The 57,671-nt window shown below is 44.1% G+C and carries 54 protein-coding genes, 1 tRNA gene, 1 other RNA gene and 1 pseudogene (1 of these 57 running past the window's edge); 9 read left to right on the top strand and 48 right to left on the bottom strand.

What is annotated here, in order from left to right; translation table 11 throughout:
* The 13 genes from AC6I5A_RS10430 to pth form a co-directional block, all read right to left on the bottom strand.
* A protein-coding gene (locus AC6I5A_RS10430; protein ID WP_034615402.1) for a SpoIIE family protein phosphatase crosses the window boundary here: on the bottom strand, positions 1–1,786 show its 5' portion. 302 nt of this gene lie to the left of the window's left edge; only the first 1,786 of its 2,088 coding nucleotides appear in the window; its start codon is at positions 1,784–1,786; the stop codon falls past the left edge of the window.
* Positions 1,787–2,130: 344 nt separating this feature from the next.
* Positions 2,131–2,520 carry a S1 RNA-binding domain-containing protein gene (locus AC6I5A_RS10425; RefSeq protein ID WP_034615399.1) on the bottom strand — a complete coding sequence of 130 codons (390 nt, stop codon included), beginning with the start codon at positions 2,518–2,520 and terminating at the stop codon, positions 2,131–2,133.
* A 98-nt stretch (positions 2,521–2,618) separates the two neighbouring features.
* The gene (locus tag AC6I5A_RS10420) at positions 2,619–2,930 is read right to left on the bottom strand and encodes an FtsB family cell division protein (RefSeq protein ID WP_034615396.1); all 312 of its coding nucleotides are present in this window, start codon (positions 2,928–2,930) and stop codon (positions 2,619–2,621) included.
* On the bottom strand, positions 2,905–3,147 hold the full coding sequence (locus AC6I5A_RS10415) for a sigma factor-like helix-turn-helix DNA-binding protein (protein ID WP_034615393.1): 243 nt from the start codon (positions 3,145–3,147) through the stop codon (positions 2,905–2,907). The genes AC6I5A_RS10420 and AC6I5A_RS10415 overlap by 26 nt, the downstream gene beginning before the upstream one ends.
* Before the next feature lie 149 nt (positions 3,148–3,296).
* Positions 3,297–3,791, bottom strand: coding sequence for a spore cortex biosynthesis protein YabQ (gene yabQ, locus AC6I5A_RS10410; protein WP_034615389.1), 495 nt, complete (start codon positions 3,789–3,791; stop codon positions 3,297–3,299).
* A 47-nt stretch (positions 3,792–3,838) separates the two neighbouring features.
* On the bottom strand, positions 3,839–4,117 hold the full coding sequence (gene yabP, locus AC6I5A_RS10405) for a sporulation protein YabP (RefSeq protein WP_034615387.1): 279 nt from the start codon (positions 4,115–4,117) through the stop codon (positions 3,839–3,841).
* 655 nt (positions 4,118–4,772) lie between these two features.
* Positions 4,773–5,036: an RNA-binding S4 domain-containing protein gene (locus AC6I5A_RS10400; protein ID WP_034615384.1), complete on the bottom strand. Its 264-nt coding sequence runs from the start codon at positions 5,034–5,036 to the stop codon at positions 4,773–4,775.
* Positions 5,037–5,121: 85 nt separating this feature from the next.
* A complete protein-coding gene (locus AC6I5A_RS10395) occupies positions 5,122–5,397 on the bottom strand; it encodes an HU family DNA-binding protein (protein WP_034615381.1) in 276 nt (91 codons plus the stop codon).
* A 91-nt stretch (positions 5,398–5,488) separates the two neighbouring features.
* A complete protein-coding gene (gene yabN, locus AC6I5A_RS10390; protein ID WP_034615378.1) occupies positions 5,489–6,940 on the bottom strand; it encodes a bifunctional methyltransferase/pyrophosphohydrolase YabN in 1,452 nt (483 codons plus the stop codon).
* Positions 6,941–7,333: 393 nt separating this feature from the next.
* On the bottom strand, positions 7,334–7,897 hold the full coding sequence (gene spoVT / locus AC6I5A_RS10385; RefSeq protein WP_034615377.1) for a stage V sporulation protein T: 564 nt from the start codon (positions 7,895–7,897) through the stop codon (positions 7,334–7,336).
* Between the two features lie 159 nt (positions 7,898–8,056).
* A complete protein-coding gene (locus tag AC6I5A_RS10380; protein WP_034615375.1) occupies positions 8,057–9,022 on the bottom strand; it encodes a peptidylprolyl isomerase in 966 nt (321 codons plus the stop codon).
* A 36-nt stretch (positions 9,023–9,058) separates the two neighbouring features.
* A complete protein-coding gene (gene mfd / locus AC6I5A_RS10375) occupies positions 9,059–12,601 on the bottom strand; it encodes a transcription-repair coupling factor (RefSeq protein ID WP_052168024.1) in 3,543 nt (1,180 codons plus the stop codon).
* A gap of 262 nt (positions 12,602–12,863) precedes the next feature.
* Positions 12,864–13,460, bottom strand: coding sequence for an aminoacyl-tRNA hydrolase (gene pth, locus AC6I5A_RS10370; protein ID WP_034615370.1), 597 nt, complete (start codon positions 13,458–13,460; stop codon positions 12,864–12,866).
* A gap of 94 nt (positions 13,461–13,554) precedes the next feature.
* Here pth and AC6I5A_RS10365 point away from each other — a divergent pair, with 94 nt between their 5' ends.
* Positions 13,555–14,283 (top strand): PRC-barrel domain-containing protein, encoded by a 729-nt coding sequence (locus AC6I5A_RS10365; RefSeq protein WP_034615367.1) that lies wholly within the window; start codon positions 13,555–13,557, stop codon positions 14,281–14,283.
* Between the two features lie 16 nt (positions 14,284–14,299).
* Here AC6I5A_RS10365 and AC6I5A_RS10360 read toward each other — a convergent pair whose 3' ends face one another.
* The 7 genes from AC6I5A_RS10360 to AC6I5A_RS10330 all read right to left on the bottom strand — a co-directional run bounded on the left by AC6I5A_RS10360 (position 14,300) and on the right by AC6I5A_RS10330 (position 22,662).
* Complete coding sequence (locus tag AC6I5A_RS10360) at positions 14,300–15,235, bottom strand: ribose-phosphate diphosphokinase (protein WP_034615364.1); 936 nt, start codon at positions 15,233–15,235, stop codon at positions 14,300–14,302.
* Between the two features lie 7 nt (positions 15,236–15,242).
* Positions 15,243–16,613: a bifunctional UDP-N-acetylglucosamine diphosphorylase/glucosamine-1-phosphate N-acetyltransferase GlmU gene (gene glmU, locus AC6I5A_RS10355; protein WP_034615361.1), complete on the bottom strand. Its 1,371-nt coding sequence runs from the start codon at positions 16,611–16,613 to the stop codon at positions 15,243–15,245.
* 259 nt (positions 16,614–16,872) lie between these two features.
* Entirely contained in the window at positions 16,873–17,127 is a 255-nt protein-coding gene (gene spoVG, locus AC6I5A_RS10350; protein WP_009617236.1) for a septation regulator SpoVG, read from the bottom strand.
* Positions 17,128–17,327: 200 nt separating this feature from the next.
* Complete coding sequence (locus AC6I5A_RS10345) at positions 17,328–18,020, bottom strand: GntR family transcriptional regulator (RefSeq protein ID WP_034615358.1); 693 nt, start codon at positions 18,018–18,020, stop codon at positions 17,328–17,330.
* 27 nt (positions 18,021–18,047) lie between these two features.
* Positions 18,048–18,908 (bottom strand): 4-(cytidine 5'-diphospho)-2-C-methyl-D-erythritol kinase, encoded by an 861-nt coding sequence (gene ispE / locus AC6I5A_RS10340; RefSeq protein ID WP_034615355.1) that lies wholly within the window; start codon positions 18,906–18,908, stop codon positions 18,048–18,050.
* Between the two features lie 199 nt (positions 18,909–19,107).
* Entirely contained in the window at positions 19,108–21,765 is a 2,658-nt protein-coding gene (gene cphA, locus AC6I5A_RS10335) for a cyanophycin synthetase (RefSeq protein WP_034615353.1), read from the bottom strand.
* Between the two features lie 96 nt (positions 21,766–21,861).
* Entirely contained in the window at positions 21,862–22,662 is an 801-nt protein-coding gene (locus tag AC6I5A_RS10330; RefSeq protein WP_034615350.1) for a cyanophycinase, read from the bottom strand.
* A 249-nt stretch (positions 22,663–22,911) separates the two neighbouring features.
* Between AC6I5A_RS10330 and AC6I5A_RS10325 the strand changes: the two genes are divergently transcribed.
* Positions 22,912–23,250, top strand: coding sequence for a L,D-transpeptidase (locus AC6I5A_RS10325; RefSeq protein WP_034615347.1), 339 nt, complete (start codon positions 22,912–22,914; stop codon positions 23,248–23,250).
* Positions 23,251–23,348: 98 nt separating this feature from the next.
* Here the strand turns inward: AC6I5A_RS10325 and yabG are convergent, their stop codons facing one another.
* Positions 23,349–24,185 carry a sporulation peptidase YabG gene (yabG, locus tag AC6I5A_RS10320; RefSeq protein WP_034615344.1) on the bottom strand — a complete coding sequence of 279 codons (837 nt, stop codon included), beginning with the start codon at positions 24,183–24,185 and terminating at the stop codon, positions 23,349–23,351.
* Between the two features lie 248 nt (positions 24,186–24,433).
* Here yabG and AC6I5A_RS10315 point away from each other — a divergent pair, with 248 nt between their 5' ends.
* From AC6I5A_RS10315 to AC6I5A_RS10305, 3 genes are all read left to right on the top strand, one after another.
* A complete protein-coding gene (locus AC6I5A_RS10315; protein WP_034615341.1) occupies positions 24,434–25,282 on the top strand; it encodes a glycosyltransferase family 2 protein in 849 nt (282 codons plus the stop codon).
* 314 nt (positions 25,283–25,596) lie between these two features.
* The gene (locus AC6I5A_RS10310) at positions 25,597–26,103 is read left to right on the top strand and encodes a transposase (protein ID WP_052168021.1); all 507 of its coding nucleotides are present in this window, start codon (positions 25,597–25,599) and stop codon (positions 26,101–26,103) included.
* The gene (locus tag AC6I5A_RS10305) at positions 26,015–26,848 is read left to right on the top strand and encodes an IS4 family transposase (RefSeq protein WP_497900656.1); all 834 of its coding nucleotides are present in this window, start codon (positions 26,015–26,017) and stop codon (positions 26,846–26,848) included. Before AC6I5A_RS10310 ends, AC6I5A_RS10305 begins: the two co-directional genes overlap by 89 nt.
* A 117-nt stretch (positions 26,849–26,965) precedes the next feature.
* Here the strand turns inward: AC6I5A_RS10305 and AC6I5A_RS10300 are convergent, their stop codons facing one another.
* The 10 genes from AC6I5A_RS10300 to metG form a co-directional block, all read right to left on the bottom strand.
* Complete coding sequence (locus tag AC6I5A_RS10300; RefSeq protein ID WP_034615449.1) at positions 26,966–27,550, bottom strand: DUF8453 domain-containing protein; 585 nt, start codon at positions 27,548–27,550, stop codon at positions 26,966–26,968.
* Positions 27,551–27,813: 263 nt separating this feature from the next.
* Positions 27,814–28,641: a 16S rRNA (adenine(1518)-N(6)/adenine(1519)-N(6))-dimethyltransferase RsmA gene (gene rsmA / locus AC6I5A_RS10295; protein ID WP_034615339.1), complete on the bottom strand. Its 828-nt coding sequence runs from the start codon at positions 28,639–28,641 to the stop codon at positions 27,814–27,816.
* Positions 28,625–29,176 carry a ribonuclease M5 gene (gene rnmV, locus AC6I5A_RS10290; protein ID WP_034615336.1) on the bottom strand — a complete coding sequence of 184 codons (552 nt, stop codon included), beginning with the start codon at positions 29,174–29,176 and terminating at the stop codon, positions 28,625–28,627. Before rnmV ends, rsmA begins: the two co-directional genes overlap by 17 nt.
* Positions 29,177–29,286: 110 nt before the next feature.
* Positions 29,287–29,841, bottom strand: a complete 555-nt coding sequence (locus AC6I5A_RS10285; RefSeq protein ID WP_034615334.1) for a CBO0543 family protein — start codon at positions 29,839–29,841, stop codon at positions 29,287–29,289.
* Between the two features lie 799 nt (positions 29,842–30,640).
* Positions 30,641–31,816, bottom strand: coding sequence for a glycosyl hydrolase family 18 protein (locus AC6I5A_RS10280; protein ID WP_034615331.1), 1,176 nt, complete (start codon positions 31,814–31,816; stop codon positions 30,641–30,643).
* 109 nt (positions 31,817–31,925) lie between these two features.
* Positions 31,926–32,633 (bottom strand): N-acetylmuramoyl-L-alanine amidase family protein, encoded by a 708-nt coding sequence (locus AC6I5A_RS10275; protein ID WP_034615328.1) that lies wholly within the window; start codon positions 32,631–32,633, stop codon positions 31,926–31,928.
* 224 nt (positions 32,634–32,857) lie between these two features.
* On the bottom strand, positions 32,858–34,030 hold the full coding sequence (locus AC6I5A_RS10270) for a resuscitation-promoting factor (RefSeq protein WP_034615325.1): 1,173 nt from the start codon (positions 34,028–34,030) through the stop codon (positions 32,858–32,860).
* A gap of 80 nt (positions 34,031–34,110) precedes the next feature.
* Positions 34,111–34,209 (bottom strand): hypothetical protein, encoded by a 99-nt coding sequence (locus AC6I5A_RS10265; RefSeq protein WP_497900661.1) that lies wholly within the window; start codon positions 34,207–34,209, stop codon positions 34,111–34,113.
* Positions 34,210–34,387: 178 nt separating this feature from the next.
* Positions 34,388–35,161, bottom strand: coding sequence for a TatD family hydrolase (locus AC6I5A_RS10260; protein ID WP_034615322.1), 774 nt, complete (start codon positions 35,159–35,161; stop codon positions 34,388–34,390).
* A complete protein-coding gene (metG, locus tag AC6I5A_RS10255; RefSeq protein ID WP_034615319.1) occupies positions 35,158–37,134 on the bottom strand; it encodes a methionine--tRNA ligase in 1,977 nt (658 codons plus the stop codon). Before metG ends, AC6I5A_RS10260 begins: the two co-directional genes overlap by 4 nt.
* 214 nt (positions 37,135–37,348) lie before the next feature.
* On the opposite strand from metG, the gene AC6I5A_RS10250 reads away from it, so the two are divergent.
* Complete coding sequence (locus AC6I5A_RS10250) at positions 37,349–37,621, top strand: AbrB/MazE/SpoVT family DNA-binding domain-containing protein (RefSeq protein ID WP_034615447.1); 273 nt, start codon at positions 37,349–37,351, stop codon at positions 37,619–37,621.
* A gap of 57 nt (positions 37,622–37,678) precedes the next feature.
* Here AC6I5A_RS10250 and rsmI read toward each other — a convergent pair whose 3' ends face one another.
* The 17 genes from rsmI to spoIIR all read right to left on the bottom strand — a co-directional run bounded on the left by rsmI (position 37,679) and on the right by spoIIR (position 55,088).
* Positions 37,679–38,530 carry a 16S rRNA (cytidine(1402)-2'-O)-methyltransferase gene (gene rsmI, locus AC6I5A_RS10245; RefSeq protein ID WP_034615315.1) on the bottom strand — a complete coding sequence of 284 codons (852 nt, stop codon included), beginning with the start codon at positions 38,528–38,530 and terminating at the stop codon, positions 37,679–37,681.
* 104 nt (positions 38,531–38,634) lie between these two features.
* The gene (locus AC6I5A_RS10240) at positions 38,635–38,940 is read right to left on the bottom strand and encodes an initiation-control protein YabA (RefSeq protein ID WP_034615312.1); all 306 of its coding nucleotides are present in this window, start codon (positions 38,938–38,940) and stop codon (positions 38,635–38,637) included.
* The gene (locus tag AC6I5A_RS10235; protein ID WP_034615309.1) at positions 38,937–39,749 is read right to left on the bottom strand and encodes a PSP1 domain-containing protein; all 813 of its coding nucleotides are present in this window, start codon (positions 39,747–39,749) and stop codon (positions 38,937–38,939) included. Before AC6I5A_RS10235 ends, AC6I5A_RS10240 begins: the two co-directional genes overlap by 4 nt.
* Complete coding sequence (locus AC6I5A_RS10230; protein WP_034615305.1) at positions 39,742–40,620, bottom strand: DNA polymerase III subunit; 879 nt, start codon at positions 40,618–40,620, stop codon at positions 39,742–39,744. The genes AC6I5A_RS10235 and AC6I5A_RS10230 overlap by 8 nt, the downstream gene beginning before the upstream one ends.
* Positions 40,620–42,044: an aminotransferase class I/II-fold pyridoxal phosphate-dependent enzyme gene (locus tag AC6I5A_RS10225; RefSeq protein WP_497900655.1), complete on the bottom strand. Its 1,425-nt coding sequence runs from the start codon at positions 42,042–42,044 to the stop codon at positions 40,620–40,622. The genes AC6I5A_RS10230 and AC6I5A_RS10225 overlap by 1 nt, the downstream gene beginning before the upstream one ends.
* Before the next feature lie 174 nt (positions 42,045–42,218).
* Entirely contained in the window at positions 42,219–42,482 is a 264-nt protein-coding gene (locus AC6I5A_RS10220) for a sigma factor G inhibitor Gin (RefSeq protein WP_034615300.1), read from the bottom strand.
* Between the two features lie 29 nt (positions 42,483–42,511).
* On the bottom strand, positions 42,512–43,738 hold the full coding sequence (locus AC6I5A_RS10215; RefSeq protein ID WP_034615297.1) for a Ger(x)C family spore germination protein: 1,227 nt from the start codon (positions 43,736–43,738) through the stop codon (positions 42,512–42,514).
* Positions 43,738–44,829, bottom strand: a complete 1,092-nt coding sequence (locus AC6I5A_RS10210; RefSeq protein ID WP_034615295.1) for a GerAB/ArcD/ProY family transporter — start codon at positions 44,827–44,829, stop codon at positions 43,738–43,740. The genes AC6I5A_RS10215 and AC6I5A_RS10210 overlap by 1 nt, the downstream gene beginning before the upstream one ends.
* Positions 44,830–44,831: 2 nt before the next feature.
* Positions 44,832–46,409: a spore germination protein gene (locus AC6I5A_RS10205; protein WP_497900654.1), complete on the bottom strand. Its 1,578-nt coding sequence runs from the start codon at positions 46,407–46,409 to the stop codon at positions 44,832–44,834.
* 248 nt (positions 46,410–46,657) lie between these two features.
* On the bottom strand, positions 46,658–50,197 hold the full coding sequence (nifJ, locus tag AC6I5A_RS10200) for a pyruvate:ferredoxin (flavodoxin) oxidoreductase (protein WP_034615292.1): 3,540 nt from the start codon (positions 50,195–50,197) through the stop codon (positions 46,658–46,660).
* Between the two features lie 402 nt (positions 50,198–50,599).
* On the bottom strand, positions 50,600–50,854 hold the full coding sequence (locus AC6I5A_RS10195) for a pro-sigmaK processing inhibitor BofA family protein (protein ID WP_034615289.1): 255 nt from the start codon (positions 50,852–50,854) through the stop codon (positions 50,600–50,602).
* Positions 50,855–51,001: 147 nt separating this feature from the next.
* Positions 51,002–51,598, bottom strand: coding sequence for a recombination mediator RecR (gene recR, locus AC6I5A_RS10190; protein WP_034615286.1), 597 nt, complete (start codon positions 51,596–51,598; stop codon positions 51,002–51,004).
* Positions 51,599–51,605: 7 nt separating this feature from the next.
* Complete coding sequence (locus tag AC6I5A_RS10185; protein WP_034615283.1) at positions 51,606–51,950, bottom strand: YbaB/EbfC family nucleoid-associated protein; 345 nt, start codon at positions 51,948–51,950, stop codon at positions 51,606–51,608.
* Positions 51,951–52,048: 98 nt separating this feature from the next.
* Positions 52,049–53,620 carry a DNA polymerase III subunit gamma/tau gene (dnaX, locus tag AC6I5A_RS10180; RefSeq protein ID WP_034615281.1) on the bottom strand — a complete coding sequence of 524 codons (1,572 nt, stop codon included), beginning with the start codon at positions 53,618–53,620 and terminating at the stop codon, positions 52,049–52,051.
* 189 nt (positions 53,621–53,809) lie between these two features.
* An RNA gene (gene ffs / locus AC6I5A_RS10175) (signal recognition particle sRNA large type) lies at positions 53,810–54,075 on the bottom strand.
* Between the two features lie 150 nt (positions 54,076–54,225).
* A tRNA-Ser gene (locus AC6I5A_RS10170) sits at positions 54,226–54,317 on the bottom strand.
* A 108-nt stretch (positions 54,318–54,425) separates the two neighbouring features.
* A complete protein-coding gene (gene spoIIR, locus AC6I5A_RS10165) occupies positions 54,426–55,088 on the bottom strand; it encodes a stage II sporulation protein R (protein WP_034615278.1) in 663 nt (220 codons plus the stop codon).
* A gap of 558 nt (positions 55,089–55,646) precedes the next feature.
* On the opposite strand from spoIIR, the gene AC6I5A_RS10160 reads away from it, so the two are divergent.
* The 3 genes and pseudogenes from AC6I5A_RS10160 to AC6I5A_RS10150 form a co-directional block, all read left to right on the top strand.
* Positions 55,647–56,015, top strand: coding sequence for a MerR family transcriptional regulator (locus AC6I5A_RS10160; protein WP_034615275.1), 369 nt, complete (start codon positions 55,647–55,649; stop codon positions 56,013–56,015).
* A gap of 180 nt (positions 56,016–56,195) precedes the next feature.
* The gene (locus tag AC6I5A_RS10155; protein ID WP_034615273.1) at positions 56,196–57,107 is read left to right on the top strand and encodes a hypothetical protein; all 912 of its coding nucleotides are present in this window, start codon (positions 56,196–56,198) and stop codon (positions 57,105–57,107) included.
* Positions 57,108–57,118: 11 nt separating this feature from the next.
* Positions 57,119–57,671: pseudogene (locus AC6I5A_RS10150) on the top strand (hypothetical protein); the annotation flags it as partial.

Genomic DNA, 57,671 nt, shown 5'->3' with positions numbered 1-57,671 from the left:
CACCGACCAGGTAGGAGGCGGACGCTCCCACTTTAACTAACTTTAGATTAGGAGATTCTAAATCTAAAATTGCCATATCAATTGTTACGAAACTTTCTTCCGGGGAACGCAAGACCAGGATGGAGTTAAGTGCTTGAATTGCGCCTTCCGGTTCAAACCCTGTAGTAAGAAGTTGCTCAAGGAGGGTTAACGCAGTAGCACTCATCTTAGAAGCATTCTCCCCGACACCCATTCCATCACTTAAAATAAAGGCATGCTGAGTTGACGAGAATGCTATAGAAGCATAGTTATCCCCACTCATTCCGTTTCCAGTTTTCGTAAATGTAGTTACACCCACATCCAGAAAGTGGCGACGGCGGCGAGCTAAATTTGATGGTTTTACTACTTCCCAGTTATGCTGTGAATGAAGTTCTTTGGCAAGATTTCCGATGACCTGCGAAACGTTGAGAAACTGACGAGACAAAGCCTCTTGATTGAGGAGCAGACGACGACGCCATATTTCCTGGTTCTTCTCTTGCTCAATAATAAATTGCACTCCCAATAGCATTTCTTTTAGTCGTCCGCAATGACGTTTCCATTCGATCGGTAAAGTCTGTAATTTGACATCTGTATCATTCTCTACCAAGCCAAAAAGATCGAGGAAAATATGGTAGGTTTTATAAAACTCTCGGTTCCAACAAGCATCCATGGTCGGGCATGAATGACATACACGTTCAACCAAAACATTCATCAGTTCGGCAATTTCTGGGCGCATCTCGAAAGATTCCGCCTCAGCCGCTTGATAGCTCAGAGCAATTTGATCAAAGATTTCCGCCAGTGTCTTTACCTTGGAAACAGTGGTTTCTACCTCAGGAATTATCTGTGGTTTCGAAAAATTATTTTGGGAAGTTGCTCCCGGCCATAGAAGAAATAAAAATAAACCAACTATAGAGGAAATAAGTTGCGTATAGATTGCCTCTTGTCTCAAAAAGACCGTTAGCATCAGCATAACAGCAATGAATGCCGTTCCTATTCCTAACTTGCCAAACCGGCGAAATACACCCGTACAAAAACCCGCTAAACCGTAGATCCCCGCATCCATTAAATTTTGGGTATTGATACTGGTTAATTGGGGCATAAAACCCAGTATTGCTCCAACACCTGCCGAAGTCCCTGCTCCGTACCGCTCTGAAACAAATAGAATAAAAAAACTTAAACATACCACGGAGAAATTTATCCCCAAAATCAGTACCCCTTGGAGACCACTAATCACACCGATAAGAATTACAAGCCAGGCAATTCCTTGTTCACGCTGGAATTCACCTCTCCAGATAGCCTCCTGATGACACATTGCATACCGAAAAATGATCGTAAACCCTCCAGCAAGTACACTATGAAGGCCGACTGAGAAAAATGCATAGAGATTGGGCTTTGCTAGGCTTATAGCTAGAGAAGAAATTAAGGCTACCAGTAAACCTGTCAAGGCAGCCAAATATATCCCCTCGTGCTTTTTATTGCGCAAAGCGGGTATAAGCACCGTCAAAACTGCTAACATTATCCCAACTTGTAATGTAAAGGATACGTCACCCAGTGAAATGACACCAATGAGAATACCGAGAATGCCGAATATTGCCCCCCTCTCTCCCCTCATGAGCAAGGCCGACCCGAACGCAACCCCGAAGGGATATAAGCCCAAAATGCTGCCCCGTGCCAACAACCCTCCCAATAATAGTGGAAAAACCGCACTTTCGATTGAAATCCTGCTACGCAGGCCTTGATCTAATTTCAACGTTGCCCATTCTGCCATAATATCACCCCTTGCCCATTTTATGGTAATATTATAGCCTACATAGATGGCAAAGCTTGTCTAGTAAAGTCACTCATGCGCAACAACTTTCGACGCAGTTCATAATAAATCTCGCGAATACTTTGGGATAACCCTATGGCTCTCCTAAATATACCTGCATTTTCATGAAGAAAACTTACTCAGCGGGGTTACTCCCCAAGAGATAGTATTTATACGTCAAGTAAAGGGGGACCCAAAACTTATACTTTCTGCCCTGAAAATGACCTATTTTCATTCATCAGTGGTGCCGCAAAGCGGCATGGTAGTCTGATACGTATAAAAAACCGCCTTCCGGCGGTTACAACCTAAGATCTACTTGAACCTCTGCCTCCACGTTTAGAGTCTGTTGCACGACGAAATTCTGTCTGACGCTCATCACTGTCTTTTATAAACTTAGCCAATTTATCCTCAAAGGACACCGTTGGTGGAAGACGGCGTTCACGACCCACATTACGAACAGTGGGATTTGCTTGTTTGATTGAGAGTCCAATTTTTCCTTTTTCATCAACATGAATAACCTTTACTTTAACATGATCCTGTTCCTTTAAATAATCTCGGACATCCTTGACATAGGCATCCGCGACTTCTGAGATATGTACGAGACCGGTTACTCTATCCGGTAACTCAATAAATGCTCCGAAATTCGTGATCCCAGTAACGACTCCTTCAACAATACTGCCAACGTCAATGGCCATACGAAGTAAACTCCTCCTTGTGATGATCTATCTATATCTACTCTCTATTATATGCAGCACATTTCACGCCTGTCAAGGTTATGAGCCCCATGTAGGTACTAATTCTTGGGAGAAATGAGAATTTCACCTCGTTTTACAAGTCCCAACTGCTCTCGGGCTAATTTTTCGATGTAACTTGGATTGTTTAATTGCGCAATTTCATCGTTAAGAAGTTGTTCCTGTTGAAGTAAGGTTATCTTTTCTTGATTCAAATGGGCTAATTGTCCTTCTACCTTAGAATGAAGTTTCCATATCTGCCATGCGGAGCTTCCGACTACAGCGATCATAAAGCATAGAACGAAAATAGTACCGCAACGAAGTCGAACCCTCGGTCGATTTTGAGTTTTAATCTTCTGACGAGCCCTCTTCATCCAGTTCCCCTCCCCCTAAACCAAGCTCCCCGCCTGGAATAATACAAACAATCTCATACCCTTTGCTTCTTGCACGGGTTAATAAAGTTGCCACAGAACTCTGACTGAGATGGAGTTGTTTGGCGATGTTTTCAAAAGATTTTCCACTTTCTTTGAGGATCACCGCTTGGCGTTCCCGAAAACTTAGTTTTTCCAAACCCCGAATTTCTATTTGCACTGTGGCACACCCTTGCTGATAAGTAATCCACAAGTGTGGATAAATATGTGGACAAACCACCTACAAAACATTTACATACTATGGACAATTAATTAATATAACTTCATTATAGCCATTCCCTCTTAGGTAATCAATCCCTCTGTTAAAATTCATCTATTTATCCTAGGTGGTATGAGATTATTCCACCACCCTTTCAGCTTCTTTTTGATATACGTGATTAGTTCTAGAAGGAAAAACTCTCCGATTCGATAGAGAAGCATGCTAAACCATTCCAATATCGCATAGGGCGGCCGCATAATAAGAACAAGCCCCCTTATTGGAATCTTTATCCCCCTATAGATAAGTTCTGCAAGGTAGTTTATAACCCTATAGAGTCCAAAATAGAAGCGTACGGAAAAGCGGCTCAATAATCTTAAATATAGGACCAACCCCAGCACGCTACCCCAAATAATATAAAAACGAAAGGCTAGCGCATTTGCTCTTTCAAAAAAGTTGAAAAGAATATACAATGCCGCAAGTGAAAAGAATATATCCCCTATAAAGGTCAAAACCTGTCCCCAGCCTTGCCAACGTCGAAAAGAACGATAAAAGTCAAAAACAAAGCCAACGGCTGCTCCAGCCACAATTACCCAAAAAAACGTCACGAATTCTGAGATTGCTCTTCCTCCTCTCTTCTGACGATGGAGGCTTATTAACGAAAAATCCGGTTCATTAATCCTTGACGGGAGTCACCACTCGTATTGCGATGATAGATTAAAGCACCGACCTGGCCCTGAAGATCAATCAGACCCTCTTCGAGATTAAGCAGTTTGATACCCAGCTGTTCCCCTTTGATACTCAATATCCCAAGTTCAGTTTCAAGAACAATTTCCTTGGGGCCAAAGGACTGCACCTTCCGTACTCCTGTCAAGGCAATTTGTTCTCGATTTTCCATGACAAGGCGATGTCCCTTGCCAACTTTGTCCGCCATGCCCCATCCCCCTAACTCTTTTTCTTCTTAAACCCTATTCACCTTGCACGTCCTTTAGAAGGGGAGTCAGTTTATTAGCACGGTCTTAGCAACCTGCGGCGATAAGTGATCGTCGTGGGTCTGCGCCTTGGCGATAGTCTCCACCGGAGACTATCGTGTTCCATCGCTATTCACTTGTCGCTAAGGCTAAAACTCAAAACCTCTGGGCTTTCTGCAAGTGAACCGTTGAGTTTCTTCACCTTATCGACTGCGCTCATTACGCGATTCCTCTCTCCGTGCTTCCTAAGCTAAGAAACTTCCTCGGGCTTGGTTGACGGGGAGGTTCGGAACGGGGGTGGGTACTCACTAGATTTAGCCCGACATACTCGGTCAAGGGGGGGAGGCTGTTCATTCTCCCAAATACTTGCTTTTCCTTAATAACAGATATTGAATCAAGCAGAAAAAATGGTTAAACTAAAAGTTCAACCATCAAATTATGTCTTATAAGAATGCACTCTTTTGAGTGCCTTCTTTGGAGCATACCATATTGCATTTACAAAGCTTTGTATTTCTGTACAAACATATTTATCACTGCGGCATCAATCGGATAGTTTCTATGTTGTCTTGCAACCTCCGCATTTAGCAAAACTCCCTATAATATACTCGACGAATTACCTTAAGACTCGGCCTTTCTTTCATCACGAATCAATTCGTAGAGGGTTTGCGCTTCATTAGCCCTTACACTGTTCGGAGTCGCCAAGACCTGGACTTCGAGAATATGTTTCCCCATTTCCAGGGTGATGCGGTCCCCGATCTTGACTTCCGCCGAGGGTTTTACTACCCGTCCGTTTATTGCGATCTTTTCCCCAACACAGACATCTTTGGCAACCGTGCGTCGCTTTATCAGGCGAGAAACTTTTAAATATTTATCGATCCGCATACATGCATACCCTTCCTCATTGTGATACGCAAAATCAGGCTCCAGAAAGGACCTGGAACCTGATTCTGTAATAATGTCCGCAGACTCATTTTTGGACCGCTTCTTTAAGAGCCTTCCCTGCCTTGAAACCGGGTACCTTAGCCGCTGGAATCAAGATAGTTTCCTTCGTTTGAGGATTTCTTCCCGTCCGTTCCGCACGATCTTTGACTTCGAACGTCCCAAAACCAACCAGTTGGACTTTTTCGCTTTGTGCCAAGGATTGCTCGATTGTAGCAAAAACGGCACTAACAGCCTTTTCGGCATCCTTCTTGGACATGTCCGCCTTCTCAGCAACAGCACTAATTAATTCAGCCTTATTCAAAAATAGTCCCTCCTAAATAACTGATCTTATCACGACACTCTATATTTCGTGATAAATAATCAATCTCCTGCTTTTTATCATCTATATTACATTAATTTACCACTTTTTCTTGAGATTTAGCTTTTTCCCAAAACACATCCATTTCATCCAGAGGTAATTGTTCTAAATCCAGACCGTCTTTTCGAGTTAATTCAACCATTTTCAGGAAACGACGTTGAAACTTATGTATGGTATCCCTTAGAACTTCTTCCGCATCAAACTTTAAAAATCGAGATAAATTGACAATGGAAAACATCAAATCGCCTAATTCTTCCCGTATTCCTATACCCTTAGACAAAGCACTTTTCAGCTCTTGTAATTCCTCCTGCACTTTCCCCAAAGGCCCATCAATATTTGACCAGTCAAACCCGACCTTAGCCACTCTACGTTGGGTTGAAGAGGCCCACATGAGTGCCGGTAACCCTAAAGGATCATTGAAAAAAGCTAACTCATCATTTCCGCTTGTCTTCTCTAGCTGCTTAATTCTATCCCAAGTCAAGATCACATCATCGGAGGACTCTACCTTCTCCTCCCCGAAAACATGGGGATGCCTGCGAATCAGTTTATGAATGACCCCTTGAAGTACGTCTTGAATATCGAATTCCCTAGCTTCTGAAGCAAGTTGAGCATGAAAAACAACTTGCATTAATAAGTCTCCCAACTCTTCGCACAAATTATACATATCATTTTTCTCTATTGCGTCGAGAACTTCATAACTTTCTTCAATCAGATACGGTTTTAATGTATCATGTGTCTGTTCAATGTCCCATGCACACCCTTGCTCAGAACGCAATAAAGCCATTACTTTGGTCAACCTGGAAAAGGAGATAACATCTGAGTTCGGCGGCAAAATTATCGTCGTCAAATGATCGTAGGTCCCATGATCCATCTTGAAGAGTGGAAGCTTGTCCACCTGTTCGCCGGGGGTGCCAAGGGCTTTTGTAATATACACCCATGCATCATCCGGATAAGAACTCATGAGGTCCAATTTGACCTCTGAGGCAATTAATTTATTATACACTTGGGGAATAATCAGCCATTCCTTTCCCGTCAGTCCAACATCTTTTAGCGCATCATTATTTCGTATTAGTACCCCGTCAATCGGGTCGAACTTTAAGGCTCTAAAAATTTCATCTATAAAGCTCATTGCCGGATGAATCACTACCTCATATTCCTGCGCAAGCTTTTCGATGATAAGTTGTACTGTCTTCTCAGCAACCATGGGATGTCCAGGAACCACGTAGATAACCTCAGAGCCCTTTCCCAACTCTTTACGCAACTGCTCGGTAATGCTTTCATACACCTCCTCGAAGGAAGGTTTCGTGGCATAGATCTCATCAAATGATTCTACACATATACCCTCGGCCATCAATTCCTGAACACAGGTATGCTCTAAAGTTCGTGCAAAAATCTTCTTCGCACCGCATATACGACGGTAGTTTCCAATGGTTAACTGTTCAAGTCCGGAAGGACCTAAGCCCATAACATGAAGACACGAGGACATTTTTCACCTCCTAAGCGTATTTTACCATAAACTTTCTAATAAAAAAATCTCTATTAATGCTTTCTTCCATACTATTATAATACCAAATTTCCAAGTAAAGGAGTACCCCGAAAACTTATACTGTCTGCCTTGAAATAACCTTTTTATTCATCTGTAGTGACGCGCAGCGGCATGGGAGTCTGATATGTCTAATAAAAATAAAGCGGCTAGACCGCTTTATTTTTATCTCGTCCCTTCCCGCCATACGGCATCTAGCCATCCATGGCGATGGTCTCTTCCCGCCATCCTGCAAGAAGGCTAATCCGTGCGAAGACAGTGTCTTCGGGCCAGCGGTCCCTTCTCGCCGTCCATGGCTACAGGGACACTCGGCCATCCATGGCCAGCGCTTTATGGTTATTGTTCCATCTGCTTTGCTAAAAATCCGGCCGCTGTCTCGACTAATTTAATCTCCAACTCACCCATTTTCATATTTGGCTCTTTGGATATGAGCATTACAGCACCTATCGGATCCCCTTGCGAAATAACCGGGGCAATGACTTCACTGGTATACTTGCATTTGTCCTCTTCCTCATTTTCAGGACAGCCTTTACACAAGGCATTCTCCCCAGAATTGCCGATATGAATGGTTTTTCTTGACTCCATGGCTTGTTCTATGACGGGTCCTACCGCTTTATTCAGATACTCCTTCTTTGATGCTCCCGATACTGCAATAATCGTATCACGATCTGAGATACAAGTAATATGCCCTGTTGCCTCGAAAAGCGAATCAGCATATTCCTTAGCAAATTCTCCCAATTCACGGATAGGGGAATATTTCTTGAGGATGACTTCCCCTTCCCGATCTACAAAAATCTCTAACGGATCTCCTTCCCGAATACGAAGAGTCCGACGAATTTCCTTTGGAATAACGACACGACCGAGGTCATCAATTCTTCTTACGATACCTGTTGCTTTCATAAACGCACCTTCCTCTTTTTGTCATTCCCGAAACTCATTTCGCACTTGCTTTTTGAACCATAAATTCAATGATAGTATATATCTAGGGATTGCTATTTATTCATTTTTTTCCAATCTAAAACAAAAGAAGGCAACTATAGTTACCTCCTTCACCTATTATTAACTTGCTGGCTGATATTCCTTTGCATATTCAATTATTGCATTCTTACGCAGATCGTCAAAATACGTCTGGTACTTTGCATCTTGTGCCACATTCAAGACATCTTGTGCCACTTGAGCTTTCACCTTGGCATAGTCTGCGACTGTTGCAGGTATGTGCGCATCAACCCAGATCACATGATAACCAAATTCCGTTTTTACAGGGGTTGTTGAAAATGTACCTGCTTTCTGGGCAAATACCGCTGTTTCAAATTCCGGAACCATTTCCCCCTTCGTAAAGGTTCCAAGATCTCCACCCGATTCTTTGGCTCCATCCTCAGTGGACTTGTCTTTAGCGAGCTGTATAAACAGAGGAAGGATTGCTGCTTGGTCCTTAACCGCTGTAAGCTGCGTAATAATCGCTTTCGCTTCATCTTCCATTTCAACCAGAATATGATGAGCTGTTACACTTTCAGGCCGGCTGTAACGAGCTATGTTTTTATCAAAAAAAGCTTTAACCTCACTGTCGCTCGGCACTTTAACATCAGCCGTTACTTTCTCATAAACCGTCAATAAATTCCTTAAATCGGCTTCCGTCATACCCTGTTGTTTTAGAGTATCTTGAAAATTAACATCATCCCCTATATTTTTTCTAATGGTTGACTCCTGCTCTTTGATTTTTGCATCCTCTGGATCAAGCTTTTGATTCTTCACTTCTTGAGCTATAAGCTTGGCGTCGATTATACGTTCTAAAAGCTGGCTTTTTATCTGAGGTAAAGCTTCTTTACCCTCCTCTGTGTCAAATTTCGCACCTTGTTTTTCATAAGTCTTTTGCACTTCGGCAACTCGGGCCTCATAATCCTTAATCAAAATTGAATCTCCGTTAACTTTTACCGCCCATTTACCGCTAACCAACGAAGAACATCCCGTTGTCACAAGTATCAAGGCCAGGACTCCGAAAATGATCCCCCCCCAAGACTTTTTCATCCAGACACACCCTTTCATTTACATGAGAACAGTATATCAAGGAGTTGTACTTGAGGCAATAATGCAAAAGGCAGAGAGCACCTGAAGTACCGCCCCAATCACCTTTTCTTGTTCAAGCGTGCGGATACGAATTTTGCACTCCAGATTCCCTCCACTTGCTGTCCTGAAAGACAAAGGATAAGGAGAAGCCGAGGCCACAGCCATCAGATTCTCACCAGTCATGCCCATATCTACTGAAAAACGAATACTAACATTTTGTTTAACTTGTTGGATTTGTTCAACTTTTAAAGAGCTTGCCAGTAATCTGATCCGAATTATTTCAATTAAGTGCTCAACTTCACGCGTCGGAGTTCCGAAACGATCCACCAATTCCTCAATCATCTCGCTAAGTTGTTCCTCATCCCGAACCATTGCCAGTTGTTGGTATAATGTTGCCTTAGCTTGTCTATCCACAACATAGGGATCTGGTAAAAAGGCATCCACCTGAAGCTCAATACTCGGTTTGATGACTTCTTCAACCTTTTCTCCTCGCAGTTCCTGAACCACTTCTTTAAGCATCTGGCTGTACATTTCAAACCCCACCGCTGCTAAATGCCCATGCTGTTGGGCGCCAATCAAGTTCCCTGCGCCACGAAATTCCAAATCTCGCATGGCAATTTTAAATCCCGCTCCAAATTCAGTAAACTCACGGATAGCTACGAGACGTTTTTCTGCAATTTCCGTGAGAACCTTTTGCGGTTTATACAGAAGGTAGGCAAACGCTTTGCGATTGGACCGCCCAACACGCCCGCGCAACTGATAAAGTTGGGATAACCCAAAATGATCGGACTCGTCAATAATAAGTGTGTTTACTTTGGGCATATCAAGTCCCGTCTCGATAATGGTCGTAGAAACCAGGACATCGATTTCCTGCTCAAGAAAATCAAGCATGACCCGTTCCAACTCTGTTTCGCGCATTTGACCATGGGCAACACCAAACCGAGCTTCGGGAACCAATTGCCTCAAAAAACGGGTAACCTTGTCCATATCCTCGACTCGATTATGTACATAGAATACTTGCCCGCCACGTTGTATCTCACGCCTTATGGCGTCACGTACCACATCATCCCGAAATTCTGTGACATACGTTTGAACCGGATACCGGCCTTCCGGTGGGGTCTCGATCACACTCATGTCCCTAACGCCCACCAGTGACATATGCAAAGTCCTCGGGATTGGGGTCGCCGATAAGGTTAGCACATCGACGTTACCTTTTATTGTTTTCAGTTTCTCCTTGTGGGTAACCCCAAAACGCTGCTCTTCATCGATGACCAATAATCCTAAATCTTTAAATTTGACGGCATCAGAGAGAATACGGTGCGTTCCCACAAGGATATCAATTCTGCCTTCCTTAAGCCCTTCAAGTATTGCTTTTTGTTCCTTCTGAGACCGAAACCGGCTGAGCATTTCGATGGTGATCGGATACCCAATAAACCGTTCCCGAAAGGTATTAAAATGTTGTTGGGCTAAAATAGTTGTCGGAACAAGGACGGCCACTTGCTTACTGTCCAGCACCGCTTTAAACGCCGCACGAAGGGCAACTTCCGTTTTGCCATAGCCCACATCCCCGCAAAGTAAGCGGTCCATTGGACGTGGACTCATCATGTCAAGTTTTACATCCGCAATGCTCTGTAGTTGGTCTGGAGTCTCTTCATAAGGGAACTTCTCCTCAAATTCAGTTTGCCACACATTATCCTGAGAAAAGGCAAATCCTTGAATTGCCTCCCGCTTGGCATAAAGTTTTACTAAATCAATCGCCATTTCTTTAACAGCACTGCGTGTTTTACTCTTTACCTTGTACCACTCAGTCCCCCCGAGTTTATATAGTTTGGGCAAGGTTTCCGCTGCGCTTCCTAAATATTTTTGCAAGAGATGCAGTTGATCCAAAGGAACATAGAGCCGATCTTCTCCCGCATAGCGGATCCCAAAATAATCCTTTTCTACCCCTCCAACCGCTAACCGTTCAATGCCGGTAAATTGACCGATCCCGTGGTGAACATGCACAACATAGTCACCTGGTTTAAGATCCGAGATGAATATGTTCTTTTGAGCAGGTGTACTGGGCTTCTTGCCAACCACCTTACTCCCCCTTTTATAGATTTCAGTTTCTGTCAAAATGATTAGCTTTCCGAGCGGTAACTCAAAGCCATGGCCGAGGGAAAACGGGTAGACATAAACATGTCCTTCTTCAACCGGATCCTTAAGTTCTTTACGGGCTGCAGTCAGGCCACTATCTTTTAAGCCCTGAATCAAACGCAGGGCATGATCCTCATCGCCGACAAACAACGCCACCACATTCCCCGCTTCCTTTCGATTCTCTATCTCCTCGACTAACTTACTTGTTTTTCCCATGAAGCCGGTCAAAGGGCGGGCAGTAAGGTTGAAAATCCGCTTTGGCGAGAGACCTGGGGCTTGCCTTAAAAGCGTTGAAAGACTGATCAAGGGATAACGCTCTCCGTGGCTTAGAATATCATTGTAATCAATAAACTGTGTCTCAGGGTCAACAAACCCTTCACCGTGTTCCAATTGGTGAGTGAATTCTAATAACCGCTCATTTGCTTGAAACTCTAACTGTTCTTTTAAACGTAGAGGCTCGTCCAAAACAACAAAATGGTCCTCCGTAAGATAAGAAAAAAAGGGAACGAGCGGTTTATTAACTAAGCTCAAAAAAGAATAGGCATTTTCGTCCAAGATTCCCTGTTCAAGCTGTTCCTCCCAAAAATTAACTTTATTATATAAGCGTTCCGCCGCTTCTTCCCTCCCGGCTCGTGTGAGACGGCCGGTCGTTTTACGAGCTTCCGCCCGAATTGCAAATCGAAGTTGTCCCAGCTCCTCCCTAGTGACAACATATTCCATGGCAGGAGGAATACGCACCTTGCTCACAGCAGCAATCGATTTCTGTGTTCCAAGGTCAAAAGTTCGGATGGAGTCGATTTGATCATCGTAAAACTCAATACGGACCGCCTCTCCGTCTAAAGGTGCAATATCCAAGATCCCGCCTCTTAAAGCGAACTGCCCTTTCCCTTCAACTGTCTCTATCCGTTCATATCCGCCAGAGGTTAATGCCCTAAGAACTTCGGAAAGGCCATATCCTTTCCCCACTTCAAATGTTAATGTAAAATCTGTCCAGCTTTCCAGAGGAAATACGCGCCGTTCCACTGCCAGAACAGAAGCAACGACCGTACACTTTGAGTCCTGCGCCAGTCGATTCATGACGCGAATTCGGTCTGAAGTCGTTTCCCTGCTTCTCCCTAACACTTCAAAAGGAAGCCATTCTGTTGTGGGCAAATGTAGAATGGTTTCCGGAGAGCACCAGGTCCGTAAATCATTAGCCCACTTTTGTGCCTGCTCTTCCGAATAAGTTAAGATTAATCCGGTTTTTATAGACATTTGTAATAGCTGCGCGACAAAGGCTGCCTTTTGGCTCCCTGTTAAATCGTATATCGTCTGGGGCCATTCCCCATGACTTAACGATTGATCAATCCCTTTTATATCCAGCCCCTGTCGAAGATAGTCATGAATTGTATTCAAACCGCGCATCCTTTCGGGTAGCAAAAAAGATGAATCTAATGATACACATTCCTTGGCTCCAGTTCCATTTCTTGTAGACAACCAGGGCAAATCGCATAAGCAACATTTCCAACAATCTCCATTATAGGGTCAGCGTTATCGTTGGTCAAGTCATCTAACTCAAGCTCACCAATAATTCGGTCACAAGTACGACATAACTTTAATATCTTCATACTAAAATCACCTTCCTAGCTAGTAGAATTACCCCTAGCAATGAAGGTTATACCTCACGTTAACGATGGTATAAATTCATGGCCCGATCGGTTTCCCCTTTAATCCATAAATACGCCGCTTTTTCTGCCCGTCCTAACATGTCATCTACCTGAGCAATTTCATCTTTCGCAAAGGAGGAAAGGACATATTCGATGTTAGTGGTTCGTGATTCACGGTTCGAATCTCGAATCTCGAACCTCGAACTTCGCGTTGGCCGACCCACTCCTAATTTTAGTCGCCAGAATTTCTCTGTTCCCAATTCAGCTAGAATGGATTTAATCCCGTTATGGCCCCCTGCACTTCCCCGATTACGGAGACGAATTTTCCCAAGTGACAGATCCATGTCATCCTGAACAATCAGTAAATCTTCCCCAAGAACTTTATAAAAAGCGGTAAGTTCTCTCACCGAACGGCCACTCAAATTCATAAATGTTAGAGGCTTTAAGAGTTGAAGGCGTTCGCCCTCCACATTCCCTTCCGTCCATAATCCCTGGAATTTTGCACGAAATTGAAGGCTATGAGCCTCTGCCAGCAAGTCAACCAGTAAAAACCCAATATTATGGCGCGTCTCTGCATATTGAGGGCCCGGATTTCCGAGACCGACAATAACCTTCATTCTGATCTCCTCCATAGCATATTCATCCGATACTCTGAATACAATATTTTAACAATAAGTAACTAATTTTACCAATAAGGGAGAGGGTGCACCTGTGAAACCCAGTAGAAAGTATTTATCCTTACCTATCATTTCACTCCAGGAAGGACAGCAAATTGGGTACGTAAAAAGCTTAATTCTTGATGCCGGTACCAAGGCTCTAGCTGCTATTGTAGTAGACACGAAGGGTTTTTTTAAGGATCAACGCATTATACCCTATTCCAAAGTCGTCAGTGTTGGCGAGGACGCAATCACCATTGACAAGGAGTCCCACGTGGAAAAAACCTCAAGTCTTCCAGCATTATTTGATCTGGTCAAACAAAAATTGACCATCATAGGAACAAAGATGGTCACGGAAACAGGGAAAACACTTGGCATCGCCGACGAATATTATATCGATCCGGGAACAGGGAAAATAACCCGGATAGAAATTTCAGGCGGTATAATTGATGGATTCTTAAGCGGCAAAGCGTGGATTTCTGCAGAACACATCAAGACCATTGGCCACGATGTAATCATTTCACAAAAAGATAGTGAAAATGCTCTAACCATCGCGGACAAAGGACTCAGTGACTCCTTAAAAAACCTCATGCACTCAACGTCACATCTGGCCTCAGAAACAACTCACACTATCAGCAGCTACTTTAAAAATAGGAAACTCCATACTGCTGTTACTCCCCCCAACCCGGATAAGGAACTGATTGGTCTTCCCGAAACAGAGGCTATTCCACCGGCCACCCAAACTATTTCCGAAATACCCGTTTCCAAAATACCCTTGGGATAATACCCCAAGGGTCTTATTAACTAAAGAGTTTACTGACGGAGAGATTTTCGTGAATACGGACAATGGCATCCCCCAAGAGCTGGGCAACAGACAACACCCTAATCCGGGGAATCATGTTCTCTATTGGAATTGTATTTGTGACAACGAGTTCACGAATAACGGAGTTTTTCAAACGTTCAATTGCCGGTCCGGATAAAACCGGATGGGTACAGCACGCATAAACTTCCTTGGCGCCTCGTTCGACAAGAGCAAGCGCACCCTGGGTAATTGTACCGGCAGTATCAATAATGTCGTCGATCATGACAACCGTCTTCCCTTTCAGTTCCCCAATGACATTCATAATTTCCGAAACATTGGGTTCCGGCCGCCGTTTATCAATAATAGCGAGCGTTGCGCCGATTCGTTCGGCTAAATTACGTGCTCTGGTCACTCCACCTAAGTCTGGAGATACGACACAGAGATTTTCAAGCCCTTTCTCCGCAAAATACCCCGCTAAAATCGGGACCCCAGGCAAGTGGTCCAGCGGAATATCAAAAAATCCTTGAATGGCCGGAGCGTGTAAGTCCATAGTTACGACACGATCTGCGCCGGCTGTGGTAATTAAGTTCGCCATTAGTTTAGCTGTAATTGGTTCACGTGCTCGGGACTTGCGTTCTTGGCGAGCATATCCATAATATGGGATAACTGCAGTAATACGGCGCGCTGATGCCCTACGCATTGCATCAATTATGATCAGTAATTCCATGATGTTGTCATTTGTTGGATTGCAAGTGGGTTGAACAACATAGATATCCGACCCCCGCACGCTTTCATCAACGGCAAGACTGATTTCCCCGTCTCCAAAACGTTGAATTTTAGCTGCACCAAGCGGAACCCCAAGATAGTCCACAATTTCCTGTGCCAACGGACGATTGGCATTCCCACAAAAAATCTTAAATTCTTCTGCTCCCATGGGTCTTTTAGCCCCCTATTTCATCTTTTCGCTTATGCCATTGTTCCTTGATCACCTGCGGGCTCCGTTCAACTGCCAAGGCCCTTGCCGGAACATTCTTCGTAATGGTAGAGCCTGCGCCCGTAAAAGCATATTCTCCCACGTCAAGCGGAGCAACCAAGTTTGTATTACTACCAATGAAGGCATAATCTCCGATTTTAGTTGGATGTTTGTTAACCCCGTCGTAGTTACAGGTGATTGAACCCGCTCCAATATTCACAGATCTTCCGACGTGCGTGTCTCCAATATAACTCAAATGGGGTATTTTTGTTCCCATTTCAATCCAACTATTTTTTATTTCTACAAAATCCCCCACTTTTACTTCCGCTTCTAGTTTCGTGCCAGGACGTAAATAGGCAAATGGACCAATGTGACAACGTTCCCCAATTACCGCATCTTTGGCCACCGTGTAGGTCAATTCCGAACCACGCCCCACCGCACAATTCTCCAAACTGGTCTGTGGTCCAATCACGGCATCCTCTTCTATTCGAGTTTTACCCATTAAGCGGGTAAAGGGCAAAATTGTAACGTCGTGTGATAGTTCTACATCCGCATCGATAAAGGTCGAGAAAGGATCCACAACCGTGACCCCTTCAGACATCCAATGATCAAGAATACGCTCTCGTAAAATTGCTTCGGCCTTAGCCAATTGACCCCGGCTGTTGATGCCCAGTGCTTCATTGGAATCTAAGGTACAATATGCCAGCACCTTCTCTCCAAGCTTTAAGAGAACATCAAAGACTTCTGTTAAATAATATTCCCCCTGTGTATTTTGAGTGGTGATTTTGACTAAGGCTTCCTTGAGTGCAGACCCCTTAAAACAATACGTTCCCGTGTTGATTTCGTTAATTTGTCGTTGCTCAAATGTAGCATCTTTTTCTTCGGCAATTTTAACAACGAATTCCCCATTTCTAATAACTCGTCCATAGCCAAACGGCTGATCCATACAGGCAGTTAACACTGTGGCGCTAACCCCTTGAGCTTCGTGTAATTCAATAAGGGTTTTTAATGTCTCGGTTTTAAGCAGTGGCTGATCCCCGCTTAAAACCAGAACGGTCTGGGCGCCAGCCAAATAAGGTAGAGCTTGCATTACTGCATGTCCCGTTCCTAATTGTTCAGTTTGAACTACGAGCTCCACACGTTCAGAAATGCGGTTTTCAATCTCCTCTCGTCCATGCCCTACAATTACCAAGGGACGTCCAATCCCAACTTGGCTTACAGTGTCTAAAACATGTTCAACGAGAGTTTTGCCTGCTAATGAATGCATGACTTTTGGCAGCTTTGATTTCATTCTTGTCCCTTTTCCTGCAGCCATGATCACCGCTACCAAATTAGGCATGATCTAATTCGCCTCCAGCTTAAATCTAACCTTCTACCGTTATTACATTCCAAATGTTATTTATTCGTCAAATTAAGTGAAAATCCTTTTTTATACTATCAGAAAGTATAAGTTTTGGGTAAGCATAAGTGCAACTAGGCGGCCGCCTTCGCTGAGGCTTGGCGCCAGCCAAGTTTTCTTTATCCCGAAGTTTTATATGGAAAAAGGGAACCTATCTGCAAGGTCCCCTTCAACATTTCAATAACAAATATAACTGCGTTTATATGGCTTCTTGATAGGCTTTTAAGACAGCCGTCTGGATCACCTCCCGTGCTGCTGCTGAAATGGGATGGGCGATATCACGAAATTCCCCTTCTGGCGTTTTACGGCTAGGCATGGCTACAAAAATACCGTTCATACCTTCAACGACTTTAACATCATGGACGACGAAAGCATTATCAAAAGTCACGGAGACCACTGCCTTCATCTTTCCTTCCGTGTTAATCTTCCGAACCCGCACATCGGTAATATTCATTATGGATCACCACCCTTCAACTGGCATTACCGAGAAGTATAATGTCCATAATTATATTCTCTGTATGGTAAAAAAATCCTGCATTATATTTGGGAAAATTTCAAAACTTAAAAGCTAACCACAGGAACGACTGATGTCTTCCCTCAACACTTGGGTGATGACCACCATCCGTTCTGCTTTTTTCATCTTCTCCACGATTATTAATCCGCCTTATCCGGAACATTCTTTAAACTCATAGTTCCGAACATTACATTCTCAGCATTCACAATATGTGCTATCGCCAAGGATTGCGCTTCCTCACTATCATGATTTCTCAATGCATCAACAATCCGCCTGTGTTCGTCAATAGCATGTTTCATGCGCCCCGGAACGGCCAACGAAGTCGTTCGGAAACGTTGAATCTGTTCACGTAAATTGGCTAAAATTTGAATCAACCGTACATTGCGACTAGCTTTATAAACTAAAGCATGGAAATCAGTGTCAGACTTCACAAGCTGTTCTATGTCCAGCTCTCCCTCATCGGCTCGATAAAACAACGCCCGTTCCATTTGTTCCAATTCGTCATCCGTAATTCGTTCAGCCGCAAGACCTGCAGCCAATCCCTCGAGCGCAGAACGGATCTCAAAAACTTCTGCGATATCTTTCAACGAAACCCCAGCAACATACGCTCCCTTGCGTGGAATCATGACGACAAAATTCTCAAGTTCCAGTTTTCGGATTGCTTCCCGTACTGGGGTTCGGCTAACCCCCAATTCTTCGGCCAATTGAATTTCCATCAACCGTTCCCCGGGTTCAAGAATCCCACTCATAATGGCCTCGCGCATGGACTCAAAAACAACCTCCCGTAGTGGTTTATACCCGTCGAATATAACCGGTAGTAATCGTTTCTCCACAAATGTCTCCCCATTCATCCAATTTTATCATATTTCGTTCACTGTTCTTGTAACCAAAACGTTTTTGAAACCTTTTCTTTTCAACCGTTCAGCGACTTCTTTGGCATGCTGTTTTCCTTGAGCAATCCCAAATACACAAGAACCACTTCCGGACATTAAGGCCCCGTAACACTCAGCCTCCAGTAAATCTTGCTTAAGCGCCAAAATCTCCGGAACCATTTGGGCCGAGGCTAACTCTAAATCATTATAAAGCAAGTCCGCAATCTGCTGCGACGAATTCTGCGATAAAGCCTTTTCCCACTCAGTTCGCGTCAAACGCCCACCCTGCCCTACTAAATCAAAGCGCAGGTAAGCTTCCCTTGTGTTCACTCCAGCAAACGGTTTGGCTAAAACCAGATCCAGCAGCGGAGCTAGGGGTAATGCTTCAAGCCGTTCTCCCCGTCCCGTTGCCCACATCGTTCCGCCCCTCAAACAGAAAGCGACATCTGCACCACATCTCATCGCCAGCGTTAGGAGTGCTTCCCTACTTAAAGGTTCTCCATATAGTTGATTTAATAAACGAAGCGTTGCCGCGGCATCCGTGCTCCCTCCAGCTAATCCAGCCTGGACGGGTATATGCTTAACAATCTCAATTTCAATTCCTTCGAATTGACCAATTTGTTCGAGGAACAACACCGCTGCCTTATATGCAATATTTTCCGGGCCACTTAATGCTCCACACCGGCATACAACCTTCTCGCCACGACGCCGGACCCGGACAATATCGTGTAAAGCGATAGATTGCATGACACTTTGAAGTTCATGATACCCATCTTCCCGAATTCCGTGAATTGCCAGGGCCAGATTAATTTTGGCGTAGGCGAACGTTGTTAGAATAGAATGTTCCATTTACATTGCCCTTTCCGAACATTACGGATGCATTCCCTTTTATTATACATGTTTCTGGTTAGAGTTCCAGCACTTCTCTTTGATAAAATTACCGAATATAGCAAACTTGGCTAGCCATGGATTCCTCAATGGTGCAGCGCAACGGCATGGGAGTCTGACCAGAATAAATGGGACGAAGCTAATCCTCGTCCCACGATTCTTAAAATTCTCCGCCAACAACCCATTCTGTCTGCGCTGATTCATAGGCTAGTGCCTTTTGGAGTTCCAAACGCAGTCGTATTTCTTCTTCGATCGGCTCAATATGCTCATAAAACATCACGAAAGTGTCCCCTGAAACACAACTGTCCAATCCCCTCCTAAAGGCTTCTATTTCTGAAAGAATGACCTCTATATTGTTCGGGTTCTTACCACAACGCAGCGCTTCGTCATAGAGAAGCTGTGCCATTTCCCCTGGAAGACGACCACGTAAATCAGCGTCTTCCCGAATAATTAGACGTTGGAACCCTTGTGCCGCAATACGACCCACTTCACGTACTGATTCATCCTGCCGATCACCGGGAACAGTAATACAGCCCACAAGGGAACCGCACTTAAACTGTTTAAGTGTTTTGACCACTTCTCGAATCCCGGCAGCATTATGGCCATAGTCAACAAAAACACGCACTCCATTCAGCTCATAAAGATTTAAGCGCCCACGGTTGTGCTCGGCATCCGAGGAGAAGTTTTGCAGAGCATTTCTAATTACCCCAGCGTTTACTCCCAAGGCCCATCCTGCTGAGACCGCTGCCAAGACATTCTGAATGTTATGCTTGGCTTTTCCATCCCAAGTCACAGGAATCTGTTTCACTGAGCAGATCCGACAACTTCTTGAACCCTGACAAAGCACAATCATACCCCGACGCACAAAGACAGCTGTTCCGCCTATACCCAGGTGTTTACGAACACAAATATTATCCTTTTCGGTGCTAAAATAAATGACTCTCCCCGTTGTTCGCTTCGCCATTTGGACGACAAGAGGGTCATCCGCATTCAGAACCACATAACTATGCGGCTTGACAACCTCCGCAACCAAGCTCTTTACATGAGCAATATCTTCAAGCGTCTCAATGCCATACTGGCCCAGATGGTCATTGGAAACATTAGTAATTACAGCTACATCTGCATATTCATACCCCAGACCAGCTCTCAGAATCCCGCCCCGTGCGGTTTCTAAAACCGCCGCCTGTACGTCGGGATGTCTTAAAACAATCTTGGCACTCTCCGGTCCGGTCATATCCCCTTTAACCCATAATCTTTGATTAATAAAAATCCCATCCGTTGAAGACATACCCACCAAAAGCTGTTGATCTGTAAGGATTTTACTAATCATGCGAGCCGTGGTTGTTTTACCATTCGTACCGGTAATCGCAACGATAGGGATTCTTCCATTTCCCGAAGGAAGCACTTGTTCTACGATCGCTTTGCCCACATCCCTTGCTTTCCCCACGCTGGGAAAATGGTGCATGCGAATACCCGGTGCCGCATTGACTTCAATAATATGTCCGTTTTTTTGGCGATAGGACTGCTCAATATCTTCAATCACTAAATCAATCCCTGCAACATCCAAGCCAATGAGCTTCGAGGCATAGACTACTAAATCTATGTTATCCGGATGCACACGATCTGTCACATCCTCTGCGATTCCCCCGGTACTTAAATTTGCGCTGTCGCGCAAATATACCACTTCTCCTTGTTTAGGAACGGATGATAGTTCTAACCCCCTTTGAGTAAGTGATAAAAGTACCACAGAGTCAATTCTCAGTTTAGTTAAAGCTTTCTCATGGCCCTCCCCACGCAGCGGATCCTCATTTGTTTGAGCCACCAGCTCCGAAATGGTCAGTAAGCCATCCCCAATTACGTGAGCCGGAATCCGTTTTGCAGCAGCAATTAAACGCTCTCCAACCACAACCAGGCGATAATGCTGACCCTCAATATATTCCTCAACAATGACCCAATCGCCATAAGTTTGAGCGACTTTGAATGCAGCTTTAACTTCTGCCTCGCTCCTTATCTGGAGGGTGACTCCTTTACCCTGGTTTCCATGCAAGGGCTTAATCACAACAACGGTCTTCATATTTCGAAAGGCTCTCACCGCCTCTTCTTCCGTACTAACAATATGTCCCCACGGTACGGGGACCCCTCCGTCGTCCAGGATCTTCTTGGTCATTTCCTTATCACAAGCAATGTCAACCCCTATACTTGAGGTCGCACCCGTAATTGTTGCCTGGATACGTCGTTGATACCGCCCATAACCCAATTGCAATAAGCTGCCTTCATTTAAACGCTGGACAGGAATTCCCCGTTCCCGACATGCCTCAACAATCACTTGTGTTGAAACACCCAATTTATTATCAGCCGTCACCTTAATAATACGCTTTACCGCTTGTGCAACATTAAACGACTCTTGGTTTAAAAGGGCCTTCACACAGAAAAAAGCTTGTTTAAAGCCCTCAACCGCTCCCTCTTTGGCTTCGTAGTTGAAGATAATTTCATAGCAACCCGGTTCTTCCAAAATAGCCATAGTCTTACCATATTTAATGGTTTGTCCGGCTTGTGTCAAAAGGTCTATGGTCACATGTTCTATGACGTGACCAATCAGGGTACCCTCTTGCAGCCGCTCGAGGAATCCGCCAAGTTTACCCCGTGAACAATAATGATCAGCCAATGTCGGTAAATTTTCCACGAGGCGTTGCCCGAAATCTCCCAATTCATTACTAAATCGTTCTGTCCATTCTTGGAGATCCACAATCGCCCGAATAATTGGCCGATGGCTGTAGGCATTGGCCCCTTCGATCGCTTGGATTTCTCTAATCTCCATTATGTTGTTGTTCCCCCTTTAGTAACAATGGATAATATACTACACTAGTTTTAACCTTTTATTCTTCTGGTATTCCTTGTCAAATCATAAATTTGACTAAAGTAGAGATACCCGACGTTTTAGATCAAAACCATAACCATCGGATAGAACATGCATTGAAATAGGACTCAAAACCAGGGCTTGGCCTGGAATCGTTTCCGAAACATTTGTTGTGGTTGACGGAGACGCATCTACTACGGTTACCGTATTGCTTCCAACCACCGAAAACCGCGCATCAGACTGTACTAAAATTGCTGTATCCTCGTCAATTCCCACACCAAGAACATAGGGATTTTGAGAGACTGCCGAAAGAAGTCTGCCGATTCGCCCTCGTTGAGCAAAGTGTTGATCAATCACAACGGAGCGAAGTAAACCCAATCCCGGCGCCATCGTTAATACGTTTTTCTTCGCCGTTCCCGCTTCCCCCCCGACAATCATCGTATCCGACATGACAGAAGCCCCTGCGCTGGTTCCTGCAATAATGACCCCCTGCTCGTAAAGCTGTTGGAGCATTCGTCCGAGTAACGTACCCCCTAGCAAACCGGTAATCCGAAGTTGGTCGCCTCCGGTGAAAAAAACCCCGGTTGATTTTTCGAATTGCTGAAAGGTCCCTTGTGTATTAGCCTGGGTACGGTCTGAAACATCGAGGACTTGTACCTCCTGGGCTCCTAGTTCCAGAAATAAAGCATGGTACTCAACCCCTAACTGGCGCGGGTATTCTGTCGCAGCTGTCAGGACCGTAATATGGCTTTCCCTTCCGCCTGACTCCTGAACAAACCGCTTCAGGATTTTGCACTCTCCCAATTTATCTTCTGCCCCACCAATAATAAGCAGCTTCCCTTCCACATGTTCAGCCAATCTGATCCCTCCATTTCGAAATTCGAGGTTCGAGGTTCGAGGTTCGAGGTTCGAACACTGAACAACGAATATTACTTTGCGCTTTGCGTCCCTGAATATGCTCAACTAATTTCCAATGGAAAAAACTCCATCGGAAGCAAGCTCCCTATATTCTCTTCCTGAAATGGGCTAAATTATGCAAAGAACATCCAGAAATCACTAACATACCATGAGATAGAACCTAATTATCTAAGAAAGGAGGCCAGGCCAGTGCCCAATCGTTCAATTGTCATTCATACCGCCCGTCGTAGACTCGAGCTTTATGAAGGAAACCGGCTTATCCAGTCTTATCCAATTGCAGTTGGCAAGAGCGCAACCCCTACCCCTAACGGTCACTACTCTATTGCCACTAAAACAGTCTCTCCAGGTGGTGTCTTTGGTAGTCGCTGGATGGGGCTCACTATCCCAGGTTATGGGATCCATGGAACTAATAACCCGGCTAGTATCGGCCAAGCCGTGTCCAAAGGATGTATCCGCATGCATAACCATGACGCCGAAAGCCTTTTTCAACGCGTCAAAATTGGAACCCCCGTAAATATTTTACGTTAAGGTGTTTGGGGGACGGCCCATTTGGCACTCGTTAATGTGTGTTAAATAGACTGTCCCCCAAACAAATTGAGTTAGGAGCGATTCGTGAATCACCTTACTTAATAAGGGCTCCTGGGATACCCCCTCCGCATTTGGCCTCGCGTCTCAATCCCCCCAACCCCATCCGTCCCCGTTATTGTATGAGTAAGAATATTCTTCACCGATACTATTTGCTCCATAGGGGTAAAAGCAATTCTCTCCACGACAAAAACAGGATCAAAGGCATGGATAAGCATGCGTTTTGGTGATGAAGCGAAATTTGCCCCTGCTGATAGAATGGCTTCATAGTTAGATTGGCAAGCTCCCGCAAAGATCACCAGCGCATCCCTGTTATGCTGAAAACGCCGGGCTTCCAGAACAGACTCCACAAAATAGCGTGAACTGCGATAACTATCCATACTATGAAAATCTTTTTTCCCACTAATAAATCCGTCATGACCCGTCAAAACCAGGATGTCTGTCGGATTTTCCTGTAAAATTTTACGGATAACTTTTGGTTGTTCCATCTCGGATTTACAAATCCCCTTGGCTTCGATTCCCATTTGCTTATATGTCTTAATACATTGGCTTAAATAATCCTGGTCGCCATCAAGCTGCAACACCCGTCCAGGGATCTCAAAAAACTCATTTTTATCGTCTACATCGGCTTTTCTTTGACTGGTCAATTTGTGTAATTTTTGATAAATCATCTTATTATCCTCACGCTCATAATTGGCAACCTCAACCGGACTCTTCGCAATAAGGTCGGAAATTGGTGCATCTGCTAGTAACCTTAAATTAAGCCCTTTGAGAATCGCCAATCCTTCGCCTTTTAAATTTGCATGTATCTGATCAACGCGGAAGAAAAGATCCTGTCGATGTGAGAACCGTGCAACAATATCACCGACTTGAAACATAGCCTGACCCCCTTATCGAGGTTCGAAGTACGAAGTTCGAGATTCTATGTTCGGATTTTGGGCCTCGAACCTCGCATTCCGCCCCCAGATAACTTTTATTTAACTTCGGAAGAAATAAGTTTTCTATACCCTTATATACTATGTCGAACCTCCTCAAACGGCATATATTATTATAAGTTTATTCGTTATTCATGGCTCAAACTTCGAATATCGAATTTCGACCCATGAATAAAAGGGGGTACTCAAAGATGTTCGCAGTAGTCATTCCAGCCAAAAATGAAGAAAAGAGCATCTTGGCAACTATGACCACCATTTTACGCCTTCCCGTCAGTTACATCATTTTGGTTCTCAATGGTTGCACGGACCGAACATTCCAACTTGCCCAATCAATCCCGGATACTCGGATTCATATCCTTTATTTTTCTGACCCCTTAGGGATTGATATACCGCGAGCGATCGGAGCACTCTATGCACGTCATATAGGTGCCAAGGGGGTACTCTTTGTCGATGGAGATATGTCCGGGGATATCTATCAAAATCTCCTTACTCTCATTACCTCGGTTGAATCAGGGATTGATGTTGCCTTAACAAATTGTTATCCCTACATTCCTCATCGTCAGAAACTTGCCTGTCTCGTTTTAAGCTTTCGGTCAAAGCTCAACCGCGAGCTTGATCTCTTTAAAAGCCTGGGTCTTGCAACACCCACCCACGGGCCTCATGCGCTCTCCCAACACGCGATGCATTCACTTCCTCTCGAAGCCTTTGCGATTCCCCCACTTACCTTGTATTGGGCTAAGAAACTAGACCTAATCATCAAAGTGGCCACATCCATCCCTCATGAATCACTTCACTCTCCGAGAAAGCATCGACGTCATGCCCGTCTGATTGCCGAGACTATCATTGGGGATTGCCTCATGGGATTAGCACTCATCCAAAATAAGTCTCCGACCAGATCACTGGGCAAACACAAATTAATGGGCTACCACCCGGGACGGCGTTTTGATCTTCTTCATTGTTGGGAAAAGTCTCTTAAATCACAGGACACGTTTTATGAACAGCATGTAATTCTCCTCGGCTCCTCCTCCAGTTCCGAATAATTATTTCAAATCTTTATAGTTGGTAATTTCTATAAACTCAACTTACGCAGGAAGGATTCCAAATTTATCGTTGACTAACTACTTATACGTATGATAAATTTAAAGGTTACAAAATTAATAGCAAAACACCCTCTTTTTTGATAGAATTAAGTTGCTAAACCACAATTCTATATGAAAGGTTAGGTGTTTCGCTTGTCCTCCATTCTAGTTGATTTACAAGAAAAAATCCAGGTTCAATCTCGTTTGATGGCCTTTTCTCAACGTTTTAACTTAGTCAGTTCTCTGAAAGCCTCAGGTTTTCCAAGGAAAAAGGTGTGAAATTATTTGAACTCGTTCTTTTCGTCATCACCTTGATCTTTACTCAAAAAAACTTATATGAGTTTTTGCGCTGTGCTGGTGACGATGCCCCTTTCAAGAGAGACACTGTCTATCGACTGCTCAATAATCCCAACTCTAATTGGCGTTATCTGGTTCTTAAACTAGGTGCAACTATTATTGATTTCCTAAAACATTTAACAAGTGACAAGCGTATTTGTGCCCTAATTGTTGATGATAGCGCTTATTATCGGGATCGAAGTAAGAAAGTTGAACTTCTCGCTCTCGTCAAAGATCATACGACTAACCGGTACTTTAAAGGTTTTCGCAAACTAACGGTAGGGTGGACAGATGGGGCAACATTCATTCCTTTAATCTTTGCTCTTTTGAGTTCGTCTAAGGCAAAAAACCGTCTTTATGAGCAAGGTCCAGAGGTTCCAAATAGGAAGTCCAGGGCAATTACGTCGTCAGGAAGCGATTCTAAGTGCTACCGACGTATTGCTTAGTAGTGTTGGTGAAATTCTTACTTGTGTTAAGGATTTTCAATACGTCCTCTTCGATAGTTGGTTTAGTTGGCCAAAAGTAATTAAAGGCGTCAAAGAATATCATCGTGATGTGATCTGTATGCTTAAGGATATGCCAACTCTTTTTTACACTTATCAACACAAAAAATATACACTTTCTAACCTATATGCCCAATTGAACAACAAGAGTCTTGATAAGTCATCCTATCTAGCCTCTATTATAGTGGATTATTACGGAATTCCCGCGCGCATTGTCTTCGTGAGAAACCGCAATTCAACTTGCAAGAGAGAATGGCTCGCTATACTTTCGACGAATATCACTATACCGGAAGAGGAGATCATTAGAATTTACGGGCTACGCTGGGACATTGAGGTTTACTTCAAAGTTTGTAAGTCTTTTTTAGGCCTGGCTAAAGAATACCAAGGTCGAAGTTATGATTCTATGGTTGCTCATACTTCTATTGTAACCATCCGTTACATGCTATTAAGTGTTGAAACCAGGGAAAATCAAGACAGTAAGGCTCATGGCGGGATGTTTTATGAGTTCTGTGATGAGATTAATTCAATAGAGTTTAGAGAGGCGTTTTTGCTTATCGTGAACTTGTTCATGTCAACGATTCGTGAGAATCTTTTCCTCTCCAAGAAAATGGTTGATAAGATCTTGCTTGATTTCATGAGCAAACTTCCAGGATTTATGAAACGTAGACTAGGATTGGCATCTGCATAGGTAGTATATTTTGTCAACTGCGTAAGTTGAGCTATAAAAATCGAATTATGAATTAAAAAAATTTAATGAGGGCAGGGATTGAATATTCCTGCCCTCAAACTTATTTTGCAATTCATCCTATTTTAGAACAATACCATTCTTCTTTAAATAATCCTCAATCTTTCCTCTTTCCTCCACTCGCACGTGCACAGTAGGTTGCATTTTTTCTTCTAGTACCCCATTCCAATTCATGTAAATAGTTTGACTATACGATTTTTTTAAGATGGGATCATCATACTGTATATCTACAACAACATAATGCGCGTTAATATTATATTGCTTTGGGTAAATCTCCTCACTTGGTATGGTCATAACCAGGCTTGACGAGGAATCTTTGGGAATTTCGTTGACAATCGCCGATTCGTCATGATGAATCGGCTTTCCGGTTAAACGGTCATCAAAAACAATTGTCTCGCTTGAAAGATTGACAGCCGGATGCATTCCGACATTGGTGAATTTCAACTCAAAACTAAGTTCACTACCTAACTCAACTTTTGGCGACTCTTTTAAAATGAAATACGGTCGTGCTGTTTCCTGTTGTCCTTTCCATGCAGATACGGTTAAAAAGACGGTTATTACGGCCGTAAGCGCTAACACTGTCGTCGCTGTCGTGGCGATAATATTCGACCATTTCAGAAAGTGCTTCTTATTTGCTTTTTCCAACTCAAGCTCACCCTCCGTCAATTCAAACATGGTAACCGGCACATAGGACATGGGATCATTCGCACTTTTTTTTATAACAAAACTTCCTTTAACGTGCCAGAAATAGTATGAAAGAAAAAGTTTATTCTTATGTAGGTAATATATTCCGCTACCCCACCGAAGCAGGGTACGGAGGACCCACTCCCACTTGTAGAAGTGGAAGTCTTACGAATGGATAAAAATGTGAGAGGGATCTGGGAATCGTCTCGGTGTCTCTCTATTCTTTACGATTGAAAGGCTTTTGTTAGCAGCTGAAATTCTTCAATACTCAATGATTCTGCTCGCCGCCCATCCGAGATCCTTATACCTTGCATGCGTTCGATCACTTCTTCCTTTTTTAGCCCTAAACCGCCCGCAAGGGAGTTTCCCAAAGTCTTTCGCCTCTGACTGAAGGCTGCTTTAACTACTCGGAAAAAATCTTTTTTATCTGCGTTAAAATTAGGGTAAGGGCGAAGATCCAATCTAATCACAGCAGAAGATACTTTTGGCGCAGGCCAAAATTCGCCAGGCAAAACATCCGTCACTTTAGTGACTTGGGCGGAAATCTGAACCGCAATGGATAAGATACCATAGTTCTTGCTCCCTGGTGAAGCTGTAATCCGGTCCGCTACTTCTTTCTGAACCATTATAGTCATCCCCCTTAAGTGACCCTCTTGTTCAAGAAAGTGCATAATCAATGGGTTTGCGATATAATAGGGCAAATTTCCTATTAAATACCCTTTCTGATCTCCCCATAGTTCATTCAGATTTAGCGTCAACGCATCTTGATTGACTATTTCTATAGTATGCCCCCGAAGCTCTTTGTTCAGAATCCCGATTTTATGAATATCTAACTCGACAGCCCACATCTTTTGCACCCTTGGAGCAAGGACCCGGGTTAATACCCCAAGCCCTGGCCCAATTTCCACGAGTGGGACATCCGGCTGTAGAGTACTAGCTGAAACAATGCGGTCAATCACTTCGTCACTCATCAGAAAAACTTGCCCCATAGATTTATGAGCGCGTGCCCCTCTTCTTATAAGTCGTTGCGTGTATTCAGAAGCGCTCTCCATGCCTAACCTCCTCTATCGCTTGAAAAAATAACTCGCGGGATATACCAAAACGGTTTAACCGATGAAGGAATTGTTTGGCATTGGTATCCCCGATCCCCAACTTGCGCCCAAGTGCTAACCTGTATTCCTTCGCCCGCCTTGACCCCACAAGACCAACTAATAATAAATCCTCTAATGTAAAATTTTCAATAAGCGTCCCCACCTCTTGTTGAATATGTGCAAAGGCGTGGCGTATTTCATGCAGATCTGCATTTTCTACTCCAATATCTCCCAGTTTGGAAGCTGCTTTCCTGGTTAAGAAAGCGTGTTTTGCCTGAGGAACATAGTCCCGGATACGGTTACGAATCTGCTCTCCCACCGTATCCGGATCCGTAAATACAATCACCCCTTGCCGGTTGGCCATTTCTGCAATGTAGTCTAGCTTATTCCTGGTTAACCCATAACCCTCTGTCCAAATGATATCAACTTTCCCGAGGGCCTGTCGTACCGCATGGGCGTCATTTTTTCCTTCCACAACTATAAGTTCCCTGATCATCCTTTGATGCCTCCGCTTCCAAACGTATATCTGTTTAGGAAGTTTATATTAATCTTTGAACTTGTTCACCCTAAAGTGAAGAATTTATTTATCGCTTATTTGATTTCACTTCACTTTTTCCAACCGAAATAATAATAAAAATAGTTTGCCGTAAGATAAATAAGTATGACCATGGGGAATGAATAGTGATGCTTCCAATGATATGGTATATACAGGCCTGCCATTACGGCAAGGGGTTGCATTACAAAGGAACCAACTATTCCTAATATTATAGCCTTGATAAGCGGATTGACCGCGGGTTTATAATGTAAAAAAATCATTACCGCAACAGGTATTGCGCATAAGTCCCAGGTTATGTAAGGAGGAACCAGCGGCACCTCCTTGGTGGGATAACCCCAAAGGCGTAGAGCCATACCTACTGTATCCATATATGTAGCTGCCAACATTACAAAAACGCCTGCACAGACCAGGCGATATGTGTCTTCTTTTTTTCTCAACATAAACCAAAAGAAAATCCAGGGCAATATTAGAATAGTAATTTCAAGCCACCAACGCCAAGTAAAAACTATTTCTTCCAGCCAGACTTCTAACAATACCACATTTGCTTCATGTAGTAAATCATTAGCTTTCTCTATCCCTGGAAGGGTATAAGCATTATTATCCAATAATAAAATAATGATCTCTCCTTTTTACCATAACAAGAGTATAAGAGCTTAGGTACGCTTCCACTCAAATTTACAACCTAAATCAAAATATGATTAACTATATAACTAATTGTTATAATAACTGAGTATCAGATTAATATGTTAAATCGAAAGGCAAATATATGCTTAGATTATTGAAATCAGCTATTTGGATACTTGCAGCTTATAAATGGGGAGATTGGAGAAATTATAAAAAGTACTATCCAACTATACTATTTATGATTTCTGGTGATTTAGTTTATCAATTCTTGACATATGATTATCCTCTTTGGGAATTAAGTGATCCGCTACTGAATGCAACCTTAACAACATTACTTATGGTATTCATAAATTGGCCGGCAAGCGTTTAAATATATTTAACGCATTTCCCTAAAAATGGTGGTTTTGGGAAAATTATACCCTATATGCTACTATGGATAGCCCTATTTACGATAATTGAATGGGTCTATCTTCAATTTAATCTAGTTAAGTATAGTAATGGTTGGATCTTTGGTGGTCGATGGGTTTCGATTTCATCTTGTTTCCATTACTAATAATTCATCATAAGAAGCCTCCACTTGCCTGGCTAATTGCGTTTATATTAGGATCAAGTATAATTTACTATTTCGAAATACCATTGAATAGTATGAAATAAAGCTTATAACCCCCTTTCTTAAACCCCCATAATTTGCACCGTTAGAAAATATTTTATAAGGGGACGAAAGTTTATCGTCCCCTTATTGCTATAATTCCAATTCCCTTTGGGTTAGGCTGAAGTCACTTATTTCTTTTCCTTTGTTTCTTTATTTGTTCCATACGTCTGGATGAGCTGATCCCAGATCGCGGGATCCTCCATTCCTAACCGCCAAATGGCAACACCATGTAACTTGTGTTTGAGTGCGTCATCCATTTTTGCCCTCAAACTAGCGATGTTCTCAAAATAGACCTCGTGTCGAACCCCATTAGCTGTATAACTAAATTGGGGCACTTTCGCATTGGGATCAGTTTGAATTTCTACTCCATGCTTCTTGGCCCGCTCAACTGTTTGAGCATAGGAGAGATAATCTGGCATGGTTGGTTTGTTAGTTCCCCAGTCAAAGGAATAAACAGGGAGACCCATCACAATCTTTTCTTTAGGTATTTTCTCCACTGCAAATTTGATAACACGATCAACCCATCCTTCAGAGGCAACGGGCCCTTGGGTCGTCCCAAGTCCATGCTCATCATATGTCATAAGAATGATTTGGTCAGCTGCTTTTCCAATCGCAGCATAATCATATGCGCCTGACCACAGATCAGAAGGATAGTCCACAAATTTAGCGGGGATTGAAATGTTCAAGACTTTGTCTTTTGCTTTTAACGCTTTACCAAGCTCAGCAACAAAGGCCGAAAAGTTGGCTCGATCTCCTGGAGGTGTCTTTTCCACATCCACCGAAATGCCGTCCCAGCCATCTTTTGTCGTCAGGTTAACCAGATTCGTCACTAAATTAGCCCTAATGGCAGGATTAGATAAAACTTTGTGAGCTAAATTCGCATCAAAGCCAACCGTCCCGGTTAAATTCATGTTATGCACTAAGGCATAGGCTTTCGATCCATTTTTTTGAGCCGTTTCTTTGATTTTCAGATCTACTTTACCACTTGGAACGACTTTGCCAGTTGCATCAAAAGAGTACCAGAAAAACGCGACTTCATCGAGCAATTTAGCGTTTTTGCTCATCGATTCTTTCGAACCGGGTGTAGGTCCTTCAGAGTCAGTGAAAAATCCCAAGACCACTCGTTTCTCAGTTCCTAATACGGAATCACGTGTCGCACCGGCTTCAGCTTCCGGTGGTTCTGTCGCTTGCGAGGTTTGCTCCGGGGTTTGGGGAGGAACAGGAGACGGTACATTTGAACAACCTGTCAAGGCAAGTCCCAAAATCAGGGCACTGCTCATCATAAAAGTCAGAAACCGTTTCATGCTGCGCTTCAACTCCTTAATGTAGATTCGGTACTGACTTTATTTTCCCCGCTTCAAAGGGCGTTATGTATTAAAATAATAAGTGTTATATTTATCCTATTCAAGTCAATTATGGTTGTATAAAATAGTTTGCAATCCCTTTCGCAATCGCACGTGCCAACTGTTCCTGGTACCAAGATTGCTGTAGTTTTTTCTGTTCCTTCACACTCGATAAATAACCTACTTCTACAATAATTGCAGGCATACTTGTGTTCTTAATAATGTAAAAATCCCCCGGTTTTGTAATTCTTCGATTCATCCCAGGTATTTTAATCAATTCTTGTTGAATTAATTCAGCTAACCCTTTACCTGATTCAGACTGATAATGATAAAAAGTTTCCGCACCGGATTGCAGTCCTGTTGCTGTTGCATTGACATGCAGACTGACGAAAACATCAGCATTTACCTCTCTTGCCATATCAATACGGCGATTTAAGTCAATTTGTTTTTTTGTTGTTTTTCCTTTGACCCCGTCCGGAACATAGTCAATATCTTCTTCCCGTGTAAGAAAAACCTCAATTCCGCTTGGACCAAGCATTTCCTTGACCTTTTGGGCAATCTGGAGATTAATCGCTTTTTCGTAAACACCCTGATTTGTAATTGCTCCAGGGTCATATCCCCCGTGCCCCGGATCAAGCATTACTATATGGCCCTTTTCAAAATGGCTGACTACAGCGGTCGAACCCTGCCAAAGAACAGATAATACCAGCACGCTCATTACACTCAGGACAAGTAATATCGCCGTTTTGTTCCCCGTTATCCCCACATACTTACCCATCCAGTACTCCCCCGTTTCATGGTTTCAATTAAAGAGTATGTGAGGATAAATAAAGTTATACTTCCTGACGTACATAAAGCAAGCCTCCGCTTAAAATGCGAAGGCTTAATGTCCACCAAAGCACAATGCCCAATGCGCGATATTCGGAACCAAGACTTCGAGCTCGGGCCTCGAGCTAAAGCTTGGAACTTCGGACTTCGGGCTTCGCGCTTCGGGCCTCGCGGTTACTGTACATATACCACGACGTTCCGAACACCATATGCTAATGCTGCTTCTGTGGAATTCATATAAAGGTCGATCCGGTTCCCTTTTATTGCTCCCCCAGTATCTAAAGCACGTGCCTGCCCATAACCCTCAACATATACGTTCTCTCCAAGAGAAATTACTCCGGGATCAACGGCAATGACCCCCCAACGGACGGACACCCCCGTTTTTGTGATCCCTCCTGGTATACAATAAGCTGTCGCTCTCATGAGATAAGCTCGTTTAAAATGTATGGTCGTACCGCCCCGGGAAATTGAAGTTTGTACCCCCCGAGAAACCAATTGATTGGTTGGCGGGGTAAGCACTCGCTGACTGAGTATTTCTCGATCAACCTCTTTCCCATCTTCCAACGTCAGTTTAATCGTTTGCTCTTGGAGACCATTTGAGCCACGACTGACAACTTTATCCGGTAATCCGACGGGATAATCGGCCGACTGTGCAACAATCTGAAATGGAATCTCACTTTTCACGGTATCAACTCGTTCCTCAACCCTAACCACCTGAACATGCTCATTAGACTCTAGCATATGGTCTAAGGGCTGCGAGACCTTATCTTTCATTCCCAAGACAATCCCTAGTTTCGCGAGCGCATCAGCGACGGTTCGTGGCGCGATATAGGTATCTATATCCTTACCATCTACGTGTACAAAAATGGGGATAGACCGCCGTACCCTAATTTCCATTTGGTTCGTGACAGCTTCTGTTCGTAAAATATTCACTTCATCCACGTCTTTTATCTGAAGTCCGTAACGCTCTGATAAATCAACAAGCGCTTCTCCCACCGTTTTTGCGGGTGTCCGTGTCATGAAAGATTGATCATCCACCAAGAGATGAACTGGTATACTCCTCGTTACTTCTACCTTTAATCCCTTGGTAACCAATGTGTCCCGAGAAGGGTTTACAATATCCTCCGGATATAATTCTAAGTTCGCATGGGCGAGTGCCTGACCCACAGTCCCATAGATCGTCGAAACGCGTACTGTTTGTCCGTCAATGTGGGCCTCAATTGTTTTGGCATTGTAACAAAGTGTTACACCTGTAATAAGAAATACTGCACATACAAAAATAACTATTTGGGCTATACGCGACCTCCGAACCAAGGATAGGACCTGAGTTCGAGTTAACTGAATCATTAAATCCCTCCAAAATCCTGATCCGACCTAGCAACCTCATTTTAACGGATAAGTAGTCTGTTTGTCAAATTGTTTTTCCACTAACTGGAGGCTAAGACATAAATATGCACAGATTTTCGACCCCAGCTTACACACTGACGGAGAGATGGGAAAAACACATCAATCTGATTTCCACATATTGCTCTACCCGTAATAATTTGAATAAATACTGATCGGTAGCGAATACATCTTATTCCCCCTTAACAGAACCATATGAAGTATCCCACAAAAAAAGAACCTTCCGCTATCGAAGGTCCCCTTTAACAAGTAAAGAAAACATGAACTAAACCTATAAAAATACAGACTCTTACCCGTCAGTTATACTTTATGCCTGGTATTAAAAATGATTTCCGCATTACGCATAGTTTGAAGCGCGGCGTCTTCAAAAGGCAAGTTTTTAATCTCCGCAATTTTCTTAACAATTTCTCGAACGTAAGTCGGTTCATTACGCTTGCCACGTCGCGGTTCCGGAGTTAAATATGGGGAATCCGTCTCCACGAGAATACGATCTATTGGAGCATGGCCTGCCACCTCAACCGTCTGCCGCGCGTTTTTATAGGTCACCGGTCCGGCAAAAGAAAGATAGAATCCCAGGTTCATAAGAACCTTTGCCATTTCCCATGACCCGGAATAGCAGTGGAATACTCCGCCGGACTTTGGGGGATGGGCTTTTACTATCTCCAAAACAGCCTGATGAGCATCTCGCTCATGAATAACAATCGGTAAACCCGCTTCATTTGCTAACATGATCTGTTGAATAAATATTTGTTTTTGAATCGAGCGCGGGGAAAGATCGCGATAATAGTCTAGCCCAATTTCGCCCCAAGCCAACACTTTCGGTTGTTTTGCCAAGAGTAAGAGCTTTGCCCAGGTTTCATCTGTGGCCCCTTTGGCATAGTGCGGGTGTATACCAATTGCAGCATAGATAAAATCGTATTCTTGAGCCAGCTGTACAGATCGTTCTGAAGAAGGGAGATCGCATCCCACATTTGTCACCCGGGAAATCCCGGCTGACTTCATTCGTGCTGCAACTTCTTCGAAGTCTTCCGAATATAGAGGATCATCTAAGTGCGCATGTGTATCCCAAATCATTTGATCCGCACCCCTCCGGGAAGATCTTTGTTGACCATAAGGACTTCCAACACTTCCCCCTGTGATGCTGCCAAGATCATACCCTGGGAGGTGATTCCCCTCAGCTTGGTAGGTTTCAAATTTGCCACCAAGACCACATTTTGGTTTACCAGGTCTTCTGATGCATAGTGTTTTGCAATACCTGAGACCACCGTACGCACAACGCCGGCCACTTCGACTTCTAACTTCATAAGTTTATCCGTCTTTTCTACTTTCTCTGCACTTAGGACTTTGCCGACACGTAAATCCAGTTTGGAAAAATCCTCGATGCTGATTTCTTCTTTGATAGGCTCGAATTCGAGCAATGGAGCAGGTTCGCCGGTTTCTTTTTGAGCTTGGGTTTGGCTTATGTTATCTGTAGTTCGATCTTGATCCACTTTTTCCGTCTCTCCTACTGTCGAAAATTGCGAAATGTCTATTCTTGGGAAAAGCTGTTCTCCCTTATGTACTTTTATCCCGGGTTCCAGGATACCCCATTGATCCGTTTCTCCCCAACGGATGAGCCCTTCATCAAGACCCAGGAGCGTACAAATTCTGGGCGGTAATCCAGGCATGAAAGGGGCTGTCAAAACTGCCATAATGCGTATACATTCCATGAATGTATACAGAACAGTATCTAAGCGCTCCCGCAGTTCTTCTTGCTTAGCAAGAACCCACGGTGCTGTTTCATCGACATACTTATTACACCGTGCCACAAAGCGCCAAATCTCTTCAAGTGCACTCGCCGGGTCAAATACCTCAAGACTTTTTTCGACAGCTTTTTTTACTTCATGACTTAACGCCTTCAATTCTCTCTCCTGTGAGCCGTCTTGCCCTGGACAAGGAACGATTCCCTTTCGATACTTAACCACCATTGCTAAACTCCGAGATACGAAATTTCCAAAATCATTGGCCAAATCTCTGTTTAGGCGTTCAACCACGTTATCTTCGGAATAAGTACCATCCATGCCCGCCTGCATTTCGCGTAATAAAAAATATCGAATGGCATCCGAGCCGTATCTTTGAATCAACTCGAAGGAATCCTCAACATTTCCTCGGGACTTTGAAATTTTCCCTCCATCATTAGTTAGATACCAGCCATGTCCATAAATAACTTTAGGTAGAGGAATATTTAAGGCCATAAGAATAATAGGCCAAATCACAGCATGAAAACGCACTATATCTTTTCCCATGAGGTGAACATCAGCAGGCCAATACTGTCCATAATTTTCTCCATCCGGATAACCGAGTGCTGAAATATAATTTATTAGGGCGTCCAGCCATACGTATATAACATGTTTTGGATCAAATGGTACTTTGATTCCCCACTGAAATGTAGTACGTGAAACACAGAGATCCTCTAAACCGCCCTCGATAAAGCGCAGCATCTCGTTGCGACGGGAAACCGGTTGGATGAATTCCCGATGCCCTTCGATGTGTTTTAATAAGGCATCTTGATATTTTGAAAGGCGGAAGAAATAACTTTCTTCCTTGAGCAGTTCCACAGCCCGGCCACAATCAGCATTAGGGCATTTGCCCTCAATTAACTTATTTTCCAGCCAAAACGTTTCACAAGGGGTACAATACCAGCCTGAATACACCGACTTATAGATATCCCCTTGTTCGTACAGCTTCGTAAAAATATGTTGAACAACTTTATGATGACGTACCTCCGTCGTCCTTATAAAGTCATCATTTGAAACATCCAAGGCCAGCCATAATTCTCTAAAGCGTTCTACCACGCCATCCACATAAGTCCTGGGGTCGATATGATTTGCTTCCGCGGTGCGAACAATTTTCTGTGCGTTTTCATCCGTACCGGTTAAAAAGTATACTTCATCCCCCAGTAATCTATGATAACGGGCAAGCGTGTCAGCTGCAACCGTTGTATAAGCTGTTCCAATATGCGGGTTTGAATTCGGATAGAAAATCGGAGTTGTAATATAATACTTCACCAAAACGTCCCCCATCTCAAATATCTTTGGAATCTATAATACTCAGATTTTTAAGTATGCCCATAATTAGGAATTAATATGGAAGAAACTAATAATTCTTAAAAAAATTTATTATCCGGATGAAAAAAGGGGTTGACTTTAATTGGAACGATTGGTATCATAAACCTGTAGTTTCCTGTCGGATGTTGTTGAAAGAGGAGTTGGAAATTTTATGATGAAATCAACTGGAATCGTGAGGAAAGTAGATGAACTCGGTCGTATTGTTTTACCTATTGAGCTCCGCCGCACTTTAAGTATTGACGAAAAAGACGCCCTGGAAATTTACGTAGATCAAGAAAAGATTATTCTTAAAAAGTATGAGCCTGCTTGTGTTTTTTGTGGTAATGCAAGTGATAACCAACTTTTTCACGGTAAGAATGTCTGTCGCGGATGTGCAATTGCCATGGGAGAAACTGTGTCTGGGAGCGTAGAATCAACAGCCGTTTAATTTGCACACCTAAATTACATAGACAAAAATACTGAACTGACAGATCCATCAAAATTCTTAACTTGGAAGGCCTGGAAGGCCTTCTTTTTCATATACCTGGTAAACCTCTGACTTTCTTATCCCATAACGCCTGGCCACTTCTTTCATGGCATCTTTCTTACTCAACCCTCGGTTTATGCCTTCTTTGACCTCTTGGCACCATTCTTCCGGGCCTCCGACCGGTTTCACGGGGACGTAGGGTGCGATAACGATACAACACTCCCCTCGTGGTGCTGTTAACTCAAAAGTTTCTATTAACTCCTGGACGGTTCCCTTGTGCACCTGCTGATGTAATTTTGTTAACTCGCGCACAACTACCACATCTCGTTCCCCAAAGTACTCTGAGATTCCTCGTAAAGTCGCCACCAGACGATGAGGCGCCTCATAAAAAATCTGCGTTTGAGGAAGATTAGCCAGTTGCTCAAGGCTTTTTTCCCTTACTCCTGTTGCAGCAGGCAAAAATCCGTGAAAAGCAAAATGCTCCGTCGGCATTCCAGATAACACCAGAGCCGTGAGTGCGGCATTAGGTCCCGGCAAGACATCTACCGGAATATTCTCCGCAAGACAAAGACGTATTACTTCACATCCCGGATCAGAAATCCCGGGCAAGCCTGCATCAGAAATGAGCGCAATCGTTTGGCCGGTTTTTAGTTTCTCCACCAATTCCAGGGACTTCTTCTTTTCGTTATGTTCATGATAACTGGTCATGTGCGTATTAATCCGGTAATGTTGCAAAAGCTTTTGGGAATGACGGGTATCCTCAGCAGCAATCAAATCTGCTTCCCGCAATGTATCTAAAACCCGCAAGGTGATATCTCCTAAATTCCCAATCGGTGTCGCACATACATACAACGTACCTTTGGCCAACATACCTTCGTCTCCTTGTCAAGGCACATTCAAGGAAATAGTCCGTCAGTATGCAAATCTATTTGCATCTTTGACTTATTATTTCTCTTTCATATGCCCCGGTTGACTTAATCTTTCCTCAAGAAACCCAAACAAAACAGGCAATCTCCCTCCAACGGTTGCCCAAAATGAAGGTGGCAGACATGGAAACCTTCTTGATACAGGCGCACAAGATTATCATGAGCTACTCCTTGAATGTGTTCGGCATTGGCTATAACACGTTCTGTTTCCTTTTCAGGAAAGGTCCACTCCCGTTTTAACTTTATATTTTCTTCCTCCAAGGCTTGAACATAAGGCTGCAAACGGTTAACCTCTTCAAGAAGGGAACGTAATCTTTCTTCCACTTCTGTTAGGGCCTGGGTCAACTGACTCATACTCTCTCACTCTTTCCTTTGGGCTTTTCCCCTTTCCTATTGCGTTGCAGTGTCCCATCGGGTTTTGCAGAGAAGACGCTTTCTGCTCGGGAGTTTGCTTTATCCGGAGTTATTGACATCTTTTCCCCCACTTGAGTGTTGTGACGTGGACAATGCTCTTTATCTTCGGATTTATAACAACCATTTTCGTACTTAAGGCAGCACATGAGACGACCACAAATTCCAGAAATTTTAGTTGGATTAAGAGAGAGTTTTTGATCCTTAGCCATTCGAATCGAAACCGGTTCAAAGTCTCCTAAGAAGGAAGTACAACAGAGAATCCGTCCGCAAGACCCGACCCCACCAAGCATTTTAGCTTCGTCGCGTACTCCTATTTGGCGAAGCTCTATACGAGTCCTAAATATTGCGGCCAAGTCCTTTACTAATTCTCTGAAGTCAACTCGCCCCTCCGCCGTAAAGGAAAAAATAATCTTATTCCCGTCAAACGTATACTCAACATCGACTAATTTCATTGGCAATTGATGTTCTGCAATTTTCTTCAAGCAAATTTGGAAAGCTTCTTTTTCTTTTGTTTTATTCAGCCCGACAAACTGTTCATCCGAGGCCGTTGCCTTACGCATGACCTGTTTTAAAGGCGGAATCACTTCCTCGTCAGTAACATAACGCGAGGGGATGACCAATTCACCAAATTCAACACCCCTTGCTGTTTCAACAATCACCTTATCAGACTCAGCAAGCTTAAGGTCCCCCGGGGAGAAATAATATATTTTACCGGCGTGTTTAAAGCGAACGCCAACAACCTCAATCACAAAGAGCCCCTCCTTGTTGGAATAATTCCAAAGCTAACACTTCAATCACAAGTCTCGGATTAACTTGTTGTCGTAGTACATCAGTAGCTTTTCCGATCGCCAAAAGCTCAAAAGGACGAATAGTGCCCTTAAAAATCCCTTCTCGGGCCTGTACCGCCATGACTTGCAAATATAAAACGGCTTGGTTCTTATTGATCGGAAACAGCGCATATAGTTTAAGAAAATCTCTTTCTTCCACCGCAATCCGAAACCTTTCGAGCCATTCTTGCAGCAATGATACGCCGTGCTCGAGAATAGCTGTCGCCAGGTTTTGGTTTTTCCCACTTAAACGAAAGGCCCGAGCTGCTTCTTGCTGATCCGCCTCTCCTAACCCAGTTAGCCAATTTTCTTCAGTAAGATCCGGGAAATAAACCAGCTGTGCTCTGCTCTGTATAGTGGGTAAAATTCTTTCGGCATTTTGGGCACATAATATAATAACGGTTCGCTCCGGAGGTTCTTCAATAACCTTCAATAAGGCATTAGCTGCCGGTAACGTCACTGAATCCGCTTGCTCAATGACAGAAACTTTATAGTTTCCTTCGTAATGCTTAAAGTATACCTTCTGTTGCCAGACGAGGACTTGCTCGATCCCTATGGTAGTCTTAAGCGGTTTCAGCCATAAAACATCCGGATGATTTCCACTGATAATTTTATGACAAGCGTAGCATTCCTGGCAAGGTCCCTCCGGTGTGGGCTGACTACAATTTAAAATCTGCGCTAACCGGAGAGCCACCTCCCTCTGATGCAGTGCACTTCCCCCATGAAACAATAAGAGATGTGCCAATCGGTTTTCATGCGCCGCCTTCTCCAAAAGTGCTAACTGTAGATTCATTATTCCTCCTCGACAATCCAAATTGTTTGTTTTTTAAAACCATCCCACCCTTGCCAACGCCCCTCTCCAGCGGTGAGCAGTGTATCCAGAACTTCGCAAGTCATTTCTTCGCCCATCACAACGACAGGAATTCCCGGCGGATAAGGGGAGATCGTTTCGCCGACAATATGACCCAAACTTTCCTTGAGAGGGATTTGGCGTTTCCGGGCAAAAAAAGCATCCCGCGGGGAAAGCATCGGATGTGGCAAAGCAGGGATTTTTAGCCTATCGTTTCCTACTCGTTTTTTTGATTCAGCACAGCCAACCGAATGAGCGAAACGGGCTAAACTTTCTAACCCCTTAGTGAGCCTGCGGATATCCTCCGGCGTGTTCCCAATTCCTAACATAAAGAGAATGTTTTCCTCATCCCATAACTCCGGTTCAATGCCGTAACCTTCCCGAAGGTATTCCACACAACGAGGGGCAGGAACACCCAACGGCAAAGTATTGATCAGGATTTTCGACCAATCTACCGTGTGAATACCATACGTTCCGACATCTTTTTGAGAGAGAATACGGAAGCTCATCCCCACTTTCCGATGGAGAGCCTCGACTTCTTCTTGAAGACACTCCCAACGTCCAAAATCCAGAGCAAATTCTCCAGCCCGTTCCAACGAGGCCAGCAGCAAATAACTCGGGCTTGAGGATTGCAAAAGTTCCAGACTTTGCCTTAAACGGGTGCGGGAGACTCTCGTCCCTTGAACATGCAGCATAGCTGACTGAGTCAGGGCGCTTAAGGTCTTATGCGAGCTATGTAAGACAAGGTCTGCGCCAAGCTTTAAAGCGCTTGGAGGAAATAGTGGTCCAAGATAATGTGACCCGTGTGCCTGATCAACAAGAATCGGTGTATTAAGCCCCATACGCCTTCTTTCATCCACTAATTGGTTCAATTCAAAGGCTGTCCCGTAATAACTGGGATACGTGACATGGCAGGCGGAGACCGCTCGCCACGGAATCTGCTGCTTCTCCACGTCAAATCCTAACGGAAGACTAAAATCCGGATGAATTGTAGGCATTACATATTCTGGTTTCAACCCGCTTAAGACCAAGGCCGACATAACGGAACGATGGGAATTTCTCTCCACAACAACCCGTTTAGCAGCTGTGTCTCCCAAAGCGAGAAACATCGCTTGATTTCCGACTGTTCCTCCGTTAATCAGGAAAAACGTTTCCTCCGCTCCGAAAATCCCAGCCGACTGTTTTTGGGCCTCAGCAATTATCCCCCTTGGTGCATGAAGCATATCGAGTCCAGGAAGCTCTGTCAAATCAATCCCCAGAAAATCTATGCCATTAAAAAACTCCTGTCGACCTTTATGGCCAGGAGTATGGAAAGAGCAGGATCCTTGTTTTTGATAACGACTCAATCCCTCTCCAAGATCACCCACCGATGAACCTCCATTCAACGAGAGTTATCAACAAAAGCCTCCGCTGACACATACTTATTATATTTTAACATAAGTTAGAGAATTTTTCATCCTCATTGATTATTCACCGTTCTGATACGTACCTATTTTCATTCATCAGTGGCGCCGCGCAGCGGCATGGGGGTCTGCCCAGTACTAAAAAAGCAGCCCTTTGATTAAAAAGAGAAATTCCTGATATTCCGGAGAGCCTTGTTCGGCCATGAACAGTTCTTGCTGGCAATCCGAACAGAAAAACATTCCCGCGACCCGAAAACCGTCGTATAGCCCATTTCTGGGGACTTGAGCGCAGCGATTGCACACTGGAAGGACTTTTCCCTCGTTCTCCACAATTTCATGGCCTGGGAATCTTTCCTGGATTTCTGTTGTCATTGGCTGTTGGCTATCAATCGTCTTAATCATCTGATATTCCTCCTATTAAACTTCTCCCTTTATTCTGCCCCCTCTCCCGTTGAATTAGTCGTTGGGCTGCTTTTTGACATTCCCGAATGATGTATTGTGACTTGGACATCCAGAGAAACGGGGAAATCCGCAATTTTCTGCTCCCATTGATCCTTTACTGTCTGCCAATACGCCGGCTTTTGCTGTTCGATGTGCCGTCCAATTCCCAAAAAATCAAGGCTCAACTCTTTTTCTTTCTTAATGGAAAGCTCGCATTCTTTCTCAATCACCTTAGCAAAGCTCTTTTCTGCTTCTTTCAGAAGAGCCGCCCACTCCGTACTCGAAAGCTGTTCCTTTAATCCCAGAACTTCATCAACCTCAAGACTTGCTTTGATCCGGTATTCTATCCCGATTGTTCCATCCTTGTCGGACACTTTGAATTTTGTCGTGGATTTCAAGGCCTGCCCAACAAAGTTAACTTCACTTTCTTCGCTGCCCACCGTACTGATAAAGCGCTGCCCAACACTGTTATCTAACCACATAAAACCTTTGGTTTCTTCGTCCGTCAGAAAGTCAGCCAAATGGTCCCCCCGTAAAACTCCGGCACCTTGTAACCGTAACTGCATTTCTTGTTCCCCAGCTGTTCCCACTACTTGATTTCCACCTATCCCCTCCCCCGGCTTAATACTCTCAACCACCGGGAGAATTGGTGCCGTACTTTTCCTGCCCAAAATAGTGAGATAATGCCCTAAACGAACCGTCGGATAAACTGAGATATCATGACTTGTTTCAATGTTACTTTTAATAAACATAGCCGGTAATTGTCCTTTGCCCAATTTCGTATTCAAGATACTTTGGGCTTTCCCTTTGGCTAAAACCAGGTACATCGTCCGCCGAAATTCCGAATAGCGTTGGACAAAATCCAAAACATTGATAAACCCGGCTTTCGCCGCATCCTCGCCGATGACCACAACTTTCTGTGAGCCCTCAAAAGGTACACGATTTATGCTCTTGGAAACCATCTCATAAAATTCTCTGATACTTGAAACCTCCGCACTATATGTCCAGCTTTCAATATCACTACCCGCCGCTCCACCTTTTTGAGGCAGGGCAAATTGTGCTGTAAGGAGATAAGTCCCGGGTTTCCGCCCAAGATCAATTCCTGCCCCCATCAACAAGGCCACGCTCTCCACTTCCTTTTTATCCCAGCACCCATCTAATAGCAAAATGCATACAATCAAGATCAATACTCCTAATTTGTGCTTCAGGCCTTTCATCAAGCACCGGCTCCCTTCTTCCAGCGTGAGACTCCCCAAAGGATAAGAATCCATACCGAGGCAAAAGGTAAAATCAGATAATTGTCGACAAAACTAATTTCCTTAATTAAATCCGCTCCTCTAGTAAACCCGAGGGCGATTCCTAAAAATACAACGCCTACTACGAGGTTCCATTTAAATCCTTTCAAGTTAAAACCTGTTTCTAAGCCCCACTTTGTTGTTAAAAAGAATGCCCCTACTTTTATGACCCCGGCCCCAAGCCAAACCCCCATAAATAAGGATTCGACCCCCGAAATGGTCAGACTTATTTCCACCATCTTCCCTAACATAAGGAAACCGTAGCCCAAACGGATCGTTTCGCTAGGCCCAAAAACAAGAATTTGAATTAAGACAATTAATGTGTCTAGAATGCCCACCAGGAGAACAACCCGCCAAATCCCTGTCTTCAATTGACCAAGTGCTTGCTTACCGGTTGGTAAAAAAGCAAGCATCCCCCCCAGGAAGAGGATATACTCCATGGCAAAGGGCATTATTCTTAATACCCCCCCCCCAAGCGGTTTTAAGCCCTCACTAAAAATAGGCAGAAGTTCCCCTTGTTCAATCCGTGGTATGGGGAGGACAATATTCAGAAGCAAGGCGATCACGATCACGGGAAAGATAACTTCAGAAAAACGAGCAAACACTTCAATTCCAGACCATACCAGATAGAAAACGAGTAAAAGCCCTCCCAGGTAGAACACCCCGATGGGCGTAAGCGGCATAATCGTCCGCTGAAAGACGTCCCCCACTTGGGCCAGTAACAAGCCGCCAAAGTAACCCGTAATTAATATATAAATGCAAGCAATAATTTTTCCTATCCATTTGCCAAAGAGTATTTCGGAAATCTGCAATAAATTTTTATTGGGATATTGGGCCAGAAGAGAAAGGACCATTAACCCATAAGGAATTCCTACCGCTAAACCCGGCAAGACAGTCATCCAACCATCCCGTCCGGCGACTCCGGTAACCGCGGAGGCTATGGGGAGAAACGTTGTTCCCAGAAGTACTGCTGCCCCTAAGGTCATGAATTGATGCGGAGAGATTCTTTCCATCGTTACCCTTTCCCTTTCCCGCCGGAGTGGGGTTCCTCAACATCGAGCAGCTGAGGACGACGCTTCATCGCCCACCATGGTACCCTCATAAAGGTATCTTGCAACATGGACCGTATGCGCAAAGGGGATATCGGGCTCAGGTAAGGCACCCCGAAGGAACGAAGGCCTAGCAGGTGAATGGCGATCAGATAAAGACCTACCGAAACCCCAAAGAAACCAAGAACTCCCGCCAAAATCATCAGCGGAAAGCGCATGAGCCGAACCGCAAGACTTAAATCGTAATAAGGAATAGCATAACTCGCTACTGCTGTCAAGCCAATGATAATCACCATCAGTGGGCTGACCAAGCCGGCCTTCACGGCCGCATCGCCGATAATCAGCGCCCCGACAATGCCTATCGTCTGCCCGATCGGTTTTGGTAAGCGGAGCCCCGCTTCCTGCAAGACTTCTAAAGTAACCGTCATAGTTAAGGCCTCTAAAAGGGCCGGAAAGGGCACTCCTTGCCGGCCTGCGGATATGCTTATGAGGAGATCTGTCGGTATAATTTCCTGATGAAACGTCGTTACCGCTATATATATACTGGGCGCCAGGAGAGCTACAAATGCTCCTAAATAGCGGACAAAGCGGAAGGGGATCGCCGTTATAGTCCGTTGGTAGTAGTCTTCATTCACACTCAAAAATTGCGTCAAAGTCGTCGGTACCACAAGAACAATGGGGGTCCCGTCGAGAATAATACCCACTTTCCCTTCCAGAAGCTTCCCGGCCAGGACATCCGGACGCTCCGTATAGGCGATTTGCGGAAAGAGCGAATAAGGGTTATCCTCAATCATCTCTTCGATATATCCATTCGCTAACACGCCATCCATCTTAATCTTACCCAGCCTGCTCAGTACTTCGGAGACGACATCCGGACTTGCTATTTTCTCAATATAGGTTACCACAAGATCGGTATTCGTCATGTCTCCAAGTTTTAAAGAGATTATCCGCAAGGAGGGATGTTTGATCTTGCGCCGCAAGAGCGAGGTATTTATGCGCAGCGTTTCCGTAAATCCCTCGTGTGGACCTTTGACGATCGTCTCCGTGACCGGTTCAGTAACGGCGCGCTTCTCCCATCCCCTGGCCCCAAAAACCAGCGCCTCCGCAGCATCGCCAAAGAAAATAACCGCATCGCCGGTCAAGATCGCATCAAGGGCTTCTCCCATTTTGGCTATTTTTTTGAATTCAAGGCCCGGAAGCAGACTCTGGAGTGTTCGATCCACAACATTTGCTACTGTCAGTTGGGCTAATTCCGGATGTCCCACTAAATCCACCATCAGGGGCTTTAAGATAAACAGGTCGAGTTGATTTTTGTCAACCAGCCCATCCACTGCCCCTAATATACAGGGTATACGTTCTTTGCCCTGAAGGAAAAACTCCCGGAATATGACATCGCTGCTATCCGCTAAGATCTCTTTCACTTTAATCCCGGATAAAGGCTTGTTCAGAGCCTCGTCATAAGCATACGAGGGTGACTTCCGGATCCGCCGTTCTCCCTTGGGGCGAATGGTAAGTTCTTTGATCATTTTCAGCCAACCGCGCACGCTTTTGCCCTCCTTCTCCGCCTTATTTTGTCCGACAACGAGTCGATTATTCGCAAGTCTTCTGTTTTCTTCTCTATGCCGCGAAAACTAACCCCCCCTTCTTATAATTCCACTTATATTTGGTCAAGACCGTTTCCTACTTATACTTTCCGCCCTGATACGTTAATAAAAAAAGGGGCTGTCTCAAAATAGAAATTAATTTCTATTGAGGGGCAGCCCCTTTCAATCAAATTAGTTAATTTTTAATTTTAGTCCCACTTTTGGTCAGCCAGACGTTTGTAGGAATCATAGCGGACCTTTGCATATTTTTCAGCGCCTGCAAAGAGTTCCTCCGCACTCTCCGGGAAAGTGTTCAGCAAGGAAGAGTAACGGACTTCGCCCATGATGAACTCCCGGAAGGACTTTGTCGGCTTCCTGGAATCGAGGTTAAATGGATTCTTACCCTCATCCGCCAGATCCGGGTTAAAGCGATAGAGGTGCCAGTAGCCGGAGTCAACCGCTTTCTTCTGCTCTTGTACGCTCTTATTCATACCCGCTTTGAGACCATGGTTGATACAAGGAGCATAAGCGATGATCAAAGAAGGTCCTTTATAAGCCTCAGCCTCTTTAATAACCTTAAGCGTTTGAACCATGTCCGCGCCCAAAGCAATTTGCGCTACATAGACATAGCCATAACTCATAGCCATAACCCCAAGATCCTTCTTCCGAATCTTTTTACCCGAGGCCGCGAACTTGGCGACAGCAGCACACGGAGTCGCTTTGGAGGATTGTCCGCCAGTATTGGAATAAACCTCAGTATCGAGTACAAGTACATTCACATCTTCTCCGGCAGCTAAAACGTGGTCTAACCCTCCAAATCCGATATCATACGCCCAACCGTCTCCGCCGATGATCCACTGAGATTTTTTGATGAGATGGTCTTTATTAGCCCAAATATCTGTGAGAACTTTCTCATCCCCAGCGTATCCATTAAGGCCTGCAAGGATCTTATCAGTCGCTGCTTTGGAGGCCTCAGCATCATCACAACCCTTGAGCCACTCCTGAAAAGCTTCTTTTAGCTCAACACTAATTTCAAGTTCAAGAGCTTGTTTCATCAGGGCCGCCAGTTTTTCACGGAGTTGGCTAACGCCCACGGACATACCATAGCCGTACTCGGCGTTGTCTTCGAACAAGGAATTAGCCCAAGCGGGTCCTTTTCCTTCTTCGTTGGTCGTATATGGAATTGAAGGAGCACTTCCAGCCCAGATAGAGGTACAGCCGGTAGCATTGGCTATCATCATGCGATCGCCAAAAAGCTGGGTGATTAGTTTAATATAAGCAGTCTCCCCACAACCTGGACATGCTCCGGTGAACTCCAGTAAAGGTTGCGCAAACTGACTGTTTTTAACCGTAGTTACGTCAAAGAGTTTACTCTTGTTTCTTAGGGTCACCGCATATGCCCAGTTCTGGGCTTGACGTTCGACTTGTTCAGCTGCCGGTTTCAGAATGAGAGCTTTCTCTTTAGCCGGACAAACATCGGCACAGTTACCGCAGCCCGTGCAATCCAACGGACTGATCTGAACACGGAATTGCAGACCAGATGCCTCTTTGCCGGTCGCTTTCTTGGCCGCGAAACTTTCCGGAGCGTTATTAGCTTCTTCCCCGTTCATTAAGAAGGGGCGAATTGCCGCATGCGGACAAACATAAGAACATTGATTGCATTGAATGCAGTTATCGGTCTGCCACTCCGGTACGGTGACTGCGATACCACGTTTTTCAAAACAAGCGGTTCCTAAAGGGAAAGTTCCATCTTCACGATCTTGTAAAATGCTGACTGGGAGGTTATCTCCTTCTAAGGCATTCATCGGGCGAAGAATATTTTTCACAAAGTCCGGCTCTTCAGCAGCCGCGGCCGCAGCCGCAGCTTCAGCTTGAGCATTGTCAATATCACCCCATGAAGCAGGAACCTCCACCTTAATAAGGGATGAAACACCACGCTCAATTGCCGCAATGTTCATATCCACGATATTCTGGCCCTTTTTACCATAGGTTTTTATGACGGAGTCTTTAAGATAATCAATCGCCTCTTCAACAGGAATTACGTGGGCAAGCTTGAAGAAAGCTGCTTGCATGATCATGTTGATACGGGAACCGAGTCCAATTTCACGACCAATCGATACGGCGTCGATGATGTAAAAGTTGGCATTATTCTTCACTATCGATTGTTTCATGGCAGCCGGAAGTTTTTCATCCAGTTCTTCCGCTGTCCACTGACAGTTCAAGACAAAGTTACCACTTTTTTTGAGACCTTTTAAGAGATCATATTGGTAAACATACGATTGATTATGGCAAGCTATATAATTAGCGTCTGTAACATAATAAGGTGACTTAATTTCTTTCTTGCCAAAACGGAGGTGGGAAATCGTGACTCCGCCAGATTTCTTACTGTCGTATTGGAAATATGCCTGGACATAGAGCTTGGTGTGATCCCCAATAATCTTAATCGCTTGTTTATTTGCACCGACAGTGCCATCTGAACCGAGGCCCCAAAATTTGCAGGAAATAGTCCCTTCCGGAGTAGTATTAATAATTTCGTCTTCAGCTAAGGATGTCTGGGTTACATCATCGACGATACCAATGGTAAAGCCATTTTTCGGGCTTTCAGCCCTGAGGTTTTTGTAGACGGCTAATACTTGAGAAGGAGTCGTATCTTTAGAACCTAAGCCATAACGTCCACCAACGACCACCGGTTTAAGATCGCTTGAATAGAGGATATCCTTAATATCCAGATAAAGAGGTTCACCAGTAGCACCGGGTTCTTTGGTACGATCAAGAACCGCAATCTTCTGAACTGTCTTGGGCAACACTTTAAAGAAGTAATCACCGGAAAACGGACGGTATAGGTGAACTTTAACAACCCCTACCTTTTCCCCTTTTGCTACGAGGTAATCAACGGTTTCCTCAATTGTGTCACAAATTGAGCCCATTGCCACTATGATATGTTCTGCATTGTCTGCACCATGATATTGGAAAGGGTGATATTCACGGCCTGTAAGTTCCTTGTATTCTTGCATGGATTGTTCGACTATGTCAGGAACGGCAGCATAGAAACGATTAGAAGCTTCCCGACCTTGGAAGTAGACGTCCGGGTTTTGAGCCGTCCCGCGCAGAACCGGACGCTCGGGATTTAAAGAACGGTCACGAAAGGCTTGAACAGCCTCCATATCTAATAGTTGAGCAACTTCCTCATACTCAGGTACTTCAATTTTTTGAATTTCATGAGAAGTACGGAATCCGTCAAGAAAATGGACGAACGGTACTCGAGATTTGATCGTTGCGAGGTGAGCAATGAAACCCAAGTCCAATGCTTCTTGTACGCTTGTTGATGAAAGCTCGGCAAAACCTGTTGCGCGCACGGACATAACGTCCTGGTGATCACCGAAAATCGAAAGTGCATGCGTCGACAAAGCACGGGAACTAACATGGAATACGCATGGCAGAAGCTCACCGGCAATTTTATACATATTAGGAATCATTAACAGTAACCCTTGCGAAGCAGTATAAGTAGTAGTTAACGCCCCTGCCTGAAGTGAACCGTGTAGTGCGCCGGCAGCACCCCCCTCGGATTGCATCTCCACAACCTTAACAGTTTGTCCAAATACGTTTTTCCTCCCAAAAGCAGCCCATTCATCAACCAATTCGGCCATCGGCGAAGAGGGGGTGATGGGGAAAATGGCGGCGACTTCCGTAAACGCGTACGACGCGAGGGCGGCCGCTTCGTTACCATCCATGGTTTTCATTTTGGCCATTAATTGCTTCCTCCTATTAGATTTCTCGCATCACATCTAACTTTAAGGCTTTTTGGAGGAGTGAACCCTCGCTATCCCGCAAGTCCAAAAATAAAACAATTACTTTGTGAAAGTTATAAAATAAAACGTGGTCTGATCATCGGACCATTATAGAAAATATAATAACATAATTTTTGTATTTCTACAAAAAAAATATATTTTTCACAATTCAGTTTAATCAGATACTACATTAGTATATCGTATTTATATAAAAGATCATAGTAATATTTAATATACAATTAAGGGAACTATTTCACAATAGTTCCCTTAATTGTATTATCTTAATTGTCTCATTCGTCAATAATTTATAGGCAGGTATCCTTGAATTCAATTCCTCAAGACCTAAATCGCCCCATTAACATATTAAATCCCCAATAACCGGAGCGCAGTTAAGGCTATAACTCCGGGAAACCCTAAAAACCCTACTAACAATATCGTAAAAAAATTAATAGGTATTGCGTAGCCCAGAATACTAAGCAAAAAGTCGAACAACCAGAGCCCGACAATTCCACCTAACATATGAATAATTAGTTTCAAAAAAAAGTTTGGCCTCCCAAGTGCAGAACGAACAACTAATCCTATCAGCAAAATGAACAGACCAAGAAAAATCAAGGTCATAAATTCTCCTCCTCGTCTGGTGCTAGTCCATAAATAAGTATGCACTCAAATGTCAAAGAAGAACTTTTAGCTTTTTTAGCTTTCATGTTTTTTCATTTATCCGTGGTACCGCCGCGGTATGGGAGTCTGACAAGTACTAACTTATGTTTAAAGTTGGCGCCGTCCTTCTAAAGCCCGGGCAATGGTTACTTCATCGGCATATTCTAGATCTCCGCCAACAGGTAAGCCATGCGCTATTCGGGTTACCCTAATTCCTAACGGTTTTAGCAAGCGAGCCAAATATAGGGCAGTTGCCTCTCCTTCTACGGTAGGGTTCATTGCCATAACCACTTCTTTTATTCCATCTAAACGTTTTAAAAGCATATCGACGGTCAACTGCTCCGGACCAATTCCGTCCATTGGTGAGAGGACACCGTGCAGAACATGGTAAAGGCCTTTAAATTCTCTGGTTTTCTCCAGAGACACAACATCTCTTGGATGCTCAACGACGCAAAGCGCCGTCAAATCTCTTTGCGTATTTTGACAAAGCGCACATGGGTCTCGATCTGTAAAGTTCGAACAAATCGAACACTTTCTGATATCTCGGTTAGCCACAACAATAGCCTTCGCTAAATCCTCTGAAACCCGTGGTTGTTGAAGGAGGTAAAAGGCCAGTCGTCCTGCTGTTTTAGGGCCAATCCCCGGAAGACGGGCCAAACTACTGATAAGATCTGCCAAAGGTTGTGGGTATTGTAAAAAATCCATAGATCTTCTAAAACAATCCGGGGATTTTTAGACCACCCGTCAGTTTACCTATTTCATTGTTGGCCATTTCTTGGGCCTTCCTTAACCCTTCATTTAATGCTGCTTTAATAAGATCTTCCAGCATTTCCACATCCTCCGGGTCAACTGCTTCAGGTTTAATTTTCAATTCCACTAACTCCATTTTCCCGCTTACGATGACCTGGACCACTCCACCACCAGAAGAGGCCTCCACCGTTTTAGTCCGAAGTTCTTCCTGTACTCTAATCATATCCTCTTGCATTTTTTGGGCCTGCTTTAACATCTGGCTCATATTGCCACCCATACCGCCGCCAATTCCCTTTAATCCTGCCATATAAACACACTTCCTATCAATTATTTTTCGTACATTTTATTTATAGTTTCGTTACTTTCGTTCCCCGGTGCCTTAAAGTCCTATGAACTATTTTGGTGTTATCCCTCTTTGACAACCACCAGATCCGCTCCAAACATGTCCTTGGCTTTATTAATAAATGCCTGCTCTTGAATTTTCATGTCTTGACTCTCTGGCGTTTCCTTGGATTGAAATTCATTTTTCATAAAATTCTGTAATGTTAGAGAAATACCGAATAGTTGCTTAAGAACATCTTCGATCGTCTGCCGATTTTCGATTTGGCTAACTTTGTCTTTATGAAAGGAACATCCCTCACGGAAAAGTATCGTCAAGGTATTCCCCTCGAGTTGAACTGGTTTTCCTTCCATCAAAAAAGCCTGGGTTGATTTTTTACGTTTTTTGACCTGGTCCAAAACGTCATTCCAACGTTCTTGGATCCCCTCTATGCTTAGGTTAGGTTTGATCCCTTCCGCAGTGTTTCCTGTATCAACTATTCCAGATTCTACGTTTAGAGTCTTCGGGGATGGGGTTAAATCTTTCTTTAAAATCTCTTCCTGCCCTCTGATTACACTTGGTTGATCTTCATGAATCGTCTGAACTAATAAGAGTTCGGCAGCTAAACGGGCGTTAGACGCATATTTGAGCTGACCTTCTCCCTGTAATAGAATAGCGATCCAACGTAAAATTCGAGAAATTCCGATCTGTTCGCTCTGTTTGACCAACTGATCTTGAATATGGGGTGCTACCAAAGGTGTTTCTCCCGTAGCCGAGGTTAAAAGCATTTGGCGAAGATAATCCAGGAGTTCTCTAATAATCTGCCGTGGATCACGGCCTTGTTGAATGCCCTCTGATAAAAAGGTTAAGCTCTTGCCAAAATCGGAGGAGACTAGCGCTTCGACTAACTGAGCACTAAAGGTCTCACCGACCATTCCCAGTACCAGATATACTTCTTCCACCCCGATCGGGTCATCCTGAAGAAGACATTGGTCCATAATACTTAAGGCATCCCGAAGGCTTCCTTCAGATTTTTGAGCAATCACCACTAAGGCGTTCTGATCAACCTGCCGGTTTAAACGTCTGCATACTTCAACCAATCGTTTTTGGATATCTTGTACGGAGATTCGATGAAATTCAAAACGTTGTACGCGTGAAAGAATCGTCAAGGGTATTTTCTGAACCTCGGTTGTTGCCAAAATGAAAACGACCTGCGGTGGAGGCTCCTCCAGTGTCTTGAGCAAGGCATTGAAAGCCTCTGTCGTTAACATATGTACTTCATCGATAATATAAACTTTATGTTTCCCTTGTAGCGCACTTAACTTGACATTTTCACGCAGGTCACGAATCTCATCAATCCCACGGTTTGAAGCAGCATCAATCTCGAATACTTCCATGGCCGAACCGTGGTCAATACCGATGCAGGAAGCACAACGATTACAGGGTTCCACTTCCTCCCGCTGTTCACAATTCAAAGCCTTAGCTAGAATTTTCGCAGCAGTTGTTTTCCCCGTACCTCTTGGTCCACTGAATAAATACGCATGAGCGATTTTCTCTTGTTTTAGGGCGTTGACTAATGTTTTCGTAATATGCCCTTGCCCTACTATGTCTTTAAACATTCTTGGACGCCACTCACGGTAAAGTGCCAAATAAGCCACACTATCACCCTCGATAAACAGAGTAGAGTATACATATAAAAGAAACACTTGGCTAGCACCCACACGAAGACACTGTCTTCGCACGAATTAGCCTTCTTGCATGCGCTGGTCATGACTCGAAGTTAAATATTTTCTGACAAGTGCCAAAAAAGATGGTACATTGACCACCTTAAGCAGAATATATCATAGCCGTACACCCTTGATCGAACCATCACCTCCGAACGTTACCTTGATAGACAAACTCAATTCAGGCAACCTCACGGCACACAAAACGCTCTCCTTAGTGCTGCTTCCGTCAAGATCTGACACGGTTCGAAGTGTCCTGTTGCGTAAGACCAAAATCTCATCGCCGCCTACCAAAGACAGCTTCACAGGTGAGGACCTTTCGCGGGAATTCCATCTTGCTATAGCGGACTGCAAGTTACAAGGAACCGCTACCTCCCCATCTAGTACGGCTAAAACAATTATAACAAAATTAAAAGCCAAAGTCGAATACTTTGGCATATGAAAGAAAATAACCCGTCAAAGATGCCCTGACACAAAATAGACCGGCATACTGACTTGTTATTTTCTTGAATGTGCCTTAGGCTAAAATTCTCTAATGATGGCGGAGAGAGAGGGATTTGAACCCTCGACACCGGTTACCCAATGTACCCGCTTTCCAGGCGGGCGCCTTCGACCACTCAGCCACCTCTCCATGCTCAGTAAACCTTAAAAACTTTAAAATTTTTCTATGAATTTTGTGAACAAGAGAGATTATATCGCAAAGAGACAAACGAGTCAATGTTTATATCGCTTTATCGCTTTATCGCTTTATCGATATTATCATTTCCCAGAAGTAAAACCGCACCTTCGGAGAACCCGTCGTGGATCTATTAGCCTGTTTGATAGCGTTCTTAATTGGGATCCCCTGTTTTCCATCCACTTGAACAGCCGTGGACTGGTTAATATCAACAAAGCAGAGCGGTGGGAATAGCACACACCACCAGTTCGACCCTTGTCCTTCTCCTATCACAACGCGCAACGCCTCATAGTCACCGGCCGGCAGCACCAATGATCCATAGGATTTGGTGGGAAAAGAAAAATATCCATACTCTGTACGTACACTATAATCCTTACCCCACATCTTTACTACTGAACGACCGGTATTCTCCATATCCGGACAGACCTGCTTAAGAATTTGCCGTGATTCATCTAATGACTGAGAACCCGCCAACTGAGGAGAAACATCTTTTAAGATGGCATCTCGAACTGCCCTCTTCAGCGCTTGGTCCTGTTCACTGTCCGAATTCGCGAGGACGTGAAAACGGATCAATTGATCCGGTGTTGAAGCGAGTGCCACTTCCTCGGAAGATTTATTGTCATTTTGGGGTTCCATCGCACTGCCTTCACTAATAGGCCCCCTGCAAGCCCCCGTTAGAAAAACCCCCATAATACCCAAGGCTACTATAATTCTTACTACTTTCATAAAGTCTTAACCCCTCTCTCCTGAACATCTCGCATTAGTTAAGAGCCTCTAAAATACCTCTCATTCTAATACTAGTTTGTACAGAATTGTGAAGCTTTAAACAAAGTAGAAAGAATTATCCCACCTTCTTAATTATTATAAGCTTCTTTGAAGCTTTTTGACTGGCGGAGAAGGTGGGATTCGTCCGTTCGAATCCCACCTTCTTAATTATTATAAGCTTCCTTGAAGCTTTTTTACTGGCGGAGAAGGTGGGATTCGAACCCACGTGCCCTTGCGGACAACCGCATTTCGAGTGTAACGATGAAATGAGAATTTAGTGGAAGTTAGCAGTAAATCCATGTAGATAAAGGCCCCCGAAAATCTTGTAGAATCAGGGTTTCCGGGGAATTTTTTCGTGTCTGCAAGGAATGCTGAGCACTCCAAAAAATCAACGAAAAAATTGCATCCGAACCCGTTTTGGATAGAACTCGGATAGAACTCGAAAATTCTATTATTTTTAACACTAAGATTTGCTTTCACCACTTGCCGTTGACAAATTTAAGAAAGTGAGTGAAGCAAATGAATTTTGATGAATATTACTCTTCAGTAATTGATCGTTATCCTGAATATGTCACGCAAAAAGAAATGTGTGCCATCTTGGGTATTTGTAAATCAACGGCCTACTCCATCCAGAAAAAAGGCATAATTCCTTTTGAATATGTAAGCACATCGGAAGGAAGAAGGCAAAAGATAAAGATTGCTGACATTTTGCTGTATCAATACGGAAAGATGTGCTTTTGTGAAATAGAAAATGAGTATATTGAGGGTTTACGCCGTTATTATCAAAAACAATTGCATGACTTCCCTCAACTACTTCTGGTTCCTGATGTAATGCGTTTTACCGGATATTCAAAATCAGCAGTAAACAATTGGCAACATCCTTTTTAAATTTGTAGTAGACCATTATGAAAAGGATGAAGCCGGAAGGATTACAAAGGTCGTGGGAAGCCACCGGTGTATGGAAAACATTTCTCCCGCTCTTGCCGAGCGACTGCTGGTTAATGGCGTTGAACTGACAGAGATCCGCCGTTTTGCGGGCAGTGGGTATAGGCCGGAAGGAGGTTAGCAATGGGTATTCAATTATCCCTTATCCTGGTGTTCCTTCTCATCAGCGTATCGCTTTTCCTCCTGTTGGGACTGAATCCCTTTGCAACGGAGCAGAACCCATTGAAAAAGCGCCGCCTGTACCTGGCAGGGACAAAGCTGAAAATCACCGAGCGGATTGCCATCCGGTTTCAAACCCTGTTCAGGCAAACCGGATGCACTCAAAAGAAGTACTTTGTTATGACAGGCGCGTCAGTGGCAGGCGGATTTCTGGCCGGGCTTATGCTGTTTAACAGTGTCGATCTGGCGGCAGTGATGTCAGTATGCCTGACCCCCACTCCCTTCTTCTATCTGACCGTAAAAAGCGCCACAGCCGCTCGGGAGGAAATCGAGGGGCTGGAAAACACCATGTCCATTATCACCAACGCCTATGCAGGGTGCGACGACATCATCAAGGCCGTGGAAACCTATGTGGAAGAAAAAAACCGGTACATTCCGGTTCACCTGAGAAACCCGACGCCCTTTGACGAATTTGTATCGGAAATCAAGCTCATCAACCCGAATGTAGAACACGGATTGTACCGTCTGGCGGCAAAGATCAAAAACCGGTACTTTGCCGAGTGGACAAAAATGCTCATCCTCTGCTACCACGACCGACGGCTTAAATTCGCCCTGTTCCCGGTTATCAAAGCCATGAACGACGCAAAGTCCATGCAGATAGAAAGCGATGGCATGATGGTAAGAGTATGGCGGGATTACCTGATGACGGTGGGGCTGATGTTTTCCGTCATTCCCATGATGCGCTTTTCCAACGCCGAATGGTTTTCCATTCTGTCCCAAACCACCATCGGCAAGCTGCTGATTGTTATTATGCTGCTGACCGCCCTGGCGACGGCGTTTTATGTGATGAAGATTACCAAACCTGTTAACAGATAGGAGGTTTCAAGTTGTTTTATCAGATCATCGTTTTTGTCCTGCTGACTGCGGCAGGATTTTTAATTTGCAGGCAACTGCTTAAAATTCCGAAGCTGAGCATGAAGAAAAATATCAAAAACCTGCAAACGGAAAAGGAGAAAAATGGCCAAAGACTTTTAAACCGCTTTGTCATGCCCCTTGTCAAGCCGGTATCCCGCTGGATCAGACACCCGGCAAAGGAAGCGAAGTTGGCATCCACGCTAAGACGTGGAGGTATTGACCTCACACCCAGGGAATATCAAGCCAGGGCGCTCATCTGCGCTTCCTTCACCCTTCTGCTCCTGGTTCCGCTTTTGGCAATCGGGGCCAAAAGCATTGCGCCCGTCATTCTCATTTTTTCCATTGTGGTCTATTTCCATTTTACGACGGACTTTAAAGATAAACTAAAAACGAAAAAGGCACTTATCGAAGCGGAACTTCCAAGCTTTGTCCGCTCTATCCTGTATAAGCTGGACGATATCCGGGAAGGTAGCCAAAAAACCGTCGTACAGGTGGATTTGATCCAGATATTCGAGGATTACCTAA

The sequence above is a fragment of the Desulfosporosinus sp. Tol-M2 genome, from assembly GCF_059735615.1.
The sequence above is the reverse complement of the archived record's forward strand: the minus strand, read 5'-3'. Positions and strand labels throughout refer to the sequence as shown.

Coding starts and splice junctions, on each gene's coding strand:
- rnmV (WP_034615336.1), bottom strand. CDS start 29,176: ATGATCAGGGAACTTATAGTTGTGGAAGGAAAAAATGACGCCCATGCG.
- AC6I5A_RS10155 (WP_034615273.1), top strand. CDS start 56,196: ATGGGTATTCAATTATCCCTTATCCTGGTGTTCCTTCTCATCAGCGTA.
- AC6I5A_RS10380 (WP_034615375.1), bottom strand. CDS start 9,022: ATGAAAAAGTCTTGGGGGGGGATCATTTTCGGAGTCCTGGCCTTGATA.
- AC6I5A_RS10160 (WP_034615275.1), top strand. CDS start 55,647: ATGAATTTTGATGAATATTACTCTTCAGTAATTGATCGTTATCCTGAA.
- AC6I5A_RS10215 (WP_034615297.1), bottom strand. CDS start 43,738: ATGAAAGGCCTGAAGCACAAATTAGGAGTATTGATCTTGATTGTATGC.
- AC6I5A_RS10270 (WP_034615325.1), bottom strand. CDS start 34,030: ATGATTCAGTTAACTCGAACTCAGGTCCTATCCTTGGTTCGGAGGTCG.
- AC6I5A_RS10195 (WP_034615289.1), bottom strand. CDS start 50,854: ATGACCTTGATTTTTCTTGGTCTGTTCATTTTGCTGATAGGATTAGTT.
- glmU (WP_034615361.1), bottom strand. CDS start 16,613: ATGCCTAATTTGGTAGCGGTGATCATGGCTGCAGGAAAAGGGACAAGA.
- AC6I5A_RS10280 (WP_034615331.1), bottom strand. CDS start 31,816: ATGAAACGGTTTCTGACTTTTATGATGAGCAGTGCCCTGATTTTGGGA.
- AC6I5A_RS10305 (WP_497900656.1), top strand. CDS start 26,015: ATGAGCAAGGTCCAGAGGTTCCAAATAGGAAGTCCAGGGCAATTACGT.
- spoIIR (WP_034615278.1), bottom strand. CDS start 55,088: ATGAAAGTAGTAAGAATTATAGTAGCCTTGGGTATTATGGGGGTTTTT.
- spoVT (WP_034615377.1), bottom strand. CDS start 7,897: ATGAAAGCAACAGGTATCGTAAGAAGAATTGATGACCTCGGTCGTGTC.
- AC6I5A_RS10250 (WP_034615447.1), top strand. CDS start 37,349: ATGAAATCAACTGGAATCGTGAGGAAAGTAGATGAACTCGGTCGTATT.
- AC6I5A_RS10210 (WP_034615295.1), bottom strand. CDS start 44,829: ATGGAAAGAATCTCTCCGCATCAATTCATGACCTTAGGGGCAGCAGTA.
- yabN (WP_034615378.1), bottom strand. CDS start 6,940: ATGTCCTCGTGTCTTCATGTTATGGGCTTAGGTCCTTCCGGACTTGAA.
- nifJ (WP_034615292.1), bottom strand. CDS start 50,197: ATGGCCAAAATGAAAACCATGGATGGTAACGAAGCGGCCGCCCTCGCG.
- cphA (WP_034615353.1), bottom strand. CDS start 21,765: ATGGAGATTAGAGAAATCCAAGCGATCGAAGGGGCCAATGCCTACAGC.
- yabP (WP_034615387.1), bottom strand. CDS start 4,117: ATGGCGGACAAAGTTGGCAAGGGACATCGCCTTGTCATGGAAAATCGA.
- AC6I5A_RS10425 (WP_034615399.1), bottom strand. CDS start 2,520: ATGGCCATTGACGTTGGCAGTATTGTTGAAGGAGTCGTTACTGGGATC.
- AC6I5A_RS10275 (WP_034615328.1), bottom strand. CDS start 32,633: ATGGGTAAGTATGTGGGGATAACGGGGAACAAAACGGCGATATTACTT.
- mfd (WP_052168024.1), bottom strand. CDS start 12,601: ATGCGCGGTTTGAATACAATTCATGACTATCTTCGACAGGGGCTGGAT.
- spoVG (WP_009617236.1), bottom strand. CDS start 17,127: ATGAATATTACCGATGTGCGGGTTCGGAAGATTAACACGGAAGGAAAG.
- AC6I5A_RS10360 (WP_034615364.1), bottom strand. CDS start 15,235: ATGGGAGCAGAAGAATTTAAGATTTTTTGTGGGAATGCCAATCGTCCG.
- rsmI (WP_034615315.1), bottom strand. CDS start 38,530: ATGTTGGCCAAAGGTACGTTGTATGTATGTGCGACACCGATTGGGAAT.
- recR (WP_034615286.1), bottom strand. CDS start 51,598: ATGGATTTTTTACAATACCCACAACCTTTGGCAGATCTTATCAGTAGT.
- AC6I5A_RS10260 (WP_034615322.1), bottom strand. CDS start 35,161: ATGATTTGGGATACACATGCGCACTTAGATGATCCTCTATATTCGGAA.
- AC6I5A_RS10240 (WP_034615312.1), bottom strand. CDS start 38,940: ATGAGTCAGTTGACCCAGGCCCTAACAGAAGTGGAAGAAAGATTACGT.
- ispE (WP_034615355.1), bottom strand. CDS start 18,908: ATGGAACATTCTATTCTAACAACGTTCGCCTACGCCAAAATTAATCTG.
- pth (WP_034615370.1), bottom strand. CDS start 13,460: ATGAAGGTTATTGTCGGTCTCGGAAATCCGGGCCCTCAATATGCAGAG.
- rsmA (WP_034615339.1), bottom strand. CDS start 28,641: ATGGAGAGCGCTTCTGAATACACGCAACGACTTATAAGAAGAGGGGCA.
- AC6I5A_RS10400 (WP_034615384.1), bottom strand. CDS start 5,036: ATGCGGATCGATAAATATTTAAAAGTTTCTCGCCTGATAAAGCGACGC.
- AC6I5A_RS10315 (WP_034615341.1), top strand. CDS start 24,434: ATGTTCGCAGTAGTCATTCCAGCCAAAAATGAAGAAAAGAGCATCTTG.
- AC6I5A_RS10420 (WP_034615396.1), bottom strand. CDS start 2,930: ATGAAGAGGGCTCGTCAGAAGATTAAAACTCAAAATCGACCGAGGGTT.
- yabG (WP_034615344.1), bottom strand. CDS start 24,185: ATGTTTCAAGTCGGTGATATTGTTGCACGGTTCTCACATCGACAGGAT.
- AC6I5A_RS10230 (WP_034615305.1), bottom strand. CDS start 40,620: ATGAATCTACAGTTAGCACTTTTGGAGAAGGCGGCGCATGAAAACCGA.
- AC6I5A_RS10185 (WP_034615283.1), bottom strand. CDS start 51,950: ATGGCAGGATTAAAGGGAATTGGCGGCGGTATGGGTGGCAATATGAGC.
- AC6I5A_RS10220 (WP_034615300.1), bottom strand. CDS start 42,482: ATGATTAAGACGATTGATAGCCAACAGCCAATGACAACAGAAATCCAG.